Source organism: Coprobacillus cateniformis (assembly GCF_009767585.1).
GTDB lineage: Bacteria > Bacillota_I > Bacilli_A > Erysipelotrichales > Coprobacillaceae > Coprobacillus > Coprobacillus cateniformis.
This window is the reverse complement of record NZ_WSNW01000001.1, coordinates 57,672-114,532: the sequence shown is the minus strand read 5'-3', so window position 1 is coordinate 114,532 and position 56,861 is coordinate 57,672. Positions and strand designations below refer to the sequence as shown.

Annotated in this window: 69 protein-coding genes (2 of these 69 cut by a window edge); 53 read left to right on the top strand and 16 right to left on the bottom strand. The window is 30.1% G+C overall.

Annotation, left to right across the window (positions count from 1 at the left end):
* The 7 genes from GQF29_RS00630 to GQF29_RS00600 all read left to right on the top strand — a co-directional run.
* Positions 1–156, top strand: partial view of a PTS system mannose/fructose/sorbose family transporter subunit IID gene (locus tag GQF29_RS00630; RefSeq protein WP_054325507.1) — the 3' portion only. The gene continues 675 nt to the left of window position 1, outside the view; the window shows 156 of its 831 coding nt (coding positions 676–831); the start codon falls outside the window, past its left edge; it ends in the stop codon at positions 154–156.
* A 14-nt stretch (positions 157–170) separates the two neighbouring features.
* A complete protein-coding gene (locus GQF29_RS00625; protein ID WP_054689024.1) occupies positions 171–1,055 on the top strand; it encodes a class II fructose-bisphosphate aldolase in 885 nt (294 codons plus the stop codon).
* Positions 1,056–1,066: 11 nt separating this feature from the next.
* Positions 1,067–2,029 (top strand): aldo/keto reductase, encoded by a 963-nt coding sequence (locus GQF29_RS00620; protein ID WP_054325508.1) that lies wholly within the window; start codon positions 1,067–1,069, stop codon positions 2,027–2,029.
* Positions 2,030–2,929, top strand: a complete 900-nt coding sequence (locus GQF29_RS00615; RefSeq protein WP_054325509.1) for an AEC family transporter — start codon at positions 2,030–2,032, stop codon at positions 2,927–2,929.
* Between the two features lie 546 nt (positions 2,930–3,475).
* On the top strand, positions 3,476–4,426 hold the full coding sequence (locus GQF29_RS00610) for a reverse transcriptase family protein (RefSeq protein ID WP_160340676.1): 951 nt from the start codon (positions 3,476–3,478) through the stop codon (positions 4,424–4,426).
* Between the two features lie 2 nt (positions 4,427–4,428).
* Positions 4,429–4,692: a hypothetical protein gene (locus GQF29_RS00605; protein WP_160340675.1), complete on the top strand. Its 264-nt coding sequence runs from the start codon at positions 4,429–4,431 to the stop codon at positions 4,690–4,692.
* A 13-nt stretch (positions 4,693–4,705) separates the two neighbouring features.
* The gene (locus GQF29_RS00600) at positions 4,706–5,668 is read left to right on the top strand and encodes a phosphoribosyltransferase-like protein (protein ID WP_054689014.1); all 963 of its coding nucleotides are present in this window, start codon (positions 4,706–4,708) and stop codon (positions 5,666–5,668) included.
* Positions 5,669–5,826: 158 nt separating this feature from the next.
* Here GQF29_RS00600 and GQF29_RS00595 read toward each other — a convergent pair whose 3' ends face one another.
* Positions 5,827–6,780, bottom strand: a complete 954-nt coding sequence (locus GQF29_RS00595) for an L-lactate dehydrogenase (protein WP_160340674.1) — start codon at positions 6,778–6,780, stop codon at positions 5,827–5,829.
* A gap of 118 nt (positions 6,781–6,898) precedes the next feature.
* Positions 6,899–7,639 carry an SET domain-containing protein-lysine N-methyltransferase gene (locus GQF29_RS00590; RefSeq protein ID WP_054689010.1) on the bottom strand — a complete coding sequence of 247 codons (741 nt, stop codon included), beginning with the start codon at positions 7,637–7,639 and terminating at the stop codon, positions 6,899–6,901.
* Between the two features lie 147 nt (positions 7,640–7,786).
* Here GQF29_RS00590 and GQF29_RS00585 point away from each other — a divergent pair, with 147 nt between their 5' ends.
* Positions 7,787–8,308 (top strand): YcxB family protein, encoded by a 522-nt coding sequence (locus GQF29_RS00585; protein WP_054689007.1) that lies wholly within the window; start codon positions 7,787–7,789, stop codon positions 8,306–8,308.
* A 38-nt stretch (positions 8,309–8,346) separates the two neighbouring features.
* Here GQF29_RS00585 and GQF29_RS00580 read toward each other — a convergent pair whose 3' ends face one another.
* Positions 8,347–8,757 carry a hypothetical protein gene (locus GQF29_RS00580; protein WP_054325356.1) on the bottom strand — a complete coding sequence of 137 codons (411 nt, stop codon included), beginning with the start codon at positions 8,755–8,757 and terminating at the stop codon, positions 8,347–8,349.
* A gap of 58 nt (positions 8,758–8,815) precedes the next feature.
* On the opposite strand from GQF29_RS00580, the gene GQF29_RS00575 reads away from it, so the two are divergent.
* From GQF29_RS00575 to GQF29_RS00540, 8 genes are all read left to right on the top strand, one after another.
* The gene (locus tag GQF29_RS00575; protein ID WP_054689005.1) at positions 8,816–9,850 is read left to right on the top strand and encodes a protein kinase domain-containing protein; all 1,035 of its coding nucleotides are present in this window, start codon (positions 8,816–8,818) and stop codon (positions 9,848–9,850) included.
* A gap of 77 nt (positions 9,851–9,927) precedes the next feature.
* Positions 9,928–10,272 carry a hypothetical protein gene (locus GQF29_RS00570; protein WP_160340673.1) on the top strand — a complete coding sequence of 115 codons (345 nt, stop codon included), beginning with the start codon at positions 9,928–9,930 and terminating at the stop codon, positions 10,270–10,272.
* Position 10,273: 1 nt separating this feature from the next.
* Entirely contained in the window at positions 10,274–10,747 is a 474-nt protein-coding gene (locus tag GQF29_RS00565; protein ID WP_160340672.1) for a DUF4352 domain-containing protein, read from the top strand.
* 149 nt (positions 10,748–10,896) lie between these two features.
* Positions 10,897–11,127 (top strand): helix-turn-helix domain-containing protein, encoded by a 231-nt coding sequence (locus GQF29_RS00560; protein ID WP_054325352.1) that lies wholly within the window; start codon positions 10,897–10,899, stop codon positions 11,125–11,127.
* A 4-nt stretch (positions 11,128–11,131) separates the two neighbouring features.
* The gene (locus tag GQF29_RS00555) at positions 11,132–12,043 is read left to right on the top strand and encodes an HNH endonuclease (protein ID WP_160340671.1); all 912 of its coding nucleotides are present in this window, start codon (positions 11,132–11,134) and stop codon (positions 12,041–12,043) included.
* A gap of 75 nt (positions 12,044–12,118) precedes the next feature.
* Positions 12,119–12,733, top strand: coding sequence for a hypothetical protein (locus GQF29_RS00550; RefSeq protein WP_054325351.1), 615 nt, complete (start codon positions 12,119–12,121; stop codon positions 12,731–12,733).
* Positions 12,720–13,106 (top strand): (deoxy)nucleoside triphosphate pyrophosphohydrolase, encoded by a 387-nt coding sequence (locus GQF29_RS00545; protein WP_054325350.1) that lies wholly within the window; start codon positions 12,720–12,722, stop codon positions 13,104–13,106. Before GQF29_RS00550 ends, GQF29_RS00545 begins: the two co-directional genes overlap by 14 nt.
* Positions 13,107–13,108: 2 nt before the next feature.
* Complete coding sequence (locus GQF29_RS00540; protein WP_160340670.1) at positions 13,109–15,955, top strand: DEAD/DEAH box helicase; 2,847 nt, start codon at positions 13,109–13,111, stop codon at positions 15,953–15,955.
* Positions 15,956–15,962: 7 nt separating this feature from the next.
* On the opposite strand, the gene GQF29_RS00535 is transcribed toward GQF29_RS00540, so the two are convergent.
* A complete protein-coding gene (locus GQF29_RS00535; protein ID WP_054325346.1) occupies positions 15,963–16,925 on the bottom strand; it encodes an HNH endonuclease domain-containing protein in 963 nt (320 codons plus the stop codon).
* Positions 16,918–17,253, bottom strand: coding sequence for a nucleoside triphosphate pyrophosphohydrolase (locus tag GQF29_RS00530; RefSeq protein WP_054688996.1), 336 nt, complete (start codon positions 17,251–17,253; stop codon positions 16,918–16,920). The genes GQF29_RS00535 and GQF29_RS00530 overlap by 8 nt, the downstream gene beginning before the upstream one ends.
* A gap of 1,090 nt (positions 17,254–18,343) precedes the next feature.
* Here GQF29_RS00530 and GQF29_RS00525 point away from each other — a divergent pair.
* Positions 18,344–18,724: a desulfoferrodoxin family protein gene (locus GQF29_RS00525; protein ID WP_054325344.1), complete on the top strand. Its 381-nt coding sequence runs from the start codon at positions 18,344–18,346 to the stop codon at positions 18,722–18,724.
* Between the two features lie 737 nt (positions 18,725–19,461).
* Positions 19,462–19,665 carry a hypothetical protein gene (locus tag GQF29_RS00520; protein WP_054325343.1) on the top strand — a complete coding sequence of 68 codons (204 nt, stop codon included), beginning with the start codon at positions 19,462–19,464 and terminating at the stop codon, positions 19,663–19,665.
* Positions 19,666–19,710: 45 nt separating this feature from the next.
* Here GQF29_RS00520 and GQF29_RS00515 read toward each other — a convergent pair whose 3' ends face one another.
* Positions 19,711–20,490, bottom strand: coding sequence for a hypothetical protein (locus tag GQF29_RS00515; protein ID WP_008788778.1), 780 nt, complete (start codon positions 20,488–20,490; stop codon positions 19,711–19,713).
* Positions 20,491–20,821: 331 nt separating this feature from the next.
* Here GQF29_RS00515 and GQF29_RS00510 point away from each other — a divergent pair, with 331 nt between their 5' ends.
* The 9 genes from GQF29_RS00510 to GQF29_RS00470 all read left to right on the top strand — a co-directional run bounded on the left by GQF29_RS00510 (position 20,822) and on the right by GQF29_RS00470 (position 28,802).
* Positions 20,822–21,184, top strand: coding sequence for a rhodanese-like domain-containing protein (locus GQF29_RS00510; RefSeq protein WP_054325342.1), 363 nt, complete (start codon positions 20,822–20,824; stop codon positions 21,182–21,184).
* 47 nt (positions 21,185–21,231) lie between these two features.
* Positions 21,232–21,591 carry a desulfoferrodoxin family protein gene (locus GQF29_RS00505; RefSeq protein WP_017144248.1) on the top strand — a complete coding sequence of 120 codons (360 nt, stop codon included), beginning with the start codon at positions 21,232–21,234 and terminating at the stop codon, positions 21,589–21,591.
* A 62-nt stretch (positions 21,592–21,653) separates the two neighbouring features.
* Positions 21,654–22,172, top strand: a complete 519-nt coding sequence (locus GQF29_RS00500; protein ID WP_008788781.1) for a GNAT family N-acetyltransferase — start codon at positions 21,654–21,656, stop codon at positions 22,170–22,172.
* A gap of 8 nt (positions 22,173–22,180) precedes the next feature.
* The gene (locus GQF29_RS00495) at positions 22,181–22,762 is read left to right on the top strand and encodes a xanthine phosphoribosyltransferase (RefSeq protein WP_008788782.1); all 582 of its coding nucleotides are present in this window, start codon (positions 22,181–22,183) and stop codon (positions 22,760–22,762) included.
* 11 nt (positions 22,763–22,773) lie between these two features.
* On the top strand, positions 22,774–23,190 hold the full coding sequence (locus GQF29_RS00490; RefSeq protein ID WP_008788783.1) for a zinc ribbon domain-containing protein: 417 nt from the start codon (positions 22,774–22,776) through the stop codon (positions 23,188–23,190).
* Positions 23,191–23,443: 253 nt separating this feature from the next.
* Positions 23,444–24,757 (top strand): aspartate kinase, encoded by a 1,314-nt coding sequence (locus GQF29_RS00485; RefSeq protein ID WP_008788784.1) that lies wholly within the window; start codon positions 23,444–23,446, stop codon positions 24,755–24,757.
* A gap of 232 nt (positions 24,758–24,989) precedes the next feature.
* Positions 24,990–25,958 (top strand): D-2-hydroxyacid dehydrogenase, encoded by a 969-nt coding sequence (locus tag GQF29_RS00480; protein ID WP_054325341.1) that lies wholly within the window; start codon positions 24,990–24,992, stop codon positions 25,956–25,958.
* A gap of 106 nt (positions 25,959–26,064) precedes the next feature.
* The gene (locus GQF29_RS00475) at positions 26,065–28,539 is read left to right on the top strand and encodes a heavy metal translocating P-type ATPase (protein ID WP_202086232.1); all 2,475 of its coding nucleotides are present in this window, start codon (positions 26,065–26,067) and stop codon (positions 28,537–28,539) included.
* Complete coding sequence (locus GQF29_RS00470; protein ID WP_008788787.1) at positions 28,539–28,802, top strand: metal-sensing transcriptional repressor; 264 nt, start codon at positions 28,539–28,541, stop codon at positions 28,800–28,802. The genes GQF29_RS00475 and GQF29_RS00470 overlap by 1 nt, the downstream gene beginning before the upstream one ends.
* A gap of 9 nt (positions 28,803–28,811) precedes the next feature.
* Here the strand turns inward: GQF29_RS00470 and GQF29_RS00465 are convergent, their stop codons facing one another.
* Together GQF29_RS00465 and GQF29_RS00460 are read right to left on the bottom strand one after the other, a co-directional pair.
* Positions 28,812–29,135: a type II toxin-antitoxin system RelE family toxin gene (locus GQF29_RS00465; RefSeq protein WP_054688994.1), complete on the bottom strand. Its 324-nt coding sequence runs from the start codon at positions 29,133–29,135 to the stop codon at positions 28,812–28,814.
* Positions 29,132–29,347 (bottom strand): DUF6290 family protein, encoded by a 216-nt coding sequence (locus tag GQF29_RS00460; protein ID WP_008788789.1) that lies wholly within the window; start codon positions 29,345–29,347, stop codon positions 29,132–29,134. The genes GQF29_RS00465 and GQF29_RS00460 overlap by 4 nt, the downstream gene beginning before the upstream one ends.
* A 109-nt stretch (positions 29,348–29,456) precedes the next feature.
* Here GQF29_RS00460 and GQF29_RS00455 point away from each other — a divergent pair, with 109 nt between their 5' ends.
* Positions 29,457–30,896: an alpha-amylase gene (locus GQF29_RS00455; protein ID WP_160340668.1), complete on the top strand. Its 1,440-nt coding sequence runs from the start codon at positions 29,457–29,459 to the stop codon at positions 30,894–30,896.
* A 432-nt stretch (positions 30,897–31,328) separates the two neighbouring features.
* Here GQF29_RS00455 and GQF29_RS00450 read toward each other — a convergent pair whose 3' ends face one another.
* The gene (locus tag GQF29_RS00450) at positions 31,329–31,577 is read right to left on the bottom strand and encodes a hypothetical protein (protein WP_008788791.1); all 249 of its coding nucleotides are present in this window, start codon (positions 31,575–31,577) and stop codon (positions 31,329–31,331) included.
* A gap of 175 nt (positions 31,578–31,752) precedes the next feature.
* On the opposite strand from GQF29_RS00450, the gene GQF29_RS00445 reads away from it, so the two are divergent.
* The 5 genes from GQF29_RS00445 (at position 31,753) to GQF29_RS00425 (ending at position 35,932) form a co-directional block, all read left to right on the top strand.
* On the top strand, positions 31,753–32,124 hold the full coding sequence (locus GQF29_RS00445; RefSeq protein ID WP_008788792.1) for a GntR family transcriptional regulator: 372 nt from the start codon (positions 31,753–31,755) through the stop codon (positions 32,122–32,124).
* Positions 32,125–32,127: 3 nt separating this feature from the next.
* On the top strand, positions 32,128–32,976 hold the full coding sequence (locus GQF29_RS00440; RefSeq protein ID WP_008788793.1) for an ABC transporter ATP-binding protein: 849 nt from the start codon (positions 32,128–32,130) through the stop codon (positions 32,974–32,976).
* Positions 32,976–33,632 carry an ABC-2 transporter permease gene (locus GQF29_RS00435; RefSeq protein ID WP_054325340.1) on the top strand — a complete coding sequence of 219 codons (657 nt, stop codon included), beginning with the start codon at positions 32,976–32,978 and terminating at the stop codon, positions 33,630–33,632. Before GQF29_RS00440 ends, GQF29_RS00435 begins: the two co-directional genes overlap by 1 nt.
* A 168-nt stretch (positions 33,633–33,800) precedes the next feature.
* Positions 33,801–34,217, top strand: a complete 417-nt coding sequence (locus GQF29_RS00430) for a YjdF family protein (RefSeq protein ID WP_117769172.1) — start codon at positions 33,801–33,803, stop codon at positions 34,215–34,217.
* Positions 34,218–34,378: 161 nt separating this feature from the next.
* Positions 34,379–35,932, top strand: coding sequence for an ABC-F family ATP-binding cassette domain-containing protein (locus GQF29_RS00425; RefSeq protein WP_054688991.1), 1,554 nt, complete (start codon positions 34,379–34,381; stop codon positions 35,930–35,932).
* Positions 35,933–35,996: 64 nt separating this feature from the next.
* Here GQF29_RS00425 and GQF29_RS00420 read toward each other — a convergent pair whose 3' ends face one another.
* Positions 35,997–36,272, bottom strand: coding sequence for a hypothetical protein (locus tag GQF29_RS00420; RefSeq protein ID WP_008788797.1), 276 nt, complete (start codon positions 36,270–36,272; stop codon positions 35,997–35,999).
* 164 nt (positions 36,273–36,436) lie between these two features.
* On the opposite strand from GQF29_RS00420, the gene GQF29_RS00415 reads away from it, so the two are divergent.
* Positions 36,437–37,684: a M15 family metallopeptidase gene (locus tag GQF29_RS00415; protein ID WP_008788798.1), complete on the top strand. Its 1,248-nt coding sequence runs from the start codon at positions 36,437–36,439 to the stop codon at positions 37,682–37,684.
* A 36-nt stretch (positions 37,685–37,720) separates the two neighbouring features.
* Entirely contained in the window at positions 37,721–39,346 is a 1,626-nt protein-coding gene (locus GQF29_RS00410; RefSeq protein ID WP_017144250.1) for a B12-binding domain-containing radical SAM protein, read from the top strand.
* Here GQF29_RS00410 and GQF29_RS00405 read toward each other — a convergent pair.
* Positions 39,258–39,824, bottom strand: coding sequence for a DUF2238 domain-containing protein (locus tag GQF29_RS00405; RefSeq protein WP_157832396.1), 567 nt, complete (start codon positions 39,822–39,824; stop codon positions 39,258–39,260). The genes GQF29_RS00410 and GQF29_RS00405 overlap by 89 nt on opposite strands.
* A gap of 52 nt (positions 39,825–39,876) precedes the next feature.
* Between GQF29_RS00405 and mnmM the strand changes: the two genes are divergently transcribed.
* Complete coding sequence (mnmM, locus tag GQF29_RS00400) at positions 39,877–40,404, top strand: tRNA 5-(aminomethyl)-2-thiouridylate-methyltransferase MnmM (RefSeq protein WP_008788802.1); 528 nt, start codon at positions 39,877–39,879, stop codon at positions 40,402–40,404.
* 67 nt (positions 40,405–40,471) lie between these two features.
* Positions 40,472–40,666 carry an alpha/beta-type small acid-soluble spore protein gene (locus tag GQF29_RS00395; RefSeq protein ID WP_008788803.1) on the top strand — a complete coding sequence of 65 codons (195 nt, stop codon included), beginning with the start codon at positions 40,472–40,474 and terminating at the stop codon, positions 40,664–40,666.
* Positions 40,667–40,687: 21 nt separating this feature from the next.
* On the opposite strand, the gene brxF is transcribed toward GQF29_RS00395, so the two are convergent.
* On the bottom strand, positions 40,688–41,116 hold the full coding sequence (brxF, locus tag GQF29_RS00390) for a BREX-3 system P-loop-containing protein BrxF (protein WP_008788804.1): 429 nt from the start codon (positions 41,114–41,116) through the stop codon (positions 40,688–40,690).
* A gap of 90 nt (positions 41,117–41,206) precedes the next feature.
* Positions 41,207–42,610, bottom strand: coding sequence for an ROK family protein (locus GQF29_RS00385; RefSeq protein ID WP_008788805.1), 1,404 nt, complete (start codon positions 42,608–42,610; stop codon positions 41,207–41,209).
* A 375-nt stretch (positions 42,611–42,985) separates the two neighbouring features.
* Here GQF29_RS00385 and GQF29_RS00380 point away from each other — a divergent pair, with 375 nt between their 5' ends.
* The 3 genes from GQF29_RS00380 to GQF29_RS00370 all read left to right on the top strand — a co-directional run bounded on the left by GQF29_RS00380 (position 42,986) and on the right by GQF29_RS00370 (position 44,803).
* Complete coding sequence (locus GQF29_RS00380; RefSeq protein WP_008788806.1) at positions 42,986–43,471, top strand: GNAT family N-acetyltransferase; 486 nt, start codon at positions 42,986–42,988, stop codon at positions 43,469–43,471.
* 316 nt (positions 43,472–43,787) lie between these two features.
* Positions 43,788–44,342 (top strand): Sir2 family NAD-dependent protein deacetylase, encoded by a 555-nt coding sequence (locus GQF29_RS00375; RefSeq protein WP_008788807.1) that lies wholly within the window; start codon positions 43,788–43,790, stop codon positions 44,340–44,342.
* A gap of 8 nt (positions 44,343–44,350) precedes the next feature.
* Positions 44,351–44,803: a hypothetical protein gene (locus GQF29_RS00370; RefSeq protein WP_008788808.1), complete on the top strand. Its 453-nt coding sequence runs from the start codon at positions 44,351–44,353 to the stop codon at positions 44,801–44,803.
* Positions 44,804–44,812: 9 nt separating this feature from the next.
* Here GQF29_RS00370 and GQF29_RS00365 read toward each other — a convergent pair whose 3' ends face one another.
* Complete coding sequence (locus GQF29_RS00365) at positions 44,813–45,184, bottom strand: hypothetical protein (protein WP_008788809.1); 372 nt, start codon at positions 45,182–45,184, stop codon at positions 44,813–44,815.
* Between the two features lie 107 nt (positions 45,185–45,291).
* Between GQF29_RS00365 and GQF29_RS00360 the strand changes: the two genes are divergently transcribed.
* Positions 45,292–45,819, top strand: coding sequence for a DUF5662 family protein (locus GQF29_RS00360; protein ID WP_008788810.1), 528 nt, complete (start codon positions 45,292–45,294; stop codon positions 45,817–45,819).
* On the opposite strand, the gene GQF29_RS00355 is transcribed toward GQF29_RS00360, so the two are convergent.
* Positions 45,816–46,814, bottom strand: a complete 999-nt coding sequence (locus GQF29_RS00355) for a LacI family DNA-binding transcriptional regulator (RefSeq protein WP_008788811.1) — start codon at positions 46,812–46,814, stop codon at positions 45,816–45,818. The two genes, GQF29_RS00360 and GQF29_RS00355, sit on opposite strands and share 4 nt — an antisense overlap.
* Positions 46,815–46,928: 114 nt before the next feature.
* Between GQF29_RS00355 and GQF29_RS00350 the strand changes: the two genes are divergently transcribed.
* The 5 genes from GQF29_RS00350 (at position 46,929) to GQF29_RS00330 (ending at position 50,125) form a co-directional block, all read left to right on the top strand.
* Positions 46,929–47,942 (top strand): D-alanyl-D-alanine carboxypeptidase family protein, encoded by a 1,014-nt coding sequence (locus GQF29_RS00350; protein WP_008788812.1) that lies wholly within the window; start codon positions 46,929–46,931, stop codon positions 47,940–47,942.
* The gene (locus GQF29_RS00345; protein WP_008788813.1) at positions 47,935–48,504 is read left to right on the top strand and encodes a hypothetical protein; all 570 of its coding nucleotides are present in this window, start codon (positions 47,935–47,937) and stop codon (positions 48,502–48,504) included. The genes GQF29_RS00350 and GQF29_RS00345 overlap by 8 nt, the downstream gene beginning before the upstream one ends.
* A complete protein-coding gene (locus GQF29_RS00340) occupies positions 48,497–49,006 on the top strand; it encodes a hypothetical protein (RefSeq protein WP_008788814.1) in 510 nt (169 codons plus the stop codon). Before GQF29_RS00345 ends, GQF29_RS00340 begins: the two co-directional genes overlap by 8 nt.
* Positions 49,007–49,049: 43 nt before the next feature.
* Positions 49,050–49,793, top strand: a complete 744-nt coding sequence (locus tag GQF29_RS00335; protein ID WP_008788815.1) for a pseudouridine synthase — start codon at positions 49,050–49,052, stop codon at positions 49,791–49,793.
* A 116-nt stretch (positions 49,794–49,909) separates the two neighbouring features.
* On the top strand, positions 49,910–50,125 hold the full coding sequence (locus tag GQF29_RS00330; RefSeq protein ID WP_117599091.1) for a hypothetical protein: 216 nt from the start codon (positions 49,910–49,912) through the stop codon (positions 50,123–50,125).
* A gap of 183 nt (positions 50,126–50,308) precedes the next feature.
* Here GQF29_RS00330 and GQF29_RS00325 read toward each other — a convergent pair whose 3' ends face one another.
* Entirely contained in the window at positions 50,309–50,491 is a 183-nt protein-coding gene (locus GQF29_RS00325; RefSeq protein WP_008788817.1) for a ferredoxin, read from the bottom strand.
* A 110-nt stretch (positions 50,492–50,601) separates the two neighbouring features.
* On the opposite strand from GQF29_RS00325, the gene GQF29_RS00320 reads away from it, so the two are divergent.
* The 7 genes from GQF29_RS00320 to GQF29_RS00290 all read left to right on the top strand — a co-directional run.
* Positions 50,602–51,315 carry a hypothetical protein gene (locus tag GQF29_RS00320; RefSeq protein WP_017144251.1) on the top strand — a complete coding sequence of 238 codons (714 nt, stop codon included), beginning with the start codon at positions 50,602–50,604 and terminating at the stop codon, positions 51,313–51,315.
* Between the two features lie 40 nt (positions 51,316–51,355).
* Positions 51,356–52,015 carry a (d)CMP kinase gene (gene cmk / locus GQF29_RS00315; protein WP_008788819.1) on the top strand — a complete coding sequence of 220 codons (660 nt, stop codon included), beginning with the start codon at positions 51,356–51,358 and terminating at the stop codon, positions 52,013–52,015.
* Between the two features lie 21 nt (positions 52,016–52,036).
* Positions 52,037–53,344, top strand: coding sequence for a ribosome biogenesis GTPase Der (der, locus tag GQF29_RS00310; RefSeq protein ID WP_008788820.1), 1,308 nt, complete (start codon positions 52,037–52,039; stop codon positions 53,342–53,344).
* Position 53,345: 1 nt separating this feature from the next.
* Positions 53,346–54,356: an NAD(P)H-dependent glycerol-3-phosphate dehydrogenase gene (locus GQF29_RS00305; RefSeq protein ID WP_054688982.1), complete on the top strand. Its 1,011-nt coding sequence runs from the start codon at positions 53,346–53,348 to the stop codon at positions 54,354–54,356.
* 32 nt (positions 54,357–54,388) lie between these two features.
* Positions 54,389–54,631 carry a stage VI sporulation protein F gene (locus GQF29_RS00300; protein ID WP_008788822.1) on the top strand — a complete coding sequence of 81 codons (243 nt, stop codon included), beginning with the start codon at positions 54,389–54,391 and terminating at the stop codon, positions 54,629–54,631.
* A gap of 249 nt (positions 54,632–54,880) precedes the next feature.
* A complete protein-coding gene (abc-f, locus tag GQF29_RS00295) occupies positions 54,881–56,356 on the top strand; it encodes a ribosomal protection-like ABC-F family protein (RefSeq protein ID WP_160340667.1) in 1,476 nt (491 codons plus the stop codon).
* A 53-nt stretch (positions 56,357–56,409) separates the two neighbouring features.
* A protein-coding gene (locus GQF29_RS00290) for a hypothetical protein (protein ID WP_008788824.1) crosses the window boundary here: on the top strand, positions 56,410–56,861 show its 5' portion. Its footprint extends 55 nt past the window's final position; only the first 452 of its 507 coding nucleotides appear in the window; its start codon is at positions 56,410–56,412; the stop codon falls past the right edge of the window.

Below are 56,861 nucleotides of genomic sequence, written 5' to 3'. Positions count from 1 at the left end.
TTGCAAACGTATTTAGATTCTATTTTTAAAGGTTTGGTTCCATTGTCATTAACACTAGGTTGTTTATTCTTATTAAAGAAAAGAGTGAATATCAATATCATTATGTTTGGTGTTATGGGACTTGCAATTGTCTTGGCACTGTTTGGAATTGTATAGAAGGAGGATCAATTATGCTTGTTTCAATGAAAGAAATGTTACATCATGCTGATAAGAACAATTATGCTATTATGGCTATTAATTGTTGTAATATGGAATGTGCAAAAGCGATTATTGGTGCTGCTGAAACAGAGTGTTCACCAGTCATTATCAATATTTCTCCACGTCAATGGAAATCACATGCATCATTAGATGCAACTGTACCTATGATTCAAAGTATGGCTCAAAAGGCTTATGTTCCTATTGCTTTAAATTTAGATCATGGTCAAGAATATAACGATGTGGTAGATGCAATTCAACACGGTTTTACCAATATAATGTTTGATGGTTCCGCTTTGCCTTATCAGGAGAACTTAGAAAGAACTGCATTGATCAGTGATTTGGCTCATGCTTCAGGTTGTTCAATTGAAGCAGAATTAGGACATGTGGGTCAAGCTTCAGCTGGTGATGGAGTGAGTGATGATTTTTATACTCATGTTGATCAGGCTGTCGAATTTGTCAAACAGACACATGTCGATGCTTTGGCAGTTGCAATTGGAACTGCCCATGGGCAGTATTCGCAAGGGTATGTTCCGCATTTAGATTTTCAAAGATTAAAAGAACTCAAAGCAGCATTGCAGATGCCACTTGTTTTACATGGGGGTTCTGGAGTAGGTCAAAAAAATATTCAAAAAGCTGTTGCATTAGGGATTAATAAGATTAATGTTTGTACCGATGTCTTTGCAGTCGGAAGGGATCGGATGAAGACTTCCCTTGAAGAGAATCCTCATATTGATTTGATGGATTTATGTCATGAAGCAGAAATGGCTATGAAAGAATATATTTGTTCATATATGCAAATGATTGGGTCGAGTCAGCGTTATTGTTATTGTATGTCAGTAAAGAAAGAATTTGATTAAGGAGGCTTGTTATGAATTATAAAGAGAATCAGTTGACTCAAGAAAGAATCTCGGTTTTAGGTGTTGGAACATGGTCAATGGGTGGAACGAATAAATTTGGTTTATCTTATGGCCATGTTGAAAATCAAGAATCAATAAAAGCCATTCATACTCTCATTAAAAATGGTGTGAATTTGATTGATACAGCGCCTGTTTATGGGGCTGATAGTGCTTCTGAAAAAGTTGTTGGAATAGCCTTGCAGGGTGGTTATCGTGAAAAGGTAAAGATTGTCACAAAGTTTGGAAATGTGAATGATCCACAAACTGGTAAGCGTGTTATTGATAATAGTTATGATACAATTATGAAAGAGTGTGAAGAGTCATTACAACGATTACAAACTGATTACATTGATTATTATTTGATGCATTATCCTGATCCAAACATCCCAATTGAAGAAACAATGAGAGCTTTAAATGAATTAAAATTAGCTGGTAAAATTCTTCATATTGGATTAAGTAATCCGACGCAAGAACTTATTTTAGAAGCTGAACAATATAGTCAAATAGAAGCTATTCAGTTGCCTTATTCAATGGTCAATAGAGAACAAGAGGAACTTTTCAAATGGTGTCATAATAGAGGATATTTTACAATGTCTTATGGCTCATTGGGGGCTGGTATTTTATCGGGTGCTTATCGTGAATTACCACATTTTGATGAGTTGGATATTCGTTATACATTTTATCCTTTCTTTAAAGATCCTATGTTTTCTCGCATTCAATGTCTTTTAAAAGAGATGGATAAAATTGCTCAAATTCATCATGTTCCGGTTTCTCATATTGCATTAAATTGGGTGACTCAAAAAGATTTTATTTCTACATCTTTAGTTGGTGTTGCAAATCAAGATCAGGCTCAAGAAAACAGTCAGGCTTTTGCTTTTTCTTTAACAGATGAAGAAATGTTATTCTTAGATCAGGCTATAGAGAAATATTTATAGATGTTTGTTATTTTGGCAAAAGCATGTGGCTATCTGGGTATCATTTTGGTAAGTTATGTCCTGAAAAGAAAAGGAATTGTGAATCAGCAGGCATATTCTATCTTTTCATCCCTTATGCTGAAATTGACTCTACCCTGTGCTATTATTATGAATATGAATAATCAACATATCGATTTTTCTTTATTGTTTATTATTCTCTTAGGTCTTTCTTATAATGCTGTGTCATTAATGATTGGATATTGGAGTGGCAAAAAGAATCAGCAAAGCCTCATGCAGATGATAAATGTATCTGGTTATAATATTGGTTGTTTTGCTATGCCTTTTGTCAGTGGTTTCTTTGATACAAAAGGTTTCATTGTGACAAGCTTATTTGACATTGGCAATTCAATCATGTGTTTAGGTGTAAATTATGGAATTGCATCAGCAATTAAGAATAAGCATCAACACTTTGCTCTTCAATCAATGTTTATAAAGGTGTTTCATTCTATTCCTGTTTGGACATATTTTATCATGTTGATATTAAGTTTTGTGTCTATCAAACTTCCATCCTTTTTTCTTCCCTTCTTAGAAACGATAGGCAATTCAAATCCTTTTATCGCAATGGCTGTTATAGGCTTTTCGTTACAGTTAATATTCAAGAAAGAATATCTTGTAGCCATTTTTAGAATAGTCAGTTTACGTTTATTCATTTCTATTTGTTTAGCCATCTTTACATATCTTTTACCAATTGACAATTCATTAAAGAGTCCTTTAATTATTCTCTGTTTTTCGCCCATTGGAGCAGCAGCTGTGGTCTTTACAGAGTTATTAGGTCTTGATTATGAAAAAGCAGCATGCATCAATTCTATCTATGTTATTATTTCAATCATTATGATGTGTTTATGTATAGAGTTTGTTTGAAAAATTCCATTTTGATAAAATGGTTTTTTTCTATGATAAACTTATATTTTATATATGCTTACAGTTTTATTCATTTTATATCAGATTTATAAATGAGATTATATTGGAAATATATGTAAAATATTATATAATAAAGGAGAAATATCTCTTAGGAATTAGGTAGCGATTCGCTATCATTAGGTTTAGGTATCTAAAAAAAACTAGCAAGCTAGTTTTGTTAATACATAATTAGAAACTATGAAGAGGGGTGCCTACTCAAAAATAGGTTTATTATTCATTTGTTTCATAACTGTCAATGTATTGTCTTTTTTTACAGAAAAGAATGAATAGATTTGAAATATAAACATGGAAATATTAGAGGCAATTGAGGGAGTATATCTTTGTTATATTGCATTGAATATATATAACTCGTCCCTCGTTAATATATTCAATATAAATTTTTTTCATTTTATATTTGACGTATAAAATGAAAATATTTATATAGATTATCTTCAAGTTTAGCTAAGAGATATTTTTAATAATGAATAGTTGATTGGAGATGATGGTATGGAAGATTTAGGAAATGAGTTTATCAAGAAATTACCTGTGATTTTAGACATATATCATTTATCCAATTTAGTGGGAATAAAATATAATCTTTTAAAAGATATTCTTAGCAATAAAGATAAGTATTATCATACTTTTTATATTTCAAAGAAAATGGGTGGAAAAAGAAAAATTGAAGCTCCTAATGAAGTGTTGGCTTTATTACAAAAATATATTAAAAATGAGATTTTAGATAATATATTAGTGAGTGAGTATGCTTTTGGATTTGTGAAAGAAAAGAATATTTTGTTAAATGCAAAAAGACATCTCAATCAAGAGATGATTTTAAATATTGATTTAGAAAATTTTTTTCCGACAATTAAAGAAAAAAGAGTATTTTACATTTTTTATAAATTATGTAAATATGATTATCATATCTCTAAAGTCTTAACAAATTTAGTAACATTACAAGGTAGGTTACCTCAAGGTGCTTGTACAAGTCCTGTTATTTCAAATATTGCAGCATACAAATTAGATAAACGATTATCTACATATGCTAAAAAGTTAAATTTAATATATACGAGATATGCTGATGATATTACATTCTCTGGCTCAAAGAAAATTATCAATAATTTTTTCCTTAAAAATATACAAAATATAATTAAAGAATGTGGGTTTGTAATTAATGATAAAAAAACACGATTCTGTTCTCAATATGGAAGACAAGAAGTGACAGGATTAATAATTAATGATAACTATATACACATTAATAAAAAATATATTAGAGAGATTCGACAGGAATTATACTATATCAATAAATTTGGAATTAGTAATCATAGGAACAATAAAGATTTTTCTAATATGTACTATAGAGAACATTTATTAGGAAAAATACTTTTTGTAAAAAGCATTCATCAAGATATTGGGTTAAGTTTTTTTAATCAATTTCAAAATATAGATTGGGAGAAATAGATATGATTTTAAAAAGAGAAATTAATGAAATTGTTAAAAAAAATTTAAGGTCTAAAACAAAAAGTTCTCTTCGAAGAAATAGTTTTACGAAAGAAACCTTATATACCAACTATGAAAATTTTGTTTTGAATGCAGATGAACTTGAAGAGCAACGATTATTACTTAAAGTTATAAAAGAAACAAAAAATTATACAAAAGAGCAGTCAAGAGAATTTTGTAATACTACCTTCTGGAAAGATAAGCAAAATAATCATCTCCTATCTTAGTGATATCTTATTTGTGAAAAGAACTGATAGACTTGATGCGAATACAAATAAAATAGTTAGTTATATAATAGATGATGGAAATCTTTTTAAAACAATAAATATAAATTGTGAATTTGATAATAATTTAAAAAATAATAATTATGAAAATAAAACAGTATATTATTTTGATGATTTTTGTGGTAGTGGAGAACAATTAATAAAAACTTTGCGTAAATTGGAAGGTTCCTTGATAAATTGTAAAATCAAAATAGTTATATTTTCATGGCTTCATATGGGTTATCAAAATTTAATAAGATTTTTAAAAAATGAATTCAAAACAACACATAATAATGAAATAATTTTATTAGAAGATAATATAATAATATTAGAAAGTTTTGCAGATAAATTTACTTATGAAGAATGGGAAAAAATATTAACTATCTGTAAGATGTGTACGATTAAAGGGTGTCAACAGGGATATGGAAATAGTCAAGCTATGATAACATTTGATTATCTATCTCCAAACAATAATTTACCTTTAATATGGACTCATAAAATAGATTATTTAGACAAAAGCAATCAACTCTGGTATCCATTTTCTAGTAGAAAAAATAATAAGTTTTATCTCTATGGTGAGATTTTGACCATACTCAAGAAAAAAAGTAAAGTAGATGTATTTCGTAAAAAAATTAATGATTATTTTCATATTAAATTGACATATAATCAATTTAGACTAATATTGTTTTGTATGAATTTTAGATGTCTGTTATTGGATGATCTTGTATCTATATTAGGTTATGATAATAAGAATCAACTAATAGAAGATATTGAAATAGTAAATCAAACTAATATTATAGATTTAAGTCATAAACCATTTAAATTTAATAGTAATGAAATATTTCACGAGTTTAAAAAAGTACATGAAAATTTGTTTGGAGAACTCTTTAACTTAAAGAAAAAGAAAAATACATTGTCAGGTCGAAGAAATAGAAATTGAATGTTTTTGATATGTCATTTTGTTTTTTCTATTTATAAGTCATATAATTTTTATTAAAAACTTATCGCTTATGAAGATTATCATAAAAAACAGAAAACTATATCTTTTGTACAAAGATGTGGTTTCTGTTTTTATTATATTCATTGAAAAATGATTTATTAGTCATCTAAACATTCATAAAATGATTTTAAATGTTCACAAGATTGATTAAACTCTTTGAATTCTTCATCAGTCATATCTAATTCTACAATTTCTTTAGCACCAGTTCTATCTATGATTGTTGGAACACTGATATAAAGATCATCATGCCCATATTCACCTTGCAATAAAGTAGAAACAGGCAGTATTCTGTTTTCATTATGCAGGATTGTTTTGACAATACCAACTGTGCTGGATGCAATACCATAACATGTATTACCCTTACGATTAAATATTTCCCAACCTGCTTTGATAGTCTCGGCTTTCATCTCATCATAAGGGTCTTTTCCAATACGTGCTTCATTATCCCTGACAACACTGTAAATATCCTTGCCACCAATATGCACAGTTGACCAAGGAATCATTTCGCTATCCCCATGTTCACCAATGACGAGGGCATGGACACTGCGAGGATCAACATCAATTTTTTGAGCAATAAAATATTTTAAACGCGCTGTATCTAAAGTTGTTCCTGAACCAATAACTTGTCTAGCTGGTAAACCTGAAATTTTATATGCATAATAAGTCATCACATCGACAGGATTAGAGACAACTATTAAATGTCCATCAAAACCACTTTTCATAATCTCAGTTACGATTGTTTTCATTACTTTTTTTGTTGGTTCTAACATTTTTAAACGGTCATTCCCAGCATTATGAACAGGAACGCTCGCTGTAATAATTACAATACTTGCATCATGACAATCATCATAAGTTCCAACCTTAACTGCTGTATTGCGATTCATGTATTCCATGCTTTGAGATAAGTCTAAAACTTCTCCAAAAGCTTTTTCTTGATTTAAATCAATTAATGCGATTTCATCACAAAGTCCTTGATTGATTAAACAAAAAGCTGTACTCACTCCAACATTTCCAGCTCCAATAATAACGACTTTACTTTTTTGTATATTCATATGATTCTCCTTTTTAACAGATGACATTATTATATCATTTCAAAATATTTTGAGCCACTTTAACAATAAAAATACATCACTTTTAAGAGTGATGTACAAATATGTATATTTTTTATATTTAATAGCATTTTTTGCAAGCTGTAAATCCACGATTTTGTGCTTCACTTAATGAGACTTGTCTTGGATTTTTCATGTTACTGCAATTGGCATTTGAATGATACTTTTTCCCAGTTTTAGGAATGTAAACCATGGCACTATTTGTATGATTGCTTTGACTTGAAGATGGTGTTGATGAATTGTTGTTTGATTGTGAAGCTGGACGCTGACTTGCTGTTTTTGCGGTGTTCTTCTTTGCCTGTTCGCTTTTCTTTTTTTCATCAGCCTTTTTTTGTTCTTCGGCTTTCTTTTGCTCTTCAGCTTTCTTTGCATCCTCTTGTTTTTTAATTTCTTCAGCCTGTTTTTTCTCAATTTCTTCTTTTTCCTTGACTTTAGCCATTGCTAATGCTTGTTGATTGACAACTTGAATAGTTACTGAATTACTCTTAACATCATCTTTTTTATATTGCAGTGTTACAAGACCTTCTTTTTCTAACGATTTTAAGATTAATTTCCCATCTTTAATCTCTTCTATTTTGATAATATCTGTATCACTACATTGAAAATCATCTTCAGACAAAAGTCCATCGTCAGGGTGAACAGTCAATGTCACTTGTTGACTTTGGTGGATATCCATTGTGATATTCTCTTCGTTAATAATAATTTCATCTGCCATTGGTTTACCAAATACAATCCCTATGATTATAAGAACTATAAACCCAACTCCCATATACTTTAAAATTTTTAAAACTTTTCCCTTCATGTTTAATCCTCCCTTAAAATGCTATATACATTTTATCTTGTTTTTTGTAGAAAATGTATAATATCAAGAAATTACTTCATTAAAGTTAATATTCATGTCATAATAGTAGAGGATAATAACTCAATGTTGAAAAGTGGGAGGAAAATTATGAAACGTATTCAAATTAATCATAATATAGTTGATCAGGATATTTTAAAAGAGATCAAGAGATATATGGTTGCACCTTGGCAACAATACATGTTGTCAATAACAGGACTTGTTGCTATTGTAGCATCTATTTTTAATTTTATGAACAATCAGTATCCAATGGGAATCTTATTGATTGTATTGTGTGTTGTGTGTTTTCTTGAAATTTTTTGGTTAAATAAAAAGAAATATAAAGATATTTTAAATACAATGAAAAAGGAAACTGAAAAAGAAGAAAATATTTATACAATGATTTTTGGTAATGATGCATTGACTATTCGTAACTGTGACATGGTAACTGATAACAAAATGCCATATGAGAATATGAAAAAAATTGTAGAAACGGAAAATACATATACTTTCTTTGGAAAAAAGAATCAATTTGCCATTATTAGAAAAGATTCTTTAAAGATAAAACCGAGTGAATTATTTGAATTCTTAAAAACAAAGGAAACAAAAATTTCAAAATGGCCAAATGCATAAGAAAGAACATCTATTGGATAATTTCCATAGATGTTCTTTTATTCTATAATAGGATAGTGATATTCATCTAAAAGTTCATTCATTTTCATAAGATTATAATGATGATTAATCCCAAAGATAATTAAAGCATCACGTTTGATTTTAGGATAGAGGTTTTGATTTGATGAAAGAGTTAAAAGAACATTAGTATCATGAAGATCAATTGATAATGCAAATGCACATTGTAACACTTTATCTTTACTAGGAACGCGGGTACCATTCATAATTTGATATCCATAAGTTCTTTCTAGATTGGTTTTTTTGATAAATTCTGATTTCGATACATGATGTGTATCTAATAACATTTGTAGATAATTCGTAAATGAGATTTCAGGAATCTTTTGGAGTAATTCTTGAAAAGGGATGTCTTGATTTTGATTAAGTATATCTAATAATTCAATTGTTGTCATGTTATCACCTGAATTTATGATATACTAGAAAAGTAAGAAATGCAAGGGGAGAAAAAGAGTGAGTATTGAATTGTATAAAGAGGTCAGGGTGTTAAAAGAGAGCTCTGATAAAAAGATATATCTTGTTCAAAGTGAAATAGATTCATTATTTTATATTAAAAGAATATTAAGTCATTATGATATACAAGTTTATCAAAAGTTGAAAGATTTGGCACTGGAACATATTCCACATATCATAGAAATTCATGAAATGAATAATCAATGTTTTATTGTTGAGGAATATATGAATTATCCAACATTGGATAATTATATTATTAATCATGAGATTAACCAGAGTGAAGCATTTCGAATTATTTCTCAATTATGTGATACACTTCAAGTTTTACATCAAAATAAAATTGTTCATCGAGATATTAAACCAGAGAATATATTTTATGATGGTCATAATACATATCTTTTTGATTTTGATATCTCTAGAATTCATCAAAAGAATCAAGTGAAAGATACAAGGTTGTTAGGAAGTTATGGTTATGCTGCTCCTGAACAATTTGGTTTTGCACAATCAGATGCTCGCACTGATATTTATGCTTTAGGAATCTTATGGAATGTCATGTTAACAGGAAAGTTCCCGCAAGTTCAGATGTTTCAAGGAATAGAAACTGATGTTATTCAAAAGGCAATCCAAATTGATCCGCTTCAAAGATATCAATCAGTGCAAGACATGAAGAAAGATTTTGTTGTAAAGCCATATCATTCATGGGCAATTCCAGGTTTTAGAGGAAGAAAGATAAGTACCAAGTTGACAGCGACTGCTTTATATATATTTCTTTTGGCAGTTATAGCATGTTCAAAGTTTGAAAACATTAAACCATGGAGTTTTATGGATATTTTTAATAAGATATTAATTCTTGGCTTATTTATGATTATTATAGTATTTTCTGGAAACTATAAAAACATATGGGAAGATTGTGTTTTACAAAAGTCTGAATATTGGTTATTAAGAATCTTTGGCAGAGTTTTGTGTAGCGTTCTCATTGTCTTTGCCTGGATATTATTTATGAGTTTAATAGTTGCGATTTTTAAGTTAGGATAAGCCTAACTTTTTTTGTGTGCATAGAGCACACCACCTTAAAATAAGATTATGTCATAATATGTCTAGGAGGGAAAATGATGAGAGGGAAAAATAAATTTTTATTCATATCTTTTTTGTTAGGATTTGCTTATTCACTATATTTGCTCTTATATTTTACAGGTGCTATTGGATCAAGTGAAGGTGCAAATCAAGCGGGAGCTGCTCTTGCAACTGCGATTGTCATGCCTCATATGGTTTTAACTGTTTTGGCAACTATTTTTAATGGATTAGGGTGTTTCTTAGAGAAGAGAGGTTTTGCATTAACAGGAGCAATTCTTTATGCAGTAGCTATGGTATTAATGCCAATCTATTTTATGTTTGTTGTTTTACAAATGATTTTATCATTTATTGGTTTTGCAAAATTAAAGAAGGGTAATGAATAGTATGAAGAAAATATTAACATTGTTTTTAGCAGTTTGTTGTGTGGGTGGTTTATGGGCTTGTTCTTCTGATGAGAAGAAAGAAGAAGTGAAAAAAGATTATAAAGTCAATGAAACAGCAGTTTATGAAGATGTTGAATATACGGTGACAAAGGTAGAAAAGAGTCAAGGGAAAAAATATAATAAACCTGCGGAAGGCAAAGAATTTGTAATTGTAACAGTTAAAATTGAAAATAAGAGTGATGAAAAAGTAGATTATAATTCACTTTATTTCAAGGTTGTCAATAGTGAAGGGCAAGAAGATTCAGTGAGTTTTTCTACAATTGATTCAGACACTTCATTAGGTAGTGGTGACTTGGTTGCTGGTGGCTCTAAAGAGGGAACTCTTGTCTTTGAACAAAAGAAAGATGATAAATTGAAATTAAATATTTATGCGAATATTATTTCTAGTGAACCAACGATTACAGTTATATTATAAGATAAAAACAGCTTGAGTTAAAATTCAAGTTGTTTTTATTTAGAATAAATTGAATGAATTTGTAATTTAGTAGTGAATTCACAAAAACGTGACTTATAGTCCGTTGCCTTATAATCAACAAAAAAGTAATCTTATATTAGGTGATGAATATGGAAGATATAAAATTGGCATTTGGTTTAAGAGTAAAAGAATTAAGGCTTGAAAAAGGGTTGAGTCAGGAGAAACTTGCTAATATTGCAGGAGTGGATAGAACTTATATGACACAAGTAGAAAATGGCAAAAGAAATCTGACAATAATAAAAATAAAACAGATTTGTAAGGGGTTAGATGTGAGTTTGTCAGATTTCTTTAATAGTGATTATTTTATAGAAGAGGTATGAAAATATGGGATATCTAGATTTATATAGAGAAGAACTTGATAATGAAGAAACGCAATATTTTATTTTTGATACTTCAGGAGTAGAGGGGGATATGGGAGACATAGATTATAAGGAATATAGATGGGAAACTAATAGGTATAATAAGGTAAAAGAGGGCGATTTATTTATATATAGAAGACAATCTAAGGTTTCTGAAATTAAAGGACAATTTTATTTTTTTGGAACAGGAAAAGTTGGGGAAATTGGAAAAGAAGAAGAATTTAAAGTTTGTGCAAAAATAGTGAAAGCTTATCCTTTCCAAAATATTCTATTGAAAGATGATCTTAATAATTATACCTGGCACTTTAAACATAGGGGAAAAAATTGGGAACATTTTTTTAATCAGTATGGAATGAATAAGATTTTTAAAGATGATTTTCTTAATCTTTTAAAATTGCAAGATGGTTCATCTGAAAGAAAAGATATTGCATTAGAAGTTGAATTATATCAAAATATTTTAAAAGGAGATTATTTTGTAGATGATAAAAAAGGAATGGTAAATACAAGAGGGGCAGCGCAGAAGGTTTTTTCTGATCAAGTGAAAAAATGTTATGGTTTTAGGTGTGCAATAACTGGAATTACGACACGAGAATTTCTCGTTGCTTCACATATCATCCCTTGGTCTGATAGTAAATCAGATAGATTAAATCCTCGAAATGGAATATGTCTTTCTTCGTTGATTGATAAAGCATTTGATAAAGGCTATGTAACATTTTCAGATGATTATAAATTAATCTTATCTAAAAAGATTGAGTGTGATAGAGAATTGTATAATACTTTAATAAAGTATGAAGGTAAAAAGTTAAGTGTAAAAAAGAAGTACGCACCAGAAAAACGATGTTTAAAGTGGCATCGTGAGCATGTGTTTAAAGGGTAATGTAAAGACTAGTTTCTTCTTATTAAATAATATAATTTGTATGTGTTTTAGAGATGGAATATTAAGGAGATACTCATGAAAAATAAAAACGATGTACTAGAAAACTGCTTAATGAATATCATATCCGCAGCAAAAAATCTTATAGATAATGAAAATGATAGGCAATATCTACTCGAAAATAGTGGAATGGAACGAAGTATTGAATTTATTTTTGCTTATTATATAAAATTATTGTTAAATTCTAAAAATATTGATGTTGATTGTGAATATAATAAAAACTTTAATAATCCAAAAATAATAGGAATAGAATGTGATAATTGTTTTTCAGAAAAAATATGCGAATATAAAAAGGTTCAAAAAAGATTAAAAAAGAATAAAAAAATAATACCAGATATTTTAATACATAAGAGACAAAGTATAGACCATGATTTAATTGTTATAGAACTTAAACATCATAAAAGATTGTACTCTATTGGACATCCTACATTTGAAAATGATTTTAAGAAATTAAGCTATTTAACTTGCTCTTATTCAATTTATAGATATCAATTAGGATTAGAAGTTGTATTTACAAGAGATAATGTCTATTTTTTAATATTCAAAGATGGTAAAATGTTGTTTGATAGATTTATAAGCATAGAGGAAATGGAAATAATTATGAAAGAGGGATGGAAGTTTGGAGACTGTTAATGTAGTAGCGGCAATTATAAAACATCAAAATAAAATATTGATTGCACAAAGAGGATATGGTGAATTTAAAGGGATGTATGAGTTTCCTGGTGGAAAGATAGAAAAAGGTGAAACACAAAGTCATGCTTTAAAAAGGGAATTAAAAGAAGAAATGAATGCTGATATTGAGGTTGAATCTTTCTTTTATCATGTTCATTATCAATATGATCATTTTATTCTTGAAATGGATTGTTATTTGTGTCATTTAAATAATAATCATATTGATTTATTAGAACATACAGATTATATGTGGATAAGTTTGGATGAAAATAATATACCATGGGTACCAGCTGATGTTGAGGTGTTTGATGAATTGAGAAAGAGGGGAATATAGTTATGGATAACATATCTGATTCAGTATATACAAGTTTGGTTGATAAAAACCATATTTCTCAAAAAGATTTGAGATTGAAACTTTTATATAATGATTATCAGAACAATATGAAGTTATCATATGAACTTGAATATTTACTAGCTAATTGTGAATCGTTTTATTTTTCTGTTGCTTTTATAAGTGAGTCTGGACTTGCAACGCTTAAAGAAAAACTTTTCTTATTACAGAAAAGAGGTGTCAAAGGAAAAATTATTACTTCAACATATTTAGGATTTAATTCACCAAAAGTATTTAAAGAATTATTAAAGTTTAAAAATATTGAAGTAAGAATATTTGATGAAGAAGCTGGTTTTCATCCAAAAGGATATATATTTAAAAATAGTGATTTATATAAAATCATCATTGGAAGCTCTAATTTAACACAAAATGCCTTATCAACAAATCAAGAATGGAATTTATATTTAACATCAAATCAAAATGGTGAGATTGTTGAACAGATTAAAAATGAATTTGAATATCAATGGAAAGAATCAAAAGAATTAAATGGATTATGGATTGAAGAATATGAGAGCTATTATGTTGAACCTGTAAAAACAAAACACATTACAAAAATGTATGATATTAAACCTAATTACATGCAAAAGGAAGCTTTATCATCATTAAATGCTTTGAGAAAAGAGGGAAAACAAAAATCTTTGTTAATTTCAGCAACTGGAACTGGTAAAACATATTTAGCTGCATTTGATGTAAAAGCCTATCATCCAAAGAAAATGTTATTCGTAGTTCATAGAAAAAGTATTGCTTTAAAAGCAATGGAAACTTTTCAGTCACTTATAAAAAATAAGAGTATGGGCATGTTTTCTGGAAATCAACGCGATTTAGATAAAGACTATATTTTCTCAACAATTCAAACAATCCATAAACCAGAATATAGAGAATTATTTGACCAAAATGAATTTGAATATATAATCATAGACGAAGTTCATAAAGCAGGTGCTCATTCATATCAAGAATTAATTGATTATTTTAAACCAAAATTTCTTCTAGGAATGTCTGCGACACCAGAAAGAAGTGATGATTTTGATATCTATAAAATGTTTGATTATAATATAGCTTTCGAAATTCGTCTTCAGGAAGCAATGGAATATGATTTGCTATGTCCTTTTCATTATTATGGTATTACTGACCTTGTTATTGACGATCAAATTATTAACGATAAGACTGAATTTAATTTACTTGTTTCTGATTTACGAGTAGATTATATCATTGAAAAAATAGATGATTATGGGTTTTCTGGTAAGAAAGTTCATGGATTGATATTTTGTAGTAGAAAACAAGAAGCTGTTGAATTATCTAAAATATTCAATGAACGTGGATATAAAACAATTGCATTAACTGGTGATGATAGTGAATTAAAGCGTCAAGATGCAATGGATAGATTGGAATCTGATAATGAAGATGGCTTAGATTACATATTTACTGTAGATATTTTTAATGAGGGAATTGATATTCCAAAAGTAAATCAGGTAGTTATGTTAAGACCAACTGAATCTGCAATTATATTTGTCCAACAATTGGGACGAGGACTAAGGAAACATGAAGATAAGGAATATGTTGTTGTTATTGATTTTATAGGAAATTATGAAAAAAACTTTTTAATTCCTATAGCATTAAGTGGAAGCTTGAATTATAACAAGGATAATTTGCGTCGATTTGTTGAAGAAGGTTCATTGATTATTCCTGGTGCATCTACTATTCAATTTGATGAAATATCTAAAAAGAAGATTTATGAATCAATTGATTCAGCTAATTTTAATCATATTAAGATTATTAAAGAAAGTTATTTTGAACTGAAAGGTAAACTAGGAAGAATACCTCACTTATCTGATTTTTCAAAATATAATGCGATAGATGTACAAAGAATTTTTCAAAATAATCGTTTAGGTTCGTATCATGAATTTCTTAAAAAATATGATAAAGATTATAAAATCAAATTGAATTCTTTAGAAGAAAAATATCTTCGATTTATAAGTATGAAATTAAGTTCAGGTAAAAGAGTACAAGAATTAGAAGCTATTAAGCTTGCTATTGAGAAACGTACTCACTTATTAGAATATTTAAAAGAAAGAATGAAGATAGAGTATGGAGTAGATATGACAAGTATTAGTATTGAGACCATTAGAAATATTCTTCAACAAAATTTTACGACTGGTTCTGCTAAAGAGACATTTCAAGATGCTGTCATTATTGATAATGATTTTAAAATTTCTCAAACGTTTTCAAAATTGCTTCAAAATCCAGATTTTAAAAGTCAAGTTATCGAAATTATTGATTATGCAATTGATTTATATAAGTCTGAATATAGCAATAAATATGCGAATACTGATCTATGTCTTTATAAAAAATATACATATGAAGATATATGTAGATTACTTAATTGGGATAAGGGCATGGTTGCTTTAAATATAGGTGGTTATTATTATGATAAACGCACTAATACGTTACCTGTATTTATAAATTATGATAAAGAAGAACATATATCTGAGACAATTAAGTATGAGGATCATTTTATAAATCCAAAAATAATAGTTGCTATGTCAAAAAATAATCGTCGTATCAACGATAAATCTATGGAAATGTTTACGAAAGCTGCCAAAAGAAAAACGCAGATACATTTGTTTGTCAGAAAAAATAAAGAAGATAAAGGATCAAAGGAATTTTATTACTTGGGATTAATTCGTATTATTAATATTGAGCAAGAATATATGACGAGTAAACCAATTTGCAAAATTACTTATCAACTAGATAAGGCAGTTAAAAGGGATATATATGATTTTATTGTTAATTAAATAGCAATCAAAGTTTGATTGCTAAATAGAATTTATCTACATAATTATTTTGTATTGCAATTTCAAGTTCATTTTTATATTTGGGATCAGTTATTGTATTCAGTAATAATTGATTCCTTTCTTTTAATCTTTTTATAATTTCTTCTTTAGGAATATTGTTAGATTTGGAAGAATTACTTGATTTACTAGTGAATACAAGATTCCATATATCGTCACTATACATAAATGACCATGGAATAACATGATCTAAGGAAATGTTATTTTCTTGTAAACTTTCCCCTGTATAGAAATCAATTGGATTATAATTGCAGCTTTCTAATAATAATTTTTTGTATTTTGATAAGTTATTTCTTTTTAATGTGTTTGAAGATATTCCTTTAACTTTAGATGCAATGCGAGGCGCATTATTATACCTTTCTAGTAGTTGAGCCCATTTGTAGTTAAGAAGTTGAGATAAAATAAAATGATATTCTTGTATATGCATTATTTGTTGTTTGTTAAACACGATATATAAATTTTCTTTGTCTAAATGGTAGATATTTAGAGTCTTTTTGTTAACATTCATAAATCTCCATGAAACATCATCTTTAAGCTTTCTAGCAGATTTGTTTATTATTCGATAGTAAAAATCATTGTTTTGTTTTAAAATGGCTTCTGCTTTATCAAACCATATAGGAACAGAAGAGTCTGTAAGAAATTTATATTGATTTATGAGTAATTCCACTTGTTGGACTAGGACAGGTGGCTTTTTTGAGTTTGCACTTTGCTTTAAATCGAAGAAAAAGATTTGATTCCAATAATATTTTATCATTTTATAAGCTATCATTTCAAATTTAATGAGATTGTTTTCTTCAACTATTTTTAATGACATGGCGATTTCAATAATAGCTCTACCCCATGCTAATTTATAAGTATTGTCATTATTCATGTTTTCTATTATTTCCAGCCAGTCTTGAATATATTTATTCATCAGTATACTCCACTTGTTCTAAAAAGATTCGATTGTTAAATTTTCCATTTTTTAAAGCCTTTTTCTCTTTAATTTCTAGAACATCTTGTAATGAAATTTGAGAAAAATTTAATAAAGCCTCAATAACTTCTAAAATATCTGCAAGTTCATTTTTTAATTCGACATTATTTTGGGATGTATTGACTTCTTTAGATTCTTCAATTAATTTTAGTTTTAAATATTTTAAATAGTCATCATCGTTTAAAATTTGAATTTTTGCTGTTTTATGATCCTTAGAAATAATTACAGGAATATTATCGCGTACTAATTTATTATATATATGTTTCATTGTGCTCACCTCTTCATAAATTTTAGCATAAATGAGATTAAATTAGTATTGTAATTGATTTTGAGATATTTAATTTTAAATATTTTCCAAAAAACTTTAATTTTATAAAAATATTTGTTTATATAAGTATGTATAAAAACAGAGTATATAATAGTCCAGAATTGTAAAAGTTAAATGAATATATAATGTATATACTATCTTGTTTTGTAGAACTCATAAACATGATTTAAAAACTGATATAATAAATTTGTATTTATTGGATTGAAGGCATATAAGATAATGAAAAATAAAAATAGTTTTAAAGATATGATGGATTTTATAAAATAGGATTTAAATAATTATAAAGTATAATTTAGGATTGTGACATCAATTTCTCTATTTCTATTTAATCAAATAGATAAATTATTAATACAGGGATATTCAAAGTATCATAAATGATGAATATGTTATTATCAGTATTTAGTATTAAAATGCCATTTTTATCATATGGTTATAAAACAAAAATAAAATATGGACTATTATTTGGATAATACTAGTTATTTTTAATACTACATTATATTATATTTGGAGTTTAAAATCATTGTTTGCTAGTATTAGAAAAATCATGAAAATGAGATATTTTAAAGAGTAAAAAATTTTGGGAGAAATTAGAAAAGAGAATTAAGTAGTATATAGAGAAGAGAAAGTGCTTTTAATTATTATTCTAAGGTAATAAAGAAGAATGCTAATGTATTCTTATTAATCAAAAACTGCTTTTATTAGTTATTTAATCTATAGTCATTTAAATAAAACTATTAAGGAATGGATATATATATAGAAATAGGGATTGTCTATACCATTGAAATAATGAAGATAGTTGATTTATACTATGCTTTATCTCTATAATTGATAACAATCTATAATCAGAGGAAACCACCAGTTGTTATAAAATTAACTGATGTTAATGTCAGGGAATTGTTATAGTGATTGCTATATATGAGACTTTTTATTTAAAAAAAATATAAGATAAAAAAATAAGGTGCATATGATTAGCACCTTTTTCATATAGATGATAGAATAGAAATGTAAAAAAAATAGGAGGAATAAAAATATGAAATTGTACAAATGTATGCATTGTGGAAATGTAGTTGAAAAAGTATTAGATAAAGGAGTACCAGTTGTTTGTTGTGGTGAACCGATGGTAGAATTAGTTGCCAATACAACAGATGCAGCAACTGAAAAACATGTTCCTGTATTATCAATTGAAGGAGATGTTTTAACAGTTAAAGTTGGAGAAGTGGCTCATCCAATGACAGAAGAACATTTGATCACTGCAATCTTTGCAGTGGTTGGGAATAAAGTTTTACGTGCTGATTTAACAGCTGATGATGAACCAGTTGCAACTTTTGCATTAGGTGGTTATAAAGGAACTGTTGAAGTTTATGAATATTGTAATTTACATGGATTATGGAAAGCAGAAATTGAAGCTTAATTCATAAATTAAGGGGCAGATACAAATCTGTCCTTTTTATATGCAATAAAAAATTTATAAGTATTGTTATAGTATTCATTTCTTTTGCAGGTTTTCATTTTAAATAAAATATTCCCCATCATGTAAAATTTAAGTAACAGGTATTTTGTTATATTCTCTAATGGTTTTAAGAATAATGTCATGTATTTATTATATTTATGTTTCATGATTATCTTCTTTTGATTTAAATTATTATGATAATTTCTACAATAGTATCCTTTATTTTATAAAAATACTCTGAAGACTTTTATTAATAATAAGTTGATTTCAATATTTTTATAGCAATTCTTGTAATATGATATGAGTATAGAAAGGTGGTAAGAATAGTTTTTATAAGAATACTGAACATTATTTAAATGCCTGTTATGAGGTACTTATGAATTTTCAAGATAAAAAAATTCAAAAATCTCTTCAAAGTATTCAAAAAGAACTACTGCAAGTTGAACAAAAACTTTTATGGAAAGATTATTGCGGATGCTTTTAATTAAAGTTATGACAGGAAATACTGATGAAAAAGAATTTGATAAGAAAATCTATAATTTGTTATAAAAGACTATTTCTAGTCTGAAAGAACTCAAAAAGATGGAGAAAACTAAGAATTAGAAATATCTGTTTTAGAAATAAAATCTCATAATCATATATTTAATGATGAAAAGTTAAGAATTCTTGATGGTGCTGGTTATGATATATGGAAAGATATGCATTATCTGCTAGATATGTATTATGATAATGAACCAGAAGATTTTGAAGCAATTTTAGCAAATCAAGGTATGGATTTTGAAGAATTTTGTGATGATGAAGAATTTGATATAGATGTATTCAATGAAATGATTTTAGAAGATTATTATGTTATAAGAATTGCCTATGAAAATAATTTTGAAGATGATTTTGATGAATACTAACTATCATGAAAAGAAACCCATTATTTAAAATAGTGGGTTTTAGTCTTACTGTTCTTCCATAAAATCAATAATTTCATATTTAGATGGAGAGTTATCTAAATGATGAAAAGGAATATTTTGATAGAATTGTGATATATGATGATGATAGCGATCAAAGAGAGTTAAGAGATAGCCAAGATAAAGTTGTGGATCATGAGGCTCTTTTTTTATATTCTGCTGATAGAAATAATCACATTGTGTTTCTTGTCCTAATTGTTCATAACATTCTGCTTCAATGCTTAAAATTAAACTTAATATATGATGATTATTAGAGAAATTAATCATTTCTTTTATATCTGAAATAATAGTAAGAAGTTCTTTCGTCTGATGGATATGATTTAAATCCTCATCTACTTCAATTAGCCAGTCCTCAAATAGATATTGAGCTTTTTCATTATTAAAAATATCTTGATAATCATGATAATGAAATGTTTGGATATGATTTTTGATATGTAACCAGAAACTTTGATGACAGTATAAAAGTGTTTCATGAGAACTCATGTTAATAGCGTGAAATGTATCTGTTAATTTTGTTGTTAAATCAATGTGTGGAATGTTTTGATTATTGTTTATAAGGCTATAAAGCTGATTTTTGTAGTCTTGGATATATGAATCCTTTTCGTTATTATTATGGAGTACCATTTCATAATAAACATCATTTATTTTTTCTAATGCTTGTTTATTGGCACCTAAAGCATAGTAAATCTCCGCAACGTATTCTGGATTGTGTGTTAGAATCTGTTGCTTAATGGTTAGAAATGTTTGTTCTTTATTCAGTTTTTTCATAGTTATATTCTCCTTCATGCAATAAAGATATTCGCAAAGGCCTTTGTTAATTCTATTATATAAAGCGCTTACATAAATCTCAAGGATATAGCCAGTATTTGTTTGATTTGCAAGGATAATGTCTAATATTTATAGTCACAATTTATAAAATAATGTCAAGAATTGCGAAGTATGTCTAACCTTGTCTGGATTTCTATTGCATATGAATAGTCAGATAATATGAAACATGATAATATAAAGAAAAGAATATCTCTATTATGAATGGGAAGAATTTGATTTAAGTATAAAATATGATGTAGTTTATATTAGTCATACTGAAAAGGAGAAACATATGAAAAGTTTAAAAGCAATGATTACAGGTCTTTTTTTAGTAGGGTGTACATCTTCTGTTACATATGAAACAATTTCAGCAAAAGATGCTAAAGAAATGATGGGAACACAAGATGTTGTTATTTTGGATGTAAGAGAAGAAAGCGAATATCAGCAAGGTCATATCAGAGAGGCTCAATTAATACCTTTATCACAGATTCAAGAAAACAATCAGGAACTTCCTGATAAAGATCAAACTGTATTGGTTTATTGTCGAAGTGGGAATCGTAGTGCAAAAGCAGCACAAAAATTAGTTAAACTAGGCTATACACATGTATATGATTTTGGTGGAATTAACGATTGGCCATATGAAATAGAAAAATAAGAATAAAAATGTAATAAATACCCATAATGAAATGGGAGATGATAAAAATGCATTTTTATAAAAACAAAAATGATAACTTTTTTCTACAATTTGATGAAGAAGTTCAGGATAGTGAAGAATTACTTCATGTTCTTGTAGAAAAACATGAAGGCGATGAAACAAAACACCAACCAATTATCACAAAAGAAAAACAACAAGTGAAAGTAAAAGTTGGTGATGTCATGCATCCAATGACACAAGAACATCATATCTCTATGATTTTCTTAAAAACCAAACAAGGTGGACAATACAAAATGTTGTCATATTTAGATACACCTATTGTTACATTTGAACTGTCAGAAGATGATGAAGCATTAGAAGTCTATGGATATTGTAATCTTCATGGTTTATGGAAAGAAGTTGCTTAGAACATACTTTTACTTGTATGTTCTTTTTAATATGTTAAAATATGGAAGAGGAGGAATTAAGAATGAAAAAACTAAACATACAAGAGTTTGATGAAGTCTATGCATTGTTTGAAAAAGCATTTATACCAGCTGAATTAAGACCATATGAAAAAATGCTTCCTTTATTAGAAAAAGGTGAGTTTGATGTTTATGGTTATTATCAAAATAACAAATTAACTGGAGCATTGCTTATTTGGGAATTTGATGATTTTGTATATTTGGAAAACTTTGCTGTGGATGAATCTGTACGTGGACAAGGTATTGGAAGTATTCTTTTAGATGAAATGAAAACTTTATTTCCTCATAAACTTCTTATATTGGAAGTGGAAGAACCAACAGATGATATCTCAAAACGTCGCATTGGTTTCTATGAAAGAAATGGTTATGTTTTAAATCCTTTTCATTATATTCAGCCTACATTAAGGTCAAATGCAACAGAAGTGAATCTGATGTTGATGAGTTATCCGGAATCCATCAATGTTTATTCATTTGACCAAATAAAAAAACAAATATTTAGAGTTGTTTATCAACAAATGGTATAAGGAGTATTATGAAAGCATTAGAAGAAAAAATATTAAAAGAAGGTATTGTTAAAGAAGGAAATGTCTTGAAAGTAGATAGTTTTTTAAATCATCAAATAGATGTTTCTTTTCTAGAAAAAATGGGAGAAGAATTTAAAGAATTATTTAAAGATAAAAAAATCACAAAAATATTAACAATTGAAGCAAGTGGTATTGGTGTTGCTGTTATGGCATCAAGACATTTTGGTTATGTTCCTGTTGTTTTTGCAAAGAAAGCAAAAACATCAAATATATCAGATGAACTTTATCATACCCGTATAGATTCTTATACACATCAAAAAACAAACGATGTTGTTGTTTCAAAGCAATATTTAAATCAAGATGATCATGTTTTAATTATTGATGATTTCTTAGCGAATGGATGTGCTATTTTTGGTTTGATTGATTTGGTTCAACAAGCTGGTGGTGTTGTTGAAGGTGTTGGAATTGTGATTGAAAAAGGGTATCAAGAGGGTGGCCATAAAATAAGAGAAGCTGGATATCATTTAGAATCATTGGCAATTATTGAAAGTATGAATGACCAAACAAGTGAAATCACTTTTAGAAAGTAAAGAGGGATAAAATGTATTGTCCAAATTGTGGGAAAGAAATTAAAGAGGGTAGTCAATTTTGTAGTTTTTGTGGTAGTAAAATAGTTTTGCCAAGAAATCATTGTCCTAATTGTGGTGCAGAGATTGAAGGAAATATGGAGACATGTTTAACTTGTGGCTACCATATCATACCTGAAAGAAATAAACCGATAGTTTATAAATCAAAAGTTGTAGCAATTTTATTAGGCATCATTTTAGGTGGCTTAGGTGTTCATAATTTTTATTTAGGTTACTCATCTAAAGGATTTATACAAATAGTTTTATTCTTTATGGGAATTTTGACCTTTGGTCTTACAACATTTGTTTCTGTTGTTTGGGGTATTATTGATGCACTTTTGATATTAACAGGTTCAATTGAGAGAGACGGTGACGACAATCTCTTACAATAAAAGAAGTTTATGAATCTATATCCTATAGAATGGACACGAAATAAAAAAGCGTGTCATCTATAGGGTATTTTTGTATACTTAAAGAAAAGATGTGTTAAAAATGGGAAGAAATTATTTTACTGATGAACAAATAGATGAATTCAAAAAATAAGTATATGACTTCTTTTATTGATTAAATATGAAATCTATTGATAAAGAGATGAGAATATTGTATTCTTATGTATAACATATGTGATTGAAAAGGGGAGAATTTATGAGTAAAGTTGTTAAATTTGGTGGATCTTCTTTAGCAGATGCCAAGCAATTTAAAAAAGTATATCAAATTATTAAAGAAGATAAGGAAAGAAAATTTGTTGTACCAAGTGCACCAGGAAAAAGATTTAAAGAAGATACAAAAGTGACTGATTTATTATATAAGGCTTATCGTGCTCAAAACAAATCTGAATTCAATGCAACATTTGAAGAAATCAAAGAAAGATATCAAGATATTATTGATGGGTTAAAATTAAATATCTCTTTAGATGAAGATTTTGAAATCATGAAAAAAGCATTTGAAGATCAAATTGGTGAAGATTATGCAGCTAGCCGTGGAGAATATTTAAATGGGAAAGTTCTAGCTCATTATCTTGAATTTCAGTTTATAGATCCTAAAGATGTTATTTTTATTGATGAACATGGGAATTATGATATTGAAAAGACAGATCCTATTTTATCTGCTGCCTTAGCCAATGTTGAAAATGCAGTTATACCTGGATTCTATGGGTCATTAAATGATGGTTCGGGGATTATTAAAGCATTCTCACGTGGTGGTTCTGATGTTACTGGTTCAATTGTTGCTAAAAATGGAAAAGTAGATTTATACGAAAACTGGACTGATGTCTCTGGCTTTTTAATTGCTGATCCACGTATTGTGAAGGAGCCTGATGTGATTGAAACAATTACGTATAAAGAGTTAAGAGAATTATCTTATATGGGAGCTTCTGTTCTTCATGAAAATTCTGTTTTCCCAGTACGTAGTGAAGGGATCCCTATTAATATAAAAAATACAAATCATCCCGAAGATCCAGGAACTTTAATTGTTGAAAGCACATGTCATAAACCTGCCCATGTTATTACTGGGATTGCAGGAACAAAAGGTTTTGCAACTGTTATGATTGAAAAAGATATGATGAACTCTGAGATTGGATTTGGGCGTAAAGTATTAGAAGTTTTTGAAGCACATGATTTGTCTTTTGAACATATGCCTTCTGGTATTGATACAATGACAATTATTGTGAATACTGATGAATTTATTGATAAAGAACAAGATGTTTTGGCAGGACTCCATCGAGCAGTTCAACCAGATTCGATTGAACTTGAATCAGATTTGGCATTAATTGCTGTCGTTGGTCGTGGTATGAAAGCAAGTCGAGGAACAGCTGCGAGAGTGTTCAATGCCCTTGCTAAAGAAAATATTAACATCAAGATGATTGATCAGGGATCAAGTGAGTTAAATATTATTATTGGTGTTAGAAATTGTTATTTTGAACCAGCTATTAAAGCAATTTATAATGAATTTATTGATTAATCACCATATGGTGATTTTTCTTTTTGACAGAGTTTATTCATGATAAGATGCAAGTAAAACTTAAAGAGTAGAAATCAAATAGATTCGTTAAGATGTTAACTCTGTTCCCACTGATTTTAGGTATGAGAAGAAGGAATTTTGACTCGTCAATAAAGTGATTTCTTTTCATATATCTAAGTTTTTTATCTGTAATAGAACAAAAGGTGTTATAATGCTATCAAGGAGGAGTTATATGAGAATACTAATGTTAGCACCTTTACAAAAAGAGAACTTTGAGAAGATTGAAATGAGTTTTTTGGAAGATGAATTTATTTATGGCGATGGGCATACTGTGACTCAGAATATGATAGATAACTGTGATGTGATTGTTGGAAATGTTGCTGATCATGTCAATTTGAATCGAGATAATATACAATTAATGATGTTACATAGTGCTGGGAGTGATGGCTATGTCAAAGCAGGTTTACTGCATCCTCGCACAAAATTAACAAATGCGAGTGGTACGTATGGAAAAGCTATTGCTGAGCATACATTAGGTTTGATTCTTACATTAAATAAGAATATTAAGACTTATATCCATCATATGGATGAACACTTATGGCAGAGTGTTTCCACTGGAAAAGAGCTTTATCAGAGTACAGTTGCAATTATTGGATTAGGAGATTTAGGATATGAATTAGCAAAGCGTTTAAAAGCATTTGATTGTCATATTATAGGTGTTAAAAGAACTTTATCGCCGCTCCCTCCATGTATTGATGAACTGTATACAACAAGTCATATTGATGAAGTTTTACCGCAAGCTGATTTTGTTATTTTAGCATTACCGCAAACCAGAGAAACAATTCATATGTTTGATAAAAAACGTTTATTCTTGATGAAGGGTGATGCTGTTCTTATTAATATTGGCAGAGGAAGTGCAATATGTACAAATGATTTAATTGAAGTTTTGGAAACTGGACATCTTTATGGGGTTGGCTTAGATGTTGTTGAAGAAGAGCCATTAAATCAAGAACATGACTTATGGGATTTGAAGAATGTATTGATAACACCTCATGCTTCAGGTGGATATGCTTGGAAAAGTGCAAGAGATTATTTCACTGATCTTGTTATTCGTAATCTACAGCATTTTAAAAAAGGTGAGGAATTAGAGAATGAGGTTGATTTTGTAACAGGATATCGTAAGGTTATAAAGTATAAATAAGAGTGAAGGGGTTATCATAAAGATAACTTCTTTTTTCATATGCTTTGACAAATCAGAAAGAATGTATATAATGTTAGTATACCCCTTAGGGGTGGGAGGTATTGTTATGAAACGAAAGTATGATATTATTGGTATGACTTGTAGTGCGTGTAGTGCACATATTGATAAAGCCATTCGACATATTGATGGTATTCAAAGTGTGAATGTCAATCTTTTAAGCAATTTTATGGTTGTGGAGTTTGATGAAGACAAAGTCAATGATGCTTTGATTATGAAAACTGTTGAAGAGGCGGGTTATAAGGCTATGCCAGAGAAAACAGAGGTTCAACAGACAACTCAAAATGAGAGTATTGATGAGAAAAAGAAGTCATTGATTTTATCATTTGTATTCTTGATTCCACTATTCTATATTTCAATGGGACATATGATGGGAGCACCACTTCCAGATATTTTACTTGGACATGAAAATATGATGGTCTTTGCATTGACACAATTATTTTTAACATTACCCATCATGTATATCAATCGTGGTTATTTCCAAAGAGGATTCAAGTCATTATGGCATAAGAGTCCCAATATGGATACTTTGATTGCCATAGGTTCAGCTGCAGCAGCTATTTATAGTATTTATGCTATCTTTATGATGGGCTATGATTTAGGTCATGGCAATATGAATGAGGCTCATCAGTATATGATGCAACTTTATTTTGAGTCAGCTGGGATGATTTTAACATTAATATCATTGGGAAAATATTTAGAATCTCGTTCTAAAAAGAAAACATCAGAAGCGATAGAAAAATTAATGAATTTAATGCCTTCAACTGCAACTGTTTTGATAGATGGACAAGAAGTTGTTGTGGCCATTGAAGATGTCCAAATTGGAGATATTGTTATTGTGAAGTCAGGACAAAGCATTCCTGTTGATGGTGTGATTATAAAGGGACAGACATCGATTGATGAATCTATGATTACAGGTGAAAGTTTACCTGTTGATAAATCTGTTGATGATAAAATTATTGGAGCAACAATGAATGTAGAAGGTTATATTCAGGTGAAGGTAACTCATACAAGTGGTGATACAACTCTTTCAAAAATTATTCAGCTGGTTGAAGATGCGAGTTCATCGAAAGCTCCGATTGCAAAATTAGCTGATCAAATTAGTGGTATCTTTGTTCCTATTGTCATGGTGATTTCGTTATTGACTTTTATTGGGTGGATAACGCTTGGCGCTCAAACATTTCATTTTGCCTTAACATGTGCAATTGCTGTCTTGGTTATTTCTTGTCCATGTGCTTTAGGGCTTGCCACACCAACGGCTATTATGGTTGGAACTGGAAAAGGTGCTCAATTAGGGATACTCATTAAATCAGCAGAAAATTTAGAACTTTTGTCAAAGGCTGATAGTATTGTTTTGGATAAAACAGGAACAATAACCAAAGGGAAACCTCAAGTAACGGATATCTATCCACAACATATAAGTGAAACAGAATTGTTGAAAACAGCAGCTGCTATTGAAAATGCATCACAACATCCGCTTGCTAAAGCCATTGTTGAATATGTTCAACAAATGGATTTGACATTTCAAACAGTTGATTCATTTGAAATGGTGCAAGGGCAAGGGTTAATAGGAAAACTCAATGGTAAGACTCTTTTGTCTGGAAACAAACGGATGATGGAAGAACATGGTATTGATTTATCAGATGTTTATGAAACATCACAAAAGTTGGCTAGTTTTGGAAAAACACCTCTTTACTATGCATTAGATGAACAATTGATAGGTATGATTGTTGTGAGTGATGTTTTAAAGGAAACAAGTCAGCAGGCTATTCAATCATTAAGAGATATGAATTTATCTGTTTATATGTTAACAGGAGATAATGCTTTGACAGCCAAAGCGATTGGTGATAAATTAGGAATAGAAGTTATTGCTGAAGTTTTACCTCAAGATAAAGAAAAACATATCAGAGATTTACAAGCGCAGGGGCGTACTGTCATTATGGTTGGCGATGGAATTAATGATGCGCCAGCTTTGATGAGAGCTGATGTTGGAATTGCGATGACATCTGGTACTGATATTGCTATAGATTCAGCAGATTTGGTTTTAATGAAAAATGATTTACAAGATGTTGTTCATTCCATTGAACTCAGTCATGCTGTTATTAGAAATATTAAAGAGAATCTTTTCTGGGCGTTCTTCTATAATGTCATTGGAATTCCAATTGCAGCAGGACTATTTTATCCATTCTTTGGCTGGTTATTAGATCCAATGTTTGGAGCAGCAGCCATGAGTTTAAGTTCAGTCTTTGTAGTTAGTAATGCTTTAAGATTAAGATTTTTTAAACCGAAACAAACGATCAGAAAAAAGGAGAGAAAGATGATGAAAAAAATGAATATTGAAGGAATGATGTGTGCTCATTGTCAAGCACATGTTGAAAAAGCATTAAATGGTATTGATGGTGTGAAAGCCACTGTTGATTTGAAAAACAATTGTGCAAATATCGAATTAGATCATGATGTTGAAGAAACAGTTTTAACAAAAGCAGTTGAAGATGCTGGATATAAAGTCGTAGGGTTTGAATAATGAAAGCTGATAAGTCACAAGTCACACGTTTGTTAAAAACCGCAAGAGGACAAATTGATGGTATTTTGAAGATGATTGAAGAAGATCGCTATTGTGTCGATGTTTCTAATCAAATCATGGCGACTCAAGCCATCTTAAAGCGTGCCAATAAAGAGATTATAGGGGCTCATATGAAACATTGTGTACATGATGCAATGGATTCTGAAGATGCTGATAAAAAAATTGAGGAAATGATAGGTGTTATTGATCAATTAATGAAATAGAGGCTGGGTTTAATACTCATCCTCTATTTTTTCAGTTTCATATAAGATGTCTTCTTCACGAATCATTTTGTCATAGATATCACTGCGATGTCCAATTGTCATGATATAAATGCTTTTGTTTTCATCATCAATTTCACAGATAATACGATAATTCCCAACACGGTATGACCAGTATCTTTGCAATTGACCAGATAAAGATTTTCCGTATTGACGAGGAACTATACAATTTTTAAGATTATGAATTATCCATGTATCTATCTTTTTTTGCTGATATGAATCTATTTTACTAAATTCCTTCTCTGCATTTTTTGTAAAAATACATTGATATTTCATAAATGATACATTTCCTGTATTTCTTCTAATGAATAAGTCACAGGATCTTTTAAAAATTCAGCATAAGCCTTATCTGCCAGTTTAGTCATTTCCTCATCTTCAATTGCTTCCCAAATTAAATGATGAATAAACCTTGTTATATCTTGCTTTTTTTCTTTACAAATTAATTTTAGTTTTTCTTCTTGAATCGTATCTAATATAATTGTTGTCATTATTTTCACCTCGCAAATATTATATCATTATCATTGCTAAAAGCAATAATAATTATCTTTTTATTATAAGCAAAAAGGTGTATAATAGAGAGACTATGGAGGTGTTAAAATGGAAAATGGAGTATTGATGCAATATTTTGAATGGTATTTAAGTCCAGAACCACATTTATGGACTTTATTAAAAAAAGATGCCTTGCATTTAAAAGAAATAGGAATAACAGCTGTTTGGATGCCTCCGGCTTTTAAAGGAATTGGTGGAATTCATGATGTAGGTTATGGCGTATATGATATTTATGATTTAGGTGAATTTGATCAAAAGGGAACCATTCGTACAAAGTATGGGACAAAAGAAGAATATAGAGATGCAATTTGTGCTTTACATGAAGTTGGTATACAGGCTTATGGAGATATTGTTCTCAATCATAAAATGGGTGCTGATGCAAATGAATTTGTAAAAGCTTATGAAGTCAATCAAAATAATAAAAATGAAGTGACAAGTGGTGAAGAAACAATCGAAGTTCCTACTGTTTTTACATTTCCAAAAAGACAACAAGTTTATAGTGATTTTACATGGAACTGGACATGTTTTGATGGAATAGATTATGATATTTTGTCAAAACGTCATGCAACCTTTTTATTTAAAGATAAACATTGGGATACTCAAGTAGATGGTGAAAATGGCAATTTTGATTATTTAATGGGAGCTGATATTGATTTTTCTAATCCTCATGTTGTTGCTGAATTAGAAGATTGGGCACAGTGGTATTTGGAAGTCACTGGACTTGATGGTTTTCGTTTAGATGCAGTGAAACATATCGGAGCCCATTTTTATAAAGACTTGATTCGTCAGTTGAGGCAACATTATCAAAAAGAACTCTTTACAGTTGGGGAATATTGGCATGGTGATGTCCGTCGCTTGTGCAATTATTTAAATGAAGTGGAGGGAGAAGTCTCTTTATTTGATGTGCCTTTACATTATCATTTCTATGAGGCTTCATATGCCAATGGGAATTATGATATAGCTAAGATTTTTGACGGAACATTGGTTCAGATAGCAAATGATAAAGCTGTGACTTTTGTTGATAATCATGATACTCAGCCATCTCAAGGATTACAATCATGGATTGCTGATTGGTTTAAACCTCTTGCTTACGCTTTAATACTGTTAAGAAAAGATGGTTATCCTTGCATATTTTATGGTGATTATTATGGAATCCCATATAGTCAGATTTCTGGGAAATCAGAGATGTTAGATTGTTTATTGTTTTTAAGAAAGAATTATGCCTTAGGATTACAACGAGATTATTTTGATGATAGCAGTATTATAGGTTGGGTTCGTGATGGTCTGCAAAAGAGTGGCTTAGTTTGCCTGATGAGCGATAGTGTTGGAGGCTGTAAAACTATGTATGTTGGTCTTCAATATGCTGGGACATATTGGTATGATGCGCTTGGGAATTATAAGGCACATATTCAAATTGATGGGCAGGGAAATGGTGTCTTTATAGTCAATGGTGGGAGTGTCAGTGTATATATTCAAGCAAATGAATAAATGTAATGAAGACCTTTTGAAGAAGGTCTTTTTCTTCTTCAAATAGTGTTTTTAGAAAATGAAAAAATTTTTTAATAGAGAATGATAGAATAAGTTCCAATAAGGGAGATGGTAAATATGTTTAAAAAGGGGGGTATTTATACTATGCTATAGTATGTCAAGTTGCAGGACTATGGGTTTTTATTTAAAAATAAGGCTTTTGATGTTTAAGGACTAACTGTAGATATTGTTGATGAAAGGTTTGTAAATAGTACTTATGATATTTCTTCGATGTTGGCAAAAGGTCTTTTAGCCTTAATGCTTGTATATATTATCTATGGCGTTGTTATCGTAATTGCAACTCTCATTGTCTGTCGCTTTCAAATGCATGAACATAAATATAGATAAAAGACCAAGAGTGGGGAGAACTCCTGGTCTTCATTCTATTGAAGATTATAATTGAATAGATACATATAAAATTGTGATACATAATGTAAGCAAAAGACTGGCTTCAAATATAGCTGATATCACTTTGTTTTGACGTTGGCTGATGCCATGTTTCTTTGCTTCTTGAAGAAGCTGATATGTTGTAATCAGTGTTATAGCATTGAGAACACTTAATAATGAACCAACTAGGGAAAGTAGAGAAAAAGCAAGTGCTGCGAATGTGTATTCATTATATTGTTTGATTTGACGTTCCATATAACCACCTTCTTCACTTATATTATATAAAATAGAAAGAAAATAACTATCAAGAATGAATGAAAATTATGTTAAGATATGGTTAATAGAATAAAAAAACATAAACAAACAGTATATAACAGTTGACAACAGTTCTATACTGTTATATACTGTTTGTGAACAGAGGAGGAAAAATATGAAAATCATTATTAACAATTCGTCAATGGTACCTATATATGAGCAAATTATCGAACAAATCAAAGCCATGATCATTAATGGTATATTAAAAGAAAATGATATATTACCATCTGTTCGTTCTTTGTCTAAAGAACTAAAAATTAGTGCTCTAACAGTCAAGAAAGCGTACGATTATCTTGAAGAAGAAGGATTTACTGTGACTGTACATGGAAAAGGAACCTATGTTGGTGCAGCTAATCAGGAAATGTTAAAAGAAGAACAAAGAAAAGAAGTGGAATCTGATTTGGAGAAGGCCATCCAAAAAGGATTAAGAAGCGGAATGAGTAAAGAAGAAATGAAAGAATTATTTCATTTAATTATGGAGGAATAAATTATGCTAAAACTTACAAATGTAAAAAAGCATTATCAACAATTTACACTTGATTGTTCCCTTGAAGTCAAAAGTGGGTGTATTACAGGTTTGATTGGACAAAATGGAGCAGGGAAAAGTACAACATTTAAGGCTATCCTGAATTTGATTCAAAAGGATAGTGGAGTTATTGAATTGTTTGGAAAAGATGTTCAAAAACTTGATATGAAAGATAAAGAGAAAATTGGTGTTGTTTTATCTGATTCAGGATTTAGTGGTTATCTAACGATTGGAGATATTGTTCCTGTTTTATCAAATTTATATAAGAAATTTAATAAGGTTAAATTTTTAGAAAGATGTCAACAATTTGGATTGCCAAAAGACAAAAAAATCAAAGAATTTTCAACAGGAATGCAAGCAAAATTAAAGGTTCTGGTGGCTCTGTCACATGATGCACAGTTTCTTATCTTAGATGAACCAACAGCTGGATTGGATGTTTTGGCAAGAGATGAACTGCTTGATGTTTTGAGGAAATATATGGAGGAAGATGAATCACGCTCTATTCTCATCAGTTCTCACATTTCTAGTGATTTAGAAGGATTATGTGATGATTTATATATGATTCATAATGGACATGTTATTATGCATGAAGAAACTGATGTTTTATTAAGTGATTATGCAATCTTAAAATTAGATCAAAATCAATATCAAAAATTAGACAGACAGTATATATTAAGAATAAAGAAAGAACCATTTGGTTATAGTTGCTTAACAAATCAAAAGCAGTATTATCTTGATAATTATCCAAGTATTGTTGTTGAAAAAGGAAATATTGATGATGTTATTATGTTAATGATTAAGGGGGAAAAATAATGAAAGGATTATTAATCAAGGATTTAATGTTATTAAAAAATCAAAAGAGCTTTATATTTATGATTATAGTTTTCTCAGTTATGTTTCTTTTCATGAATTATAATCCTACTTTTATCGTGAGTTATTCGACTATTATTGGGTCATTATTTGTAGTGAGTTCTATTAGCTATGATGAATATGACAATGGGTACTCATTCTTGATGGCATTACCAGTTACACGTCGTCTCTATGTCAACTCTAAATATATATTGGCTATAATATTAGGGATTGGTTTTTGGTTTGTATCTACAGCTTTAACTTGTATTTATAATTATGCAACTCAGCCTGACATCAATATTCCTGAATTATTAATGACATGTACAATTATGTTAGGTTTGATGGCGTTATTTATTTCATTAATGGTACCAGTACAATTAAAGTTTGGGCAAAATAAAGGAAATATTGCATTGGTAGTGGTTGTAGGATGTTCTGTTGCAATTGGATTCATTCTCATTCAATTAGCTGAATTCTTAAATATTGATTTAGCACCTTTATTAGTTAATATTAATGCTTTAGGTCCTTCAGGGTTAGCAGTTATTGTGATTGGAATTGGTATTGTACTTTTGCTTATATCATATATGTTAAGTTGCCATATCATGGACAAAAAAGAATTTTAAATAAGATAAAGATGTACCCTTTGAATGTACATCTTTTGTGTTATAATAGAGTTGCAAAGATAAAAACACATTGAGAATCCGTTGGTAGTCGGATCACTGCTTGCAGTCAGTAACCTTCCTCCTTGGTCGTCCATTCTTTGTGCATTATAAACAAAGGAGGACAAAATTATGGGTCAAATTTCATTATCTTTTCGTGTGTATTTTGATGAAGGTGTTTGGGTAGGTCTTTTTGAGGAGACAAATCAAGGCTTTTTACAGGTGTGTAAAGTTATCCTTGGAACTGAACCACAGACTGAAGAGTTACTCCAAATGATTCAAAAGCAATATATACATTTGAAATGGAGTCCAAGTGTTGTTGTCAAAGCTAAAGAGCGTAAACAAAATCCTAAACGGTTACAAAGAATGGTTAAACATCAAATGCAAACATTGGGGTTAGGAACAAAATCGCAACAAGCTTTACAGTTACTTCATGAAAAGATGAAGGAAACAAAAAAGCAAAAGACAAAAGATAATCAACTTTTTATCAAGCAAGAAAAATTTGCTATTCAACAACGCAAAAGAAAAGAAAAGCACAGGGGACATTAGTCCCCTTGTGATTTCTTATAAAGTCAAGAAAATAATGATGTAGCAATACTTTCCCTAATCAATTCATAAAGAAATGATTGAAATTAAACATCATTATTGTATAATGGAAGTACTTTAAAGGAAGTAAACACTTCCTTTTCTTATGAGAAAAGAGGGATTTTATGAGTATACTCAATGTCGAACATGTGAGTCATGATTTTGGTGGAAGAACAATATTAGAAGATGCAAGTTTTCGTTTGCTTAATGGAGAACATATTGGACTTGTTGGTGCTAATGGAGAAGGGAAAACAACTTTTTTAAATATTATTACTGGGAAATTAGCACCAGATGAAGGAAAAATAGAATGGTGTAAAAGAATAACTACTGGCTATTTAGATCAACATACAACTCTACAACCAGGTCAAACAATATATGAAGTCTTACAAAATGCATTTAGGCATTATTTTGATCTAGAACAAGAAATGCTATCAATATATGAAGAGATGGCAACTGCGGATGCAGATGCAATGACCAAACTGATGGAAGATGTAGGAGAAATACAAGAAATATTGGAACATGGTGGTTTTTATACAATTGATGTGAAAATCAAAGAGATTGCCAGTGGTTTAGGATTGAATGAAATTGGATTAGATAAGAAGGTAGATGAATTATCTGGAGGACAGCGTTCAAAGGTCTTGCTTACTAAATTGTTGTTAGAGAATCCTATGATTTTAATTCTTGATGAACCAACAAACTATTTAGATGAACATCATATTCAATGGTTAACAAACTTTCTTATTAATTATGAGAATGCTTTTATTTTGGTCAGTCATGATACAACATTCTTAAATAATGTCATTAATGTTATTTATCATTTAGATAATGGAGAATTAACAAGATATAAGGGTGATTATCATTATTACTTACAACAAGCTGAATTAAAGAAAAAACAACAAGAAAATGCCTATCAAAAACAACAAAAAGAGATTGCTGAATTAGAAGATTTTATAGCTAGAAACAAAGCCCGAGTAGCCACTCGTAATATGGCTCATTCAAGACAGAAGAAATTAGATAAAATGGATATTATCAATAAGCCTAAAGAAAAAATAAAACCTACTTTTTCTTTCTTGGAAGCCAGAACACCAGGGAAAGTTCTGTTTGAATGTCAAAATCTTGTGATTGGTTATGATTCACCTTTAACGCAACCTATGGATATGACTTTTGAACGTTCTCAAAAAGTCGCTATTAAAGGTGTTAATGGGTTAGGCAAAACAACTTTATTAAAAACATTAATTGGAATGCTGAAACCATATAGTGGTATCGTTATTCAAGATCCATTTGTTCAAATTGGTTTCTTCAAGCAAGAAGAGGCTGCTTTAAAGAGAACAGCGCTTGATTATATATGGGATGAGTTTCCTGATCGTACCAATGGTGAAATTCGAGGTATGTTAGCGAAATGTGGATTAACGACAGATCATATTGAATCTTTAATGATGGTTTTATCAGGTGGTGAAAATGCGAAAGCAAGATTATGCAAGATTATGAATCGCGAAGCCAATGTTCTGGTACTTGATGAACCTACCAATCATTTAGATGTGGATGCGAAAGAATCATTGCAACTAGCCTTAATTGCTTTTAAAGGGGCTGTTATTCTTGTGAGTCATGAACCTGAATTTTATCTTCCTATTGTTGATAAGGTTATTAACCTAGAGGAATGTTCAACAAAGATTGTTTAGAGATGATTTTCTCAAATCATCTTTTTAAATACAAAAAAAGAAGACCAACAATCTTCCTCTTTCATTAAGATTTTTTCTTTTTCTTAATAATAACAACAACGATGATAATCAAAACAAGCATCACCACAGCACAAATTCCAGCAGTTGGTAATAATTGCGGTTTAGCAAAAGCCTTTGTCCAGATTGCGATTTTTCTAATCAAAATAGCTAAGGCATATCCAGAAGTTCCTGCGCCTATAAGCGTTAAAAAAGCTTTGAACCATTTTGGAAATACTTCTGTAAAAAGAATAGCTGTTATTAAACAAATTAGTGCAATGAATGCACAAATAACAAAATGCATAGAGTAACCTCCTTTATATACAACATTTAAAATAACATATATTGGGCTATATTGCAATATAATTGTGTTGTCGAAATGAGATTAATTGTGTAAATTTATAGTTAAATATGGAATTTCAAATATGAATATGATAAACTATAAAAGCAAGAGAAAAGAGGTAGACTATGAGATTTCATCGTGGGAAAAGATATACATATTATAGTTCATATTCGAGTTCAAGAAAATCAAGAATTCGTTGGGATAGAATCGCTATCATAACAGCTGGAGTTGCCCTTATACTGGCAGCATTGATTTGGTTTAATTTTAGTCGTATTCAATTGTTAGTAAAAGGTTATTCATTTTCTCAACAAAATGATATTTTATCATTGAGTGGAGATGAAGTTGATGAGGTTTTATCACATGATAAAATGGAACATATTCAAGACTGGATTAAAGAAAGTGAAGAAGTTAAATATTATGATGAGTATGAACACTATTTGTCTTTACATAAAGATTTAAAAGTTAAGGCTGTTGTGACAACGGTCAATGATATTTTTAATAATTATGCCAATCAATTAAAGGCTTTAAGTTATACTGATAATCAGATTTGGGAAGTTTTAAAAACTGCTCGTATAGATGATTTAAAATATCTTATTAACAAATCATATAAATATGCACAAGTTCAACCTTATATGCAGGTGAAGGGTTTTGTCTTTACTGATATGGATAAATATATGAAGGTTTATGAAGATAAGAAGAATTATAATTATGCTGTATTATCAACAACATATCCATTTATTATTTCTAAGAATAAAGCTACAAAAATATATACGATTCAAGATCCAAAAAATATTTTGAATTTGGTTAAAAAAGGTTTTCAATTACCATCATCATATGAGCCAGATGATTTGGTGAAACCAGATATGCCAGTTGCACCTGATTGTGATAATCCATCTCTTCGTAAAGAGGCTGCTGATGCTTTAACGCAGATGTATAAAGATGCCAAAGACTTAGGATATAATTTGGTAGTGAATAGTGCATATCGTTCATATAGTGCTCAAAAGAAAACTTATGATGATTATTTTAAAAAATATGATGAAGTTACAGCAGCAAGCCTTGTTGCTGAACCTGGTGCAAGTGAACATCAGACTGGATTAGGTGTTGATTTAACAAGTCAAAGTGTTATTAGTGGAGAAAGATTGGTATTTGGTGATACTGATGAATACAAGTGGTGTGTTAAAAATTCCTATAAATATGGATTTATATTAAGGTTTGAGGAAGATAAAGCTGATATTACAGGAATTGGCAAAGAACCATGGCATTTTAGATATGTGGGCAAAGATGCAGCACAAAAAATATTCCAGAACAAATGGACATTAGAGGAATACTGTCTCTATGAAGGTATTATTCCATCAATTAAGGAGAATCAATAATCTAGGGGGAACCCTAGATTATTTTTAGGAGATTATATGAAAACATTAATCACAACATTAAATTCGAAGTTTATTCATACTTCATTATCATTACGTTTATTATATGTGGCAAGTTATCATGAACATGATGTTGATTTTAAGGAATATACAATTAAAGACTCTTTGGAACATATCATTGAAGATATTTTGAGAATGCAGTGTCAGATTGTTGCTTTTTCTAGTTATATATGGAATATCGAATATATTCAAAAAATATGTGCTATGCTAAAGAGAAGGCAACCAAATATCATTATTATTTTAGGTGGTCCAGAAGTGACATATGAAGCAGACTATTTTTTAAAGAATTATCAAATTGATTATGTTATTTGTGGTGAGGGTGAGGTTGCTTTCCCAGCCTTACTTAAGGCTATTGAAAATCATGAAAAGATAGATATAACAGGAGTTCAATATCTAGGGCATATAAGTGAAGATGTAGCCTGTGTGCCACTTTCTTATGTTGAAAGTTTAGATTCTCCCTATATCTTACCTCAAGATCAAGACAATATGTCAAAACGTATTCTCTATTTTGAATCAAGTCGAGGTTGTCCTTTTCAATGTCAATATTGCTTATCTTCATTAGAGAAAGGTTTACGTTTTTTTAGTGAAAGTTATTTAAAAAAGCAATTGAAATTAATTTGTCAAAGTGGTGTTAAAACAGTAAAGTTTTTAGATCGTAGTTTTAATGCTGATGCTCATCATGCAATTATGATATTGGATTATATATTTAAACACTATCAATCAGGTCAACAATTTCAGTTTGAAATTAATGCTGATGTATTGAATCAAAAAATCATTGACTTTATTAGTGAAAATGCACCAAAAGGTTTGCTAAGATTTGAGATAGGAATTCAGTCTACCTATGAACCGACGAATCAAGCAGTGAAGAGAATGCAAAATTTTGAAAGGCTAAGTGAAGTTGTTCAACAATTGATGTCAGATGGGAAATGTGATCTGCATTTAGACCTTATTGCTGGGCTTCCTTATGAATCTTATGAACGCTTTGCAAAATCATTTGATGATGTGTTCGCATTTCGTGCAAAAGAACTTCAGTTAGGTTTCTTAAAACTGTTAAGAGGAACATCTTTAAGAAATGATGCTAATGAATATGGATATATTTATCAGAAAGAATCCCCTTATGAAATGATTGAAAACAAATGGCTATCTCAAACGGATGTCCATAACATTCATATTGCTGAGGATATGCTAGAAAAGTATTGGAATAGTGGACGCTTTGTCAGAACAATGAATGCTGTTATGGATGAACAGAAATCTGCATTTTATTTCTTTTATCATCTTGGCTGTTTCTATGAAAAACAGGGATATAAGAAAATGGGGTATCAATTAGATGAGTTATTTTCATATTTAGATCGATATTTACAAAGAGAAGATTATCATGAATTACTCATTCAAGATTATTTATCACAATTCAAAGTAAAACCAAAGAAATGGTATCTTCCAACTTTAACACCTCAAGAAAGAAAAGAAGTGATAAAAGACTTGGTTGAAAGATACCAATTAGATAGAGAATTGTTATTTAGATATGCGATTGTTGAGAAGATAACTCAAGGTTATCTGGTGGTAATTTATAAAGACTATCAATGTAAGATGGATATTTATAAATAATATAAGTGATTATTAATCCAGCTATAAATGAAAAAATCATATCCTGCATTGTATCATGAACACCGGTTGTATAATGACGAGAAGCATCATAGTTAAAAAGCAAAAGTCCGCTGTATTCAAAGACTTCCCAAAGAAATGCAATTGCCGTTTCCACACAGTTCATCATAATCATCAGCAATGGTTTTTCTTTGATATACTTTTTAAGGATAATGTATGCAATAATCACAAAAATAGCTCCAGATAAAAAATGCATAAATTTATCATAGTAGGGTAAATTGTAAAATCCGCAAGTTGTTCCTAAAACTTGAGTTAAATAAATATATGCCACATATTCAGTCTTATAGAGAATATGTGGAATCCAGTGGACAACGAGTAATAAAGCGATAGAAATAAAGAGACTGTACTGAAAAAATGTGAGAGTCCGAAAAATTAAAGTTAAAATTGTAAGTACTAATAGAGATTTATATAATGTTTTCATATTTATATTATAGATAATAAATGGAAAACTATTCATATCAAGGAGTGGAATTATGTTAACAATGGTTGAATATGTCCATCAAAGGATACAAACTTATCCTCAACAATTCATAGGTGTAGATATGACAATGGGAAATGGACATGATACTTTGTTTTTATTACAACATTGTCAAAAAGTTTATGCGTTTGATATCCAAAGACAAGCGATAGAGAAAACTCAGAAGCTGATTGGTTATAATAGAGATGTACAGCTTATTTTGGATGGACATCAAAATATTGATTGTTATCTTGAGTCGTTTGATATTGGCATATTTAATTTGGGATATTTGCCATTAACTGATCATCATGTGACGACTCTTTTGAAAACTACAAAAATAGCTATTGAAAAAGCAATAAGAATGATGAATGTTGCTTTGTTTATAGTTGTTTATCCTGGGCATCAGGAAGGTTATGAGGAGAGTCTATGGATTGATGATTATGTAAAACAATTAGATACTCATCAATATAATGTATCATGTTATTGTATGTTAAATAAAAAGAATTCTCCATATGTTATCGAAATAGAGAAAAAAGTCAAATAAACTTTTTTCTTTTTTTCTTTAAAAATCTGAGGATAGCACAAAATAAATAGAAAGATGAGGTGAAATTATGAGTCGACATAGAAATCGTTTGGTTGTACCACAAGCACGTGATGCAGTTGATCAAATGAATTATGAGATTGCTAATGAAGCAATGAATCAATCACAGGGAGAAAATTTAGCTGAATTCAGTGGTTCGATTGGAGGAGAGATGACAAAAAGATTGGTTGCCTTAGGGGAACAGCAACTGAAAAAACAAAAATAAAGGACACAAAAGTGTCCTTTACTAACAGAGTATATATTTGAAGTCTTCTTTATCAACAGAGTAGATGAGATCTTCAGGTGCATCTTTACAGAAATGGAAAACTTGACCGTCTTCAATTTTTCCATTCCAAGTTGCCACAACAATAATATTTTCACTTAATTCTTTTAAGAAAGCCAAAAGGTCTATACTGCTGTCTTTCGCATAAAGAATCTTTTTATTATCTAATAATAAAACTTTTTGATGATAGGTTGACAAGAAATTTTGCATTTCATGCATAAGCTGATCACTAGGTGTATGCGTAAAAATCTTATCAAGATCAAGAATAGGAATACCAGTCTCTTCACTGTACTTTCTAATTAATTTGGATTTTCCACTGCCAGGTTGACCTATAATTAATAGTAACTTATGCTTAGCATCCTGTAATTCATCTACTTTCTTACTAATATCCATGGGTAGCATCTCCTTTTTATAATGTTTTGTTAAATTTATTATAACATTAATTGTAAGCGTTTTCTATCGATATATGAAGAAAAAACAAAATTATAAAGAACGGGCACAAAGAATCATTAAACCAAGCAAAATGTATTCTTGAATGTCTTCAACTTTGATAATATCTGGGACATATTGGGCAGGGACATATCTTTCTAATTCTTTTTTTAATTCATGAACTTGTGGTATTAAAACGCAAGACAGAATAATAGCATCAGGGCTAATAACACTGATAATAGATAGAATTGTCTTTGCAACGAGTTCAATTGCTCCTTCTGGAGTTTTATTGAGAACCAATTTATCATCAGATAAGTTCAAAGGAAGGTATTGAACTTCGCCAGCAAGATGTAATCTTCCTTTAATCAGCTGACCGTTAATAATTGTTCCTGCTCCAGCATAGAAACTTGTTGGCTGAAATAAAAATGTAATTGAGGAATAACGATTTTGAGATGCATAATAGCCAACGGCTGCAGTGTTGACATCATTTGTAATAATGAAAGATTGCTGGTATCTTTGCGTGAGTATATTATATAAATCAATATCACCAAATCCATTTACGTTTGACGAGGAAACGAATCCATCATTGATAATACCTGGAGTAGATATTCCAATCACATTTAAATCTTTGTACTTCAAAAAGACAGTATCTAAAACATCGAAGATATCTTGAATAACAACGTTACTTTTAATAATTTCATTATCTAATAAAATATCATTTTGTTCACCATATACACGATAAGCGATATGAACACGATTACTATTTCTAAAAAGCGAAAGAGTTAAAATTTTGACATCATTATGGACTGCTTTAAATAGAGATATCGGAGTTGTTGGTTCAATTTGAGATGCTTTGCGTTGATCTATAGCATCTCGAATAATTCCTAAAGTTTTTCCAACATCATATTTCGCAAAGACTTGAGGAGGTATTTTAATGACAACCTGATCTTTTAAAATTTCTTGAACTTTGGCATGCATGTAAGAAATTTGAGGTGCTAGCATAATGACATCATAATCTTCACCAACGTTATAGAGCTGATTATAGCCAATGGCTGAAACTTCAAAATTAAGGTACAATAATTTTGCTGCTTCATTCATCTTTTCAGCAAAAAAAGATGTTGTCATACCACCACTGCAACTTAAAAGAATTTTAGTAATTGGACGATGAATTAATTTATGTATACTTTCTAACATTTCATGAAATAATTCTATAGCATGTTTCATGGTTTTCATTTGGAAATGCAAATAGAATTCTATTTCATTTGTAAATGTATTGGTAACACTTAATTCAATAATATTCATTGTATTAAATGTGACTTCGCTATAACTATAGTTTGTTTCAATGACGATAATATTTTCATTATGTGAGTCTAAATAAATCTTGTAATTGGCTTGATCTTGCATGAGTACCCATTCCTTAAATATCATTGTATGAATATCTCTTAAAAATTCATCCATAAAATCACCTCTTATAAATTATTATAAGATGAATAAATGCTTTTTCAATCGAATTTACTGTTTTGGAAAAAACTTTTTCATTAAATATAGAAATCAAAGATAAATATTGATAAAAGCTCTTCATTGCATTGAGAATATTTAATTATTTTGAGTATGAAGAATATATCTTTGTGTGACAATATCATACTTTATATATCCTACAGAGTTATATTGATATATAAAACCTTGTGTGCTATGATTTGTTTATGGAATTAAGGTAAATGTATTTGCTGTAAAATTCAGGACACTACCTAGAAAACGAAGAGCGAGTTAGATACTTGAACTGCAAATTTATGAAGTATAGATATTGAATCGTTACTGTAGAGGAGGATAAAGATGGAGTTAAGAAGAATGAGAGATGATGACATTTGTTTAATTGAGTCATGGCTAAAACAAGATTATATTGCAAAATGGTTTGGCGATTATACAGATTGGATGAATGAAATAAATGGACGACATAAGGAATATAGTTTTATCCATCATTTTGTTGTTGAAGAAGAGAACCAGCCAATTGGTTTTTGTCAATATTATGATTATTGTATGTTACCACTTGATGATATAGATTTAAAAGAACCTAAAGGGACATATGGAATTGATTATATGATTGGGGATGAAAAACGATTAGGAAAAGGAATTGGAAAATATTTGGTGAGATTAATTTGTGATAAAATTTTAGAGGAAAATGATGATGTTGTTCAAATTGTGGCTGATCCAACAATTGAAGAAGAAAAAACAAATATCGCTTCAATTAAGGTGTTAGAAGCTAATCAGTTTTATTATGATCAGAAATCTCAATTGTATAAAAAGATAATAACTGATTAAATTATCTTAATGAAATATGCGTAAAATGAGGAAAAATTATATGCAAATAGGTAATAGAATTTCGTTGAGTAATTGTGAGTGGCAGACATGATAAACTATGGTATGGCACAGCAAGCAGAAAAGATATAGGGGTATATCTGGTGGTGGCTGCCGTTTTATAGATAACATGTGTACCTGATTTGAGTAATGGAATATGCTGTTGCTTTATGGATAAAAGAAGGGAGATAATTGGCATCTCTTATTATGAAAAATATCCATAACAATTTAGAAATTTTGTTGCGAATTTGCTATCATTTATTTATATATGGAGGAAATTATGAAAATAATAGCATTGACTGGAGCAGGAATATCCAAACAGTCTCATATACCAACATTTATGGAAAGACCAGATGTCAGAGAAAAATTATTTAGAAGCTATGCAAAGAGACATCCTGAAGAATACAATGAAGTTATTCAACAATTAAAGGCGAATATGAATGGAGCTAAACCAAATGATGCTCATTTGGCATTGGCTGAATACAAGATTCCTATTATAACAATGAATATTGATGGCTTACATAGGTTGGCTGGAAGTGATGCATTAGAATTACATGGGGGTTTACCAGAAGATGATGAAATGGATAAAGCCTATTCTCTTTATAACAAACCTGTCTTATATGGTGATCCAGCACCTCAATATCAAAAAGCATATGAAATAATATTTAATTTGCAGGAAAATGACATATTGCTTGTTGTTGGATGTTCATATCATACAGCTATTGCATGTGAGCTTCGAGATGTTGCAAAATCGAGAGGTGTGAAAATTATTGAGATTCAGGAAGACGCTGCTCATAAAGTGAGACAGGTTTTGGAACAACTCACAGAAAGATAGGTAAATATATGGAACAAATTATAATAAAGCCACATCATTTTATAGATATTTTAAAATTATATGGGTCTGGTATAAATGTTTTTGTAGCAGATGAAAAAATGGGTCATGATTTTTATAAGGTTGCCAATAGAATTCTCGAAGACCGTCATGTTCAACTGTACTTAACAACTGCTACTGATGATATCTGTCAACCGTGCATCATGTGTCAAAATCAAATTTGTATTGATAAAGTCGATATAGCAGAGTATCATTTTAAAGACGATTACAATCGTACACTTGATAAGCGTTTATTAGAGTTAATGAATCTCGATACAAGATCAAGTTATAGCGCATTTGAGTTATGTCAACTTATGCTTCAATATCATGATTGTATTTTTGATGTTTGGAGAGAAGAGGAACAGAGTTTAATGCAAAAAAGGCATCATCTATTTGTTTTAGGAGCTCAGAAATATATAAAATAAAAATCAAGGTTAGACCTTGATTTTTTGATTCCTCAATAATGATTCTCTTTTTTTGATATAATGCTGAAGTTGGTGATGAATTTCTTTGCGTGATTGTGATGTTATATATTCAGCACTAATCATGGAAAAAATCATAGATATTCCAACAGAAACAGGCATTAAGTAAAGAAAAAACAAATCTTCAGTGAAGAAATAAAATGCAAATAAGACAAGTACAAATAATAAAGCTTTCTTCAAACTCCTTAATCCCAAGAAATATGCATACATTTCTTTACGAATATTTTGATATGTTTCTTGGAGTACTGTAATAATTTCTGAACATCTTTCTAATGTTAATTCATAGTCATTTATATTTGTTTGAACATCAATTTTAAAAGGCATAATACCCACCTCCTTTAATATTCGTACCTATTATAACATGCTTTTAAAAAAAATAAAGAGATTTACATGAATTCGTGAAGAGTGTATACTAAATATCAGGTGAGAGTATGAAGGCATGGAAACATTTTAAGACAATTACAAAGCATAAGATGAAGGTTGGACAGTTGTGTTTTCGCATTGGTTTATATAAGCAAGGGATACTACATGATATGTCAAAATATTCACTTTGTGAATTTTTAACAGGAGCACGTTATTACCAAGGAACAAAATCTCCTAATGCTGTTGAAAGAACTGAGAAAGGCTATTCAATGGCCTGGCTTCATCATAAAGGAAGGAATAAGCATCACTGGGAATTTTGGGTTGATTTTACTCATAAAGGATGTCAGCCAGCAGAAATACCAGCCCAATACATATTTGAAATGTTTTGTGACCGTGTTGCTGCAAGTATGATTTATCAAGGTGCTAATTATCGTGATCAATTTCCATTAATTTATTATAAACGAGGAAAACATAGCTATATTATGCATCCTCATTCACGTGCATTACTAGAAGAACTATTAGTTTATTTGGATCAAAACGGTTTAGAACAAACACTTCAATATATAAAGAAAAGAAAGCGAGACTATCATCTTTAGTCTCGCTTTGCGCATGATTCTCTTTCAATGAGGAAGCATGGCATTTGAACTCGAATTGGAGAAATATTTTCATTACGTCGAAATGAGTCAAATAACATACGTGCACCCATATACCCCATATCAAATGTAGGGGCGAAGATGGTTGTTAGAGGTGGAGATGTATAGTTGGCAGTATCAATATTGTCAAAGCCAATAATGGAAACATCTTGTGGAACTCGATAACCATTTTGAGTTAATGCCCGTAAAGCCCCAATAGCAATTGGGTCACTGGCGGCAAAAATAGCAGTAGGAACCTTTTTGTTTTGGATAAGTTCATTCATCATTGTAAATCCTGATTCAATTGAAAAAGCATCTTCTATAATGTAATCATTGTAATTCATTTGGTATTGATCACAGAAGCGTTTGAAATATTTTTTTCTTACATCAGGATAACGTTTTTGATCAATCCATTCTAAACCACCAAGATATCCAATATTTTGATGGTGAAGTTGATGAAAATAATCAATAACAAGACGAATAGCATTTTTAAAATCCAAAACAATACAGCCTTCATGAATAGGGTCTACATTCATATCTAAATAAATAATATTTGGACAAACTTTTTTCAGTGTATCCATATCTTTTTGACTATACTTACCAATACAAACGAGACCTTCAACACCTTCTAATGAAGATAGATAATCTACATCTGTTTGAAAAACTCTCTTAATACTTATTTTATTTTGAAAACAAAACTCTTCAACACCTTGACGAATTGATAAATAATAAGGATCATCAGTTTCTTGAACTGGCGACATCCATTGAACAATTCCAATGGTCATAGTTGTATCATCAAATTTTTTCTTCTTTTTTTCATATCCTAATTCTTTTGCAGCATCAAAAACTCTTTGTCTTGTTTCTTGGGGGACATTTAAAGTCGCATCATTATTTAATATTCTTGAAACACTTGCACTAGATACACCAGCTTTTAATGCAATATCTTTTATTGTAGCCATAAAGTCACTCCTTTTTTTTATTCTATCATTTACTAAACTCAAAATCAATCTTTACTAAAATAATAACTTATCATATCGTAAGGACTTTTATCATATATTGATAAGGGTGATTTTATGAAAAAGATATTTTTTGTGATTTGTGTTTTCTTCATGTCTGTAACGCCAATTCATGCAATGGATTTTTCAGGTAAGTCTTATATTGTGATGGATACTTTTAATAAGACAGTGTTAGAAGCAAAAAATGAACATTATGTTCAAAGTGTTGCTTCTATCTCTAAAATTATGACAGCTATCGTAGCGATTGAAAATGGAAACTTAGATGATGAATATGAAATTGGTGAAGAAGTGAATCAAGCTTGGGGAAGTGGGGTCTATATACATATTGGAGACCACATTAATTTAAGAGATTTATTACATGGATTACTGCTTAGAAGTGGTAATGATGCTGCGAATGTTATTGCTAAAAATATTGGTGGTGATATTCCTCATTTTGTTGAAATGATGAATAAAAAAGCGAAGGATATTGGAATGAATGATAGTGTGTTTTCAAATGCGACTGGCTTGGATGAAGAAGATGCTGGAAATCGTTCGAGTGCCTATGATATGGCTTTGTTAATGTCTTATTGTAGTCAAAATCCTATCTTTAATGATATTGTTATGAAACAAACATATAAAAGAGAAGATGGTGGGGGAACATGGCATAATAAAAATCGTTTACTTGAAGAATATGAATATTGTGTTGGAGGGAAAACAGGTTTTACTAAGAAAGCACGTCGAACACTGGTTACTAGAGCTATAAAAAATGATGTTTCATTGGTTATTGTTACATTAAATTGTGGGAATGATTTTGAATTTCATAAGGCAAAGTATGAGGAATGCTTTGAAAAATATCAGAATATGCTTGTTCTTCCAAAAGGAATTTATCAGTATCATGGTCATTCTTTTTTGATTGATGAGGATTTATATTATTGTGGTCAGGAAACTTCAAAAGCATCGTTACAGGGGACTAATGATTCATTAAAGGTTTATGTTTCGCAGAATCAAATCTATGAAGTCAAAAGAGAAATGGGTGTTCAAACAATCTTAAGGTACTGGTTTATCTTGTTAGGAGAATTTATCAATGGCTAGAGTCTGGAAATGGAGTGTTGTTATTTTTTTGTTAACAGGGTTATTGTTACATCGTGAAGAAGCCATGATGAATGCTTTGATGGATACACCATACCAGGTTTTTGATTTGGTTATGACAGTTATTTTATCAGCTTGTTTATGGGGTGGTTTTTTAAATATTATTGAGCATACAGGTTTTATGGATTACTTTGGTATTGTATTTAAACCTTTATTGAGACTTATTTATGGACCGGTTATCTATCAGGAATATGTGTATGCTTATGTATCATCAAATATTGTTGCAAATCTTTTAGGATTAGGTTCATTAGCGACTTTGAGTGGAATTAAAGCTTTTCAAAGACTCAATGAATTAAATTCATCTTCTACTCGCCCCTCTCGACAGATGTTAACACTGGTTATTATCAATACTGCTGGTTTATGCCTGTTCCCATCTTCACTGATTATGTTGAGAAAACAATTTGGCTCAACTGACCTTTATGCATTTTATCCATATATGTTGATTATCTCTATAACAATTATCATCATTGGTTTGGTTCTTCAAAGGGTGATAGATCATGAATAGAGCGATTATTATTTTCTTGATCATTGTTTTTATTGATGGACTGATGAAAAGATGTAATCTTTTTGAATTGTTTATTGATGGAGTGAAAGATGCTTTGACTTTAGTGAAACCAATCTTTACAACCTTAATGGCATTTATGTTATTTGTTGGACTTTTACGAAGCAGTGGCACAATAGATGTTTTAAGTTCATTATTTCAACCTTTGATACAGGCAATTGGTATTCCGATTGATGTCTTTGTTTTAGGCATGCTGAGACCAATTAGTGCAAATGCTTCTTTATCTTTTCTCTATTCTATTTATGAAGTTTTTGGGGTTGATCATCCTTTAAGTTTATTATCAACCTTAATTCAAAGTGGTAGTGATACCACAATGTATGTTATTACTCTTTATTTTTCTTCTATAAAAATGAAAAACACACGTTATGCTTTATGGGTTGGATTGATGATGGATTTTTTATCAGTCCTCTTTGCGATTATGATTTATTTAAAAATGTTTGTTTAATTTTTGAATATGTGTATAATGATATGGGAAGGGACGTGATACTATGGAAAGACTACAAAAAGCAATTGCTGCAAGTGGATATACTTCACGTAGAAAAGCAGAGGATTTAATTGCGGCTGGAAGAGTCAAAGTCAATGGTGAGGTCATAAGTGAATTAGGGTTCAAAGTCAAAAAGGGCGATATGATTATGATTGATGATAAAGCCTTAAAAGGAGAAAATAAAGTTTACTATGTTTTCTATAAACCAAAAGGTTGTATATGCTCATTAAGTGATGAATTAGGAAGATCTACAGTTATAGATTATTTTCCTGAAGTTGAAGAACGTATTTATCCAGTTGGAAGACTGGATTATGATACAACTGGCGTTTTGCTAATGAGTAATGATGGCGAGTTTGCAAATCTTATGATGCATCCTTCATCACATTTGGAAAAAGTTTATGAAGTGTCAGTAAGTGGATTGGTGCAAGGAGAAACGTTGCATAAATTAGAAAAAGGTGTCTATTTAGAAGGAACAAAAACTTTACCATGTAAAATCAAAGTTACTCATAAAGATGTTGAACACAAAACAACTATTTTAATGATTAAACTCGTTGAAGGGAAAAACAGACAAGTTAAGAAGATGTTTGAAGCGATGGGACATAAAGTCAAAAGATTACATCGTCTTCAAGTAGGAACGATTAATTTAAAAGGATTAACACCAGGACATTATCGTCTTTTAAAACCACAAGAAGTTAAAGAGTTAAAAACTATGGCTATGGCTAAAAAAACTTCAGGGAAAAAAAGATAATTGTATAATTGTAGAATGTCTTGCACGAGACATTCTTTTCTTGTCAATATTTGTATGATAAAGTTTATTGAAGAAAAATGAGATATGGTTATAATGGTAGACAAGGAGGTATTGATATGCGTAGTGTTGTTTTAGATGAGGAAAAGGCGAATCTATGTGGAATCTGTGGTGCGAAAGAACCATTTATAGAATATAAAGAGATTGAAGGGGTTCATTTTATTTGGTGCAATAAATGTAATACAATTACTTTTTTTAAACAGCCCCAAAGTCTTGAAAAGAAACAATTGATTGAAAATGAAATGAATTTTTACAAACCAACTGATAAAAAATAAAATGATTCTGTGTCAGAGTGGAGAGGAAGTCATTCAGTGACTTCCTTTTTCTTATATCCTAATCTCTAATATGAAGAAGTTATCTTTATTTCTAGGTTTCATATAAAAATGAATATTGAATAATAATTTTAAGTATGTGAAAAATAAAAAGGACCATAACAATAATGTTACGGTCTCACTATTTTATTCATTAACTATAGCAGCTACTGGACAAGATTCCATTGCTTCTTTAGCAGAATCTTCTAATTCAGCAGGAACTTCACCAATGATGTTTTCAGCCAATCCATCATCATTTAAATCAAAAACTTCTGGACATACTGCAGTACAAGCTCCGCATCCAATACAACTTTCATTTACTTTATACATTTTTTATTCCTCCTATTTATTTCTATCATCATTATAAACTAATTATAATTATTTTTAAAGATTATTTTATAATTTTTATAGTTATGTTATAATGGAGAAGGTGATAAAATATGGAAAAACAAACAAGAATCAATAAATATAAAGATTTAAGAGAAGAAATGAAAGAAGAAGTAGCAATTGACCGTCGTGTTGTCACAACATCAGCAGATGACGATGATGATTTTTTAGCATTTATTCCCCGTGCTGAAAAACCTAAATTGGATGATACTTTAATGGAACCATTATCTTATGAAACGTTAAATAAAGATAATGAAGATGTAAAATCAGCGTTGAATGAGGCTAAAGTTAATGTAGGAAAAGAACAGTATAATACACGTTTAGATATCTTGAGCAAGATTAAACAGGATGATAGTGATTATATTCCTGCTCATGAATATCGTACACAAGACTTTTCACAGGGTCATGTAGTGAAGGAAGAACCACAGAAGAAGATGTCCTTATTAGAAAAATTAGCAGCTATGTCTCCTGAGGAGGATGCTGAAGAACTCAAGAGATATGAAGAAGATCTCACAATTGCAGATTTGATGAAGGATCAAAAGAAAAAAAAGAAAGCAAAACCAGTTGTTGAAGAAACGCTTAAAGCACCTGTTCAGGAAAAACCAAAACGTCAACGTCAAAGAGTTGCTGAAGAAGCGGTTGTTTATGATGAAGATGATGAACAAGAAGAGAGTAAAGTTATTACTATTTTGAATTATGTAATAATTGTATTTATTGTTATCTTTATTGTTTTGGCAGGCTTTATTGTGAAACAATTATTGTTTTAAAACTAAGGGGAAACCTTAGTTTTTTAAGGAGGAAATGAATATGAAGAAAATTTCAATTGCAATAGATGGACCAGCAGCCGCAGGTAAGTCTACAATTGCCAAGTTGGTTGCTAGAAACTTAAATTATACGTACATAGATACTGGCGCAATGTATCGCTGTGTTGCTTATTGTGCATTAAAGAATCATGTTAATTTTGATGATGAAACTGGAGTAAGTGCATTATTAAAAAATATTGATATTCGGATGTTGCCAGATGGAACGATTCATTTAAATCAAGAAGATGTGACATCATTGATTAGGGAAAATGAAGTATCTATGGGGGCAAGTTTGGTTTCTAAATATCAGGCAGTTAGAGAGTTTCTTGTTGATAAACAACGGGAGATGGCTCAAGGTGGAGGCGTTATTTTAGATGGCAGAGATATTGGAACTGTAGTTTTGAAGGATGCTGAACTTAAAATATATCAAATTGCAAGTATTGAATGTCGGGCAATGCGCAGACATAAGGAAAATATGGAAAGAGGTATTGCTTCTGATTTAGAAGCAATCAAGGCTGAAATTGCGTTGCGTGATGAACAGGATATGACAAGAAAAATCTCACCACTTAAAAAGGCAGATGATGCTATTGAGATTGATACTTCAGATATGACTTTAGATGAAGTTGTTGCTCATGTGATGAATTTGGTTGCTCAAAGAGTATAAAAAAGAAAGGAAGTGAATGTTATGATTCAGGGAGTTGTAGCGATTGTTGGTCGTGCAAATGTTGGTAAATCGACGATATTCAATCGTATTGTTGGAGAAAGAGTGTCTATTGTAGAAGACATACCAGGTGTGACACGTGATCGTATTTATGCGAATGCATCATGGTTAACACGTGATTTTCGTCTCATAGATACTGGAGGTATAGAATTAGAAGATGCTTCATTCACGGAACAAATTAAAATGCAAGCTGAGATTGCAATTGAAGAAGCTGATGTTATTTTATTTGTTGTGAATGGTCGTGAAGGTATAACAAGAGAAGATGCCTTTGTTGCAAGAATGCTGCAAAAATCTAAAAAGCCAATTGTCTTGGCTGTCAATAAGATTGATGATCAGGTCTATAAAGATAATATTTATGATTTTTATAATTTAGGTGTTGGTGATCCTATTGCTGTTTCAGGGAGTCATGGAATTGGGATTGGTGATATCTTAGACCAGATTATTCATCTTATGCCAGAGAGTGAAGACCATCGTGAAGAGGATGAAATTCGTTTTTCAATAATTGGGAGACCTAATGTAGGAAAATCGTCATTAACCAATGCGTTATTAGGAGAAGAACGTGTTATTGTATCTGATATTGAAGGAACGACACGTGATGCTATTGATACAGCATTTGAAAAAGATGGACAGAAATATCGGGTTATTGATACAGCAGGAATGCGTAAAAAAGGAAAAGTATATGAGAATATTGAAAAGTATTCTATATTAAGAGCCTTATCAGCAGTGGAAAAAAGTGATGTTGTTTTGGTTGTTATTGATGGTGAACGTGGTGTTGTTGAACAGGATAAGCATGTTGCTGGAAATGCTCATGAAGCAGGACGTGGTGTTATTTTGGTCGTGAATAAATGGGATTTGGTTCAAAAAGATGGCAAAACAATGCAAAAGATGGAAAAAGAGTTGCGTGAACAGTTTAAGTATTTAGATTATGCACCAATTGTATTTACATCTGCAAAAGAAAAAAAACGTATTGATTTGTTATTTCCATTGATTCAAGAAGTTTATGCCAATAATCGAAAACGTGTTACAACAAGTGTATTAAATGATGTTTTGATTGATGCTCAAGCTATGAATCCAACGACAACATTTAATGGTGGACGTTTAAAAATTTATTATGTGAATCAAGTAAGTGTCTGTCCACCAACATTTGTCTTATTTACGAATGACCCAATGTATTTGCATTTTAGTTATAAACGTTATTTAGAAAACAGATTACGTGAAGCCTTTGGATTTGAAGGTACACCTATTCATATTATTGCAAGAAAGAGGGATTAAAATGAGTAAAATTGCCATTCTAGGAACTGGAAGCTGGGCAACTGGACTTGCTCGTGTACTTAATGATAATGGTCATGAAATCATGATGTATGGTATTGACCAAAGTGAAATTGATGATATTAATATTAGACACTGCAATTATAAATATTTTAAAGATGTGCAATTGGAAAAAGGGATAGTTGCTACTTTGTCTTTAGAAAAGACAATGGAGGATGCTTCTTATATCTTAATAACAATTCCTACTCAATTTGTTAAAGATACACTTCTTAAAGTCAAACCTTTATTAAAAGAAAAGATTACAGTTATTAACGCTGCCAAAGGTTTTGATATGAATACCAATATGCGCATGTCTGAGACAATTAGAGATGTTTTTACTGAATCTGAAATCAATCCAGTTGTTTCACTGATTGGTCCTTCACATGCTGAAGAGGTGGTTGAAAGAATATTGACAGCTGTTTGTTCGGTATCTTTAGATGAGGGAACTGCCCAAGATGTACAAAAATTATTCTCTAATCAATATTTTAGAGTATACACATCTAATGACGAAATTGGTGCTGAGTATGGAGCAGCGTATAAAAATGTTATTGCTGTTGCTTCTGGTATTATTGCTGGTTTAGGATATGGTGATAATACAAGGGCGGCATTAATAACAAGAGGTTTGCATGAAATGAGTTTATATGGTGTTGTGAAAGGCGGACAACGTGAAACATATTTTGGATTAACGGGAATTGGGGATTTGATTGTCACATGTTCATCTGTTCATTCACGCAATTATCAGGCTGGACTCGAAATTGGTGAAAGCAATCGGGCAATTGATTTTATGGCTCATAATACGAAAACATGCGAAGGTGTGAGAACATGTAAGGTTATACATGATGATGTTTCACAACACAGTTATGGTATTGAAACGCCTATTGTGGATGCTGTCTATCGTGTTCTTTATGAGAATGCTGATCCTAAAGCAACTGTTGCTGAATTGATGTCAAGAGATTTAAAGTCTGAACAATTATAAAAGAGTTGCATATATTATCCTAGGTGATCAAATTGGATAAACAAGATAAATTATTAGATAAGGTTTCTAGTAAAACACATGTTTCTAAATCAGATATTCTGTCTTTGGCAAATGATCTTCAAACAAAAGATTTAAATAACCAGGACAATATTAAAGATTTTGTCAATAAGATATCAAAATTGACAAATAAACAAGTGCGACCAGAACAAATGAATAAGATTATTAATATCATTCAAAACAATCAAGTGCCAACTGATATTGATAAATTTATGTAGAGTCCTTATGGACTCTTTTTGTTTGAATTTGGTTGAAATAGGTGTATAATAAGGTTGTGAAATGAGGTGAAAGGATGAATACATTTTCTTGCTAAAACAAATGCATAATAAAGAAGAAAAAAGTGACCTTTTTTGTTATGCCTGCAAGAAAATAGACATCCTTTCATTGATATATACTTATTATGTATATTTTATTATGCGACAAGTCTATTTTCTTGTCGCTTTTATTTATACAAAGGAGGTATGTATATGGCACTTATACAAGTGAAAAATTTAAGTTTTTGTTATGATGGAAGTTATGAATATATTTTTGATGATGTTTCTTTTGTGTTCGATTCGTCTTTTAAGACAGCTTTAATTGGTAGAAATGCAAGAGGAAAAACAACTTTTTTAAAACTGTTAAGGGGTGAATATGAATATCATGGTGAGATTATTAAGAGTGAGGATTGTGAATATTTTCCTTATTCTATTGAGGATATTAAGCAATATACTATTGATATTTGTTATGAAATAGATGCTCATCTTCAACAGTGGGAATTAGAAAGAGAATTGAATTTTTTAGAAGTTGATAGTGATGATGTTTTTTATCGACCATTTGAGACGTTGTCTAAAGGTGAACAGACAAAGGTTTTGTTAGCTGTATTGTTTTTAAAACATAATGCTTTCTTATTGATTGATGAACCAACTAATCATTTAGATCAATCTTCTCGAGAAATTGTTGCACGTTATTTGAAACGACAAACAGGATTTCTTTTGGTCAGTCATGATCGTCATTTTATTGATATGTGTTGTGATCATATTATTGCTATTAATCCTACATCTATAGAAGTTATGAATGGAAATTTTTCAACTTGGTTTTTTGAAAAGCAAAAGAAAGATGAACGAGAATTAGCTCAAAACAGTAAGCTAAAAAAAGATATTGTAAAGATGGAGATATCTCGTAGAAGAACTGCGAATTGGTCTGATCAGGTAGAAAAGTCTAAAATTGGTGCCGCTGATAAGGGGCATGTTGGGCATATGGCGGCAAAAATGATGAAAAGGTCTAAGAATATAGAGAAGCGTAGAAATAAGGCTATAGAAGATAAAAAAGAGCTTTTAAAGGATATTGAGGAATATGATGACTTAAAAATCTTTCCTGAACGTTATTTTCAACCAGTTCTTATTTCTTTTTCACATGTGTCTTTATTCTATGCAAACAAAATTCTGTTTCAGGATTTAAGTTTGACGATTATGAATCAGGATCGAGTTCTTCTCAAAGGGAAGAATGGCTGTGGTAAATCAAGTGTAATTTCATTTATATTGAATCAAGGCGTTCAAAGTCAAGGTGATTATATGATAGGCAGTCGTTTGAAAATATCCTATGTTCCTCAGGACTGTTCTCATATTATAGGAGATATGGAAGAATTTATTCTTTCATATCAAGTTGATATAACACTGGTCAAAACAATTTTAAGAAAACTTGGATTTGCACGTTGGCATTTTGAAAGAAGGTTAGAAGAACTCTCAGAGGGACAGAAGAAGAAAATGATGATTGCTATTTCTTTAGCTACTTCCGCTCATCTTTATATATGGGATGAACCATTAAATTATATTGATATTTTTTCAAGAATGCAGATTGAAAAACTGGTATTAGAATATCAGCCGACATTATTATTTGTAGAACATGATACTTTTTTTCAAGAAACAATCGCAACCAAAATTATTGATTTTGATGAACTTATTTGACAAAAGAATATGTAACCTTTACAATAAGAAAGAGAAATAGAAGGGGATTGTATATGAAAAATTTAGTCGTTACAGATAAAGATATTTCTAATCAGTTGTTTAAGAATTCAGTCATTGTCAATCTAAACAACATCAATTATTCTTCGTGTACAGGCGGACTTGAATGTTTAAAATGTGAAGGTGCATGTTATTTTAAAGATGATATGAGTATTATTTCTAAATGGATGAATGATTGTCAATTGATTGTTTATATTACTAGAATTAAATACGGATGTTTTGATGTGCCATTTAAAAAGATGTTGGAACGTCTGGTGGTAAATCATGAACCTTACTATTCTATGGTTGATGGAGAGACTTGTCATCTTGGGATTAGTCAGTTAAAAAAGAAATTGCTGGTTATTAGTTATGGTGATGCTACTGATGATGAAAAAAAGATGTTTAAAGATTTATTAGATGAATCTACACTTGGTTACACTTATTCATCAGTAGATGCTTATTTCTGTGA

Coding starts and splice junctions, on each gene's coding strand:
- GQF29_RS00385 (WP_008788805.1), bottom strand. CDS start 42,610: ATGGATGAATTTTTAAGAGATATTCATACAATGATATTTAAGGAATGG.
- GQF29_RS00430 (WP_117769172.1), top strand. CDS start 33,801: ATGGGTCAAATTTCATTATCTTTTCGTGTGTATTTTGATGAAGGTGTT.
- GQF29_RS00610 (WP_160340676.1), top strand. CDS start 3,476: ATGGAAGATTTAGGAAATGAGTTTATCAAGAAATTACCTGTGATTTTA.
- mnmM (WP_008788802.1), top strand. CDS start 39,877: ATGTTAACAATGGTTGAATATGTCCATCAAAGGATACAAACTTATCCT.
- GQF29_RS00335 (WP_008788815.1), top strand. CDS start 49,050: ATGGAAAGACTACAAAAAGCAATTGCTGCAAGTGGATATACTTCACGT.
- GQF29_RS00410 (WP_017144250.1), top strand. CDS start 37,721: ATGAAAACATTAATCACAACATTAAATTCGAAGTTTATTCATACTTCA.
- GQF29_RS00540 (WP_160340670.1), top strand. CDS start 13,109: ATGGATAACATATCTGATTCAGTATATACAAGTTTGGTTGATAAAAAC.
- GQF29_RS00510 (WP_054325342.1), top strand. CDS start 20,822: ATGAAAAGTTTAAAAGCAATGATTACAGGTCTTTTTTTAGTAGGGTGT.
- GQF29_RS00455 (WP_160340668.1), top strand. CDS start 29,457: ATGGAAAATGGAGTATTGATGCAATATTTTGAATGGTATTTAAGTCCA.
- GQF29_RS00465 (WP_054688994.1), bottom strand. CDS start 29,135: ATGAAATATCAATGTATTTTTACAAAAAATGCAGAGAAGGAATTTAGT.
- GQF29_RS00560 (WP_054325352.1), top strand. CDS start 10,897: ATGGAAGATATAAAATTGGCATTTGGTTTAAGAGTAAAAGAATTAAGG.
- GQF29_RS00590 (WP_054689010.1), bottom strand. CDS start 7,639: ATGAAGGGAAAAGTTTTAAAAATTTTAAAGTATATGGGAGTTGGGTTT.
- GQF29_RS00375 (WP_008788807.1), top strand. CDS start 43,788: ATGAAAATAATAGCATTGACTGGAGCAGGAATATCCAAACAGTCTCAT.
- GQF29_RS00515 (WP_008788778.1), bottom strand. CDS start 20,490: ATGAAAAAACTGAATAAAGAACAAACATTTCTAACCATTAAGCAACAG.
- GQF29_RS00620 (WP_054325508.1), top strand. CDS start 1,067: ATGAATTATAAAGAGAATCAGTTGACTCAAGAAAGAATCTCGGTTTTA.
- GQF29_RS00475 (WP_202086232.1), top strand. CDS start 26,065: ATGAAACGAAAGTATGATATTATTGGTATGACTTGTAGTGCGTGTAGT.
- GQF29_RS00395 (WP_008788803.1), top strand. CDS start 40,472: ATGAGTCGACATAGAAATCGTTTGGTTGTACCACAAGCACGTGATGCA.
- der (WP_008788820.1), top strand. CDS start 52,037: ATGATTCAGGGAGTTGTAGCGATTGTTGGTCGTGCAAATGTTGGTAAA.
- GQF29_RS00615 (WP_054325509.1), top strand. CDS start 2,030: ATGTTTGTTATTTTGGCAAAAGCATGTGGCTATCTGGGTATCATTTTG.
- GQF29_RS00495 (WP_008788782.1), top strand. CDS start 22,181: ATGAAAGCATTAGAAGAAAAAATATTAAAAGAAGGTATTGTTAAAGAA.
- GQF29_RS00530 (WP_054688996.1), bottom strand. CDS start 17,253: ATGAAACATATATATAATAAATTAGTACGCGATAATATTCCTGTAATT.
- GQF29_RS00370 (WP_008788808.1), top strand. CDS start 44,351: ATGGAACAAATTATAATAAAGCCACATCATTTTATAGATATTTTAAAA.
- GQF29_RS00435 (WP_054325340.1), top strand. CDS start 32,976: ATGAAAGGATTATTAATCAAGGATTTAATGTTATTAAAAAATCAAAAG.
- GQF29_RS00450 (WP_008788791.1), bottom strand. CDS start 31,577: ATGGAACGTCAAATCAAACAATATAATGAATACACATTCGCAGCACTT.
- abc-f (WP_160340667.1), top strand. CDS start 54,881: ATGGCACTTATACAAGTGAAAAATTTAAGTTTTTGTTATGATGGAAGT.
- GQF29_RS00535 (WP_054325346.1), bottom strand. CDS start 16,925: ATGAATAAATATATTCAAGACTGGCTGGAAATAATAGAAAACATGAAT.
- GQF29_RS00340 (WP_008788814.1), top strand. CDS start 48,497: ATGAATAGAGCGATTATTATTTTCTTGATCATTGTTTTTATTGATGGA.
- GQF29_RS00330 (WP_117599091.1), top strand. CDS start 49,910: ATGCGTAGTGTTGTTTTAGATGAGGAAAAGGCGAATCTATGTGGAATC.
- GQF29_RS00355 (WP_008788811.1), bottom strand. CDS start 46,814: ATGGCTACAATAAAAGATATTGCATTAAAAGCTGGTGTATCTAGTGCA.
- GQF29_RS00485 (WP_008788784.1), top strand. CDS start 23,444: ATGAGTAAAGTTGTTAAATTTGGTGGATCTTCTTTAGCAGATGCCAAG.
- GQF29_RS00365 (WP_008788809.1), bottom strand. CDS start 45,184: ATGCCTTTTAAAATTGATGTTCAAACAAATATAAATGACTATGAATTA.
- GQF29_RS00325 (WP_008788817.1), bottom strand. CDS start 50,491: ATGTATAAAGTAAATGAAAGTTGTATTGGATGCGGAGCTTGTACTGCA.
- GQF29_RS00490 (WP_008788783.1), top strand. CDS start 22,774: ATGTATTGTCCAAATTGTGGGAAAGAAATTAAAGAGGGTAGTCAATTT.
- GQF29_RS00380 (WP_008788806.1), top strand. CDS start 42,986: ATGGAGTTAAGAAGAATGAGAGATGATGACATTTGTTTAATTGAGTCA.
- GQF29_RS00480 (WP_054325341.1), top strand. CDS start 24,990: ATGAGAATACTAATGTTAGCACCTTTACAAAAAGAGAACTTTGAGAAG.
- brxF (WP_008788804.1), bottom strand. CDS start 41,116: ATGGATATTAGTAAGAAAGTAGATGAATTACAGGATGCTAAGCATAAG.
- GQF29_RS00505 (WP_017144248.1), top strand. CDS start 21,232: ATGCATTTTTATAAAAACAAAAATGATAACTTTTTTCTACAATTTGAT.
- GQF29_RS00345 (WP_008788813.1), top strand. CDS start 47,935: ATGGCTAGAGTCTGGAAATGGAGTGTTGTTATTTTTTTGTTAACAGGG.
- cmk (WP_008788819.1), top strand. CDS start 51,356: ATGAAGAAAATTTCAATTGCAATAGATGGACCAGCAGCCGCAGGTAAG.
- GQF29_RS00420 (WP_008788797.1), bottom strand. CDS start 36,272: ATGCATTTTGTTATTTGTGCATTCATTGCACTAATTTGTTTAATAACA.
- GQF29_RS00605 (WP_160340675.1), top strand. CDS start 4,429: ATGATTTTAAAAAGAGAAATTAATGAAATTGTTAAAAAAAATTTAAGG.
- GQF29_RS00470 (WP_008788787.1), top strand. CDS start 28,539: ATGAAAGCTGATAAGTCACAAGTCACACGTTTGTTAAAAACCGCAAGA.
- GQF29_RS00425 (WP_054688991.1), top strand. CDS start 34,379: ATGAGTATACTCAATGTCGAACATGTGAGTCATGATTTTGGTGGAAGA.
- GQF29_RS00440 (WP_008788793.1), top strand. CDS start 32,128: ATGCTAAAACTTACAAATGTAAAAAAGCATTATCAACAATTTACACTT.
- GQF29_RS00360 (WP_008788810.1), top strand. CDS start 45,292: ATGAAGGCATGGAAACATTTTAAGACAATTACAAAGCATAAGATGAAG.
- GQF29_RS00520 (WP_054325343.1), top strand. CDS start 19,462: ATGCATTATCTGCTAGATATGTATTATGATAATGAACCAGAAGATTTT.
- GQF29_RS00525 (WP_054325344.1), top strand. CDS start 18,344: ATGAAATTGTACAAATGTATGCATTGTGGAAATGTAGTTGAAAAAGTA.
- GQF29_RS00460 (WP_008788789.1), bottom strand. CDS start 29,347: ATGACAACAATTATATTAGATACGATTCAAGAAGAAAAACTAAAATTA.
- GQF29_RS00405 (WP_157832396.1), bottom strand. CDS start 39,824: ATGAAAACATTATATAAATCTCTATTAGTACTTACAATTTTAACTTTA.
- GQF29_RS00350 (WP_008788812.1), top strand. CDS start 46,929: ATGAAAAAGATATTTTTTGTGATTTGTGTTTTCTTCATGTCTGTAACG.
- GQF29_RS00320 (WP_017144251.1), top strand. CDS start 50,602: ATGGAAAAACAAACAAGAATCAATAAATATAAAGATTTAAGAGAAGAA.
- GQF29_RS00585 (WP_054689007.1), top strand. CDS start 7,787: ATGAAACGTATTCAAATTAATCATAATATAGTTGATCAGGATATTTTA.
- GQF29_RS00550 (WP_054325351.1), top strand. CDS start 12,119: ATGAAAAATAAAAACGATGTACTAGAAAACTGCTTAATGAATATCATA.
- GQF29_RS00445 (WP_008788792.1), top strand. CDS start 31,753: ATGAAAATCATTATTAACAATTCGTCAATGGTACCTATATATGAGCAA.
- GQF29_RS00580 (WP_054325356.1), bottom strand. CDS start 8,757: ATGACAACAATTGAATTATTAGATATACTTAATCAAAATCAAGACATC.
- GQF29_RS00625 (WP_054689024.1), top strand. CDS start 171: ATGCTTGTTTCAATGAAAGAAATGTTACATCATGCTGATAAGAACAAT.
- GQF29_RS00555 (WP_160340671.1), top strand. CDS start 11,132: ATGGGATATCTAGATTTATATAGAGAAGAACTTGATAATGAAGAAACG.
- GQF29_RS00415 (WP_008788798.1), top strand. CDS start 36,437: ATGAGATTTCATCGTGGGAAAAGATATACATATTATAGTTCATATTCG.
- GQF29_RS00570 (WP_160340673.1), top strand. CDS start 9,928: ATGAGAGGGAAAAATAAATTTTTATTCATATCTTTTTTGTTAGGATTT.
- GQF29_RS00595 (WP_160340674.1), bottom strand. CDS start 6,780: ATGAATATACAAAAAAGTAAAGTCGTTATTATTGGAGCTGGAAATGTT.
- GQF29_RS00565 (WP_160340672.1), top strand. CDS start 10,274: ATGAAGAAAATATTAACATTGTTTTTAGCAGTTTGTTGTGTGGGTGGT.
- GQF29_RS00305 (WP_054688982.1), top strand. CDS start 53,346: ATGAGTAAAATTGCCATTCTAGGAACTGGAAGCTGGGCAACTGGACTT.
- GQF29_RS00500 (WP_008788781.1), top strand. CDS start 21,654: ATGAAAAAACTAAACATACAAGAGTTTGATGAAGTCTATGCATTGTTT.